The 54,519-nt window shown below is 63.9% G+C and carries 61 protein-coding genes and 1 tRNA gene (1 of these 62 only partly in view); 12 read left to right on the top strand and 50 right to left on the bottom strand.

Translation table 11 applies throughout. From position 1 onward, the window contains the following. Positions 1–258: 258 nt before the first annotated feature. A complete protein-coding gene (locus tag KIT53_RS14760; protein WP_297753839.1) occupies positions 259–567 on the top strand; it encodes a hypothetical protein in 309 nt (102 codons plus the stop codon). Between the two features lie 45 nt (positions 568–612). Here the strand turns inward: KIT53_RS14760 and KIT53_RS14765 are convergent, their stop codons facing one another. The 7 genes from KIT53_RS14765 to KIT53_RS14795 all read right to left on the bottom strand — a co-directional run bounded on the left by KIT53_RS14765 (position 613) and on the right by KIT53_RS14795 (position 5,556). After that, positions 613–744: a hypothetical protein gene (locus KIT53_RS14765; protein WP_297753841.1), complete on the bottom strand. Its 132-nt coding sequence runs from the start codon at positions 742–744 to the stop codon at positions 613–615. Positions 745–885: 141 nt separating this feature from the next. After that, positions 886–1,188, bottom strand: coding sequence for a hypothetical protein (locus tag KIT53_RS14770; protein ID WP_297753844.1), 303 nt, complete (start codon positions 1,186–1,188; stop codon positions 886–888). Between the two features lie 148 nt (positions 1,189–1,336). Beyond that, a complete protein-coding gene (locus KIT53_RS14775; protein WP_297753847.1) occupies positions 1,337–2,578 on the bottom strand; it encodes a Fic family protein in 1,242 nt (413 codons plus the stop codon). 304 nt (positions 2,579–2,882) lie between these two features. Then, positions 2,883–3,935 carry a DMT family transporter gene (locus tag KIT53_RS14780; protein WP_297753849.1) on the bottom strand — a complete coding sequence of 351 codons (1,053 nt, stop codon included), beginning with the start codon at positions 3,933–3,935 and terminating at the stop codon, positions 2,883–2,885. 3 nt (positions 3,936–3,938) lie between these two features. Further along, positions 3,939–4,289, bottom strand: coding sequence for a DUF6488 family protein (locus KIT53_RS14785; RefSeq protein WP_297753852.1), 351 nt, complete (start codon positions 4,287–4,289; stop codon positions 3,939–3,941). Between the two features lie 39 nt (positions 4,290–4,328). Beyond that, positions 4,329–5,114, bottom strand: coding sequence for a HupE/UreJ family protein (locus KIT53_RS14790; protein WP_297753855.1), 786 nt, complete (start codon positions 5,112–5,114; stop codon positions 4,329–4,331). A gap of 127 nt (positions 5,115–5,241) precedes the next feature. Then, on the bottom strand, positions 5,242–5,556 hold the full coding sequence (locus KIT53_RS14795) for a hypothetical protein (protein ID WP_297753857.1): 315 nt from the start codon (positions 5,554–5,556) through the stop codon (positions 5,242–5,244). A gap of 332 nt (positions 5,557–5,888) precedes the next feature. Here KIT53_RS14795 and KIT53_RS14800 point away from each other — a divergent pair, with 332 nt between their 5' ends. The 7 genes from KIT53_RS14800 to KIT53_RS14830 all read left to right on the top strand — a co-directional run bounded on the left by KIT53_RS14800 (position 5,889) and on the right by KIT53_RS14830 (position 12,070). Then, a complete protein-coding gene (locus tag KIT53_RS14800; RefSeq protein ID WP_297753859.1) occupies positions 5,889–6,089 on the top strand; it encodes a hypothetical protein in 201 nt (66 codons plus the stop codon). A 511-nt stretch (positions 6,090–6,600) separates the two neighbouring features. Next, on the top strand, positions 6,601–8,334 hold the full coding sequence (gene pilB / locus KIT53_RS14805; RefSeq protein ID WP_297753862.1) for a type IV-A pilus assembly ATPase PilB: 1,734 nt from the start codon (positions 6,601–6,603) through the stop codon (positions 8,332–8,334). Between the two features lie 31 nt (positions 8,335–8,365). After that, positions 8,366–9,583, top strand: coding sequence for a type II secretion system F family protein (locus KIT53_RS14810; protein ID WP_297753865.1), 1,218 nt, complete (start codon positions 8,366–8,368; stop codon positions 9,581–9,583). After that, the gene (locus KIT53_RS14815) at positions 9,583–10,443 is read left to right on the top strand and encodes an A24 family peptidase (protein WP_297753868.1); all 861 of its coding nucleotides are present in this window, start codon (positions 9,583–9,585) and stop codon (positions 10,441–10,443) included. Before KIT53_RS14810 ends, KIT53_RS14815 begins: the two co-directional genes overlap by 1 nt. 2 nt (positions 10,444–10,445) lie before the next feature. Continuing rightward, a complete protein-coding gene (gene coaE, locus KIT53_RS14820) occupies positions 10,446–11,057 on the top strand; it encodes a dephospho-CoA kinase (RefSeq protein ID WP_297753871.1) in 612 nt (203 codons plus the stop codon). A 43-nt stretch (positions 11,058–11,100) separates the two neighbouring features. Then, positions 11,101–11,856 carry a cell division protein ZapD gene (zapD, locus tag KIT53_RS14825; protein WP_297753874.1) on the top strand — a complete coding sequence of 252 codons (756 nt, stop codon included), beginning with the start codon at positions 11,101–11,103 and terminating at the stop codon, positions 11,854–11,856. Positions 11,857–11,863: 7 nt separating this feature from the next. Continuing rightward, complete coding sequence (locus KIT53_RS14830) at positions 11,864–12,070, top strand: DNA gyrase inhibitor YacG (RefSeq protein ID WP_297753876.1); 207 nt, start codon at positions 11,864–11,866, stop codon at positions 12,068–12,070. A gap of 7 nt (positions 12,071–12,077) precedes the next feature. Here KIT53_RS14830 and KIT53_RS14835 read toward each other — a convergent pair whose 3' ends face one another. The 5 genes from KIT53_RS14835 to KIT53_RS14855 form a co-directional block, all read right to left on the bottom strand. Further along, complete coding sequence (locus tag KIT53_RS14835; RefSeq protein ID WP_297753879.1) at positions 12,078–12,536, bottom strand: NUDIX domain-containing protein; 459 nt, start codon at positions 12,534–12,536, stop codon at positions 12,078–12,080. Then, on the bottom strand, positions 12,533–13,411 hold the full coding sequence (locus KIT53_RS14840) for an ATP-binding protein (protein ID WP_297753882.1): 879 nt from the start codon (positions 13,409–13,411) through the stop codon (positions 12,533–12,535). The genes KIT53_RS14835 and KIT53_RS14840 overlap by 4 nt, the downstream gene beginning before the upstream one ends. 1 nt (position 13,412) lies before the next feature. Beyond that, a complete protein-coding gene (gene argJ / locus KIT53_RS14845) occupies positions 13,413–14,660 on the bottom strand; it encodes a bifunctional glutamate N-acetyltransferase/amino-acid acetyltransferase ArgJ (RefSeq protein WP_297753885.1) in 1,248 nt (415 codons plus the stop codon). Between the two features lie 84 nt (positions 14,661–14,744). Continuing rightward, positions 14,745–17,495: a preprotein translocase subunit SecA gene (secA, locus tag KIT53_RS14850; RefSeq protein WP_297753888.1), complete on the bottom strand. Its 2,751-nt coding sequence runs from the start codon at positions 17,493–17,495 to the stop codon at positions 14,745–14,747. A 165-nt stretch (positions 17,496–17,660) separates the two neighbouring features. Next, positions 17,661–18,614: a M23 family metallopeptidase gene (locus KIT53_RS14855; protein WP_297753891.1), complete on the bottom strand. Its 954-nt coding sequence runs from the start codon at positions 18,612–18,614 to the stop codon at positions 17,661–17,663. Positions 18,615–18,690: 76 nt separating this feature from the next. On the opposite strand from KIT53_RS14855, the gene KIT53_RS14860 reads away from it, so the two are divergent. After that, positions 18,691–18,981: a DciA family protein gene (locus KIT53_RS14860; RefSeq protein WP_297753894.1), complete on the top strand. Its 291-nt coding sequence runs from the start codon at positions 18,691–18,693 to the stop codon at positions 18,979–18,981. Positions 18,982–19,020: 39 nt separating this feature from the next. On the opposite strand, the gene KIT53_RS14865 is transcribed toward KIT53_RS14860, so the two are convergent. From KIT53_RS14865 to petA, 6 genes are all read right to left on the bottom strand, one after another. After that, positions 19,021–19,096, bottom strand: a tRNA-Thr gene (locus tag KIT53_RS14865). Positions 19,097–19,111: 15 nt separating this feature from the next. After that, a complete protein-coding gene (locus KIT53_RS14870) occupies positions 19,112–19,642 on the bottom strand; it encodes a ClpXP protease specificity-enhancing factor (RefSeq protein ID WP_297753897.1) in 531 nt (176 codons plus the stop codon). Between the two features lie 22 nt (positions 19,643–19,664). Beyond that, complete coding sequence (locus KIT53_RS14875; RefSeq protein WP_297753900.1) at positions 19,665–20,276, bottom strand: glutathione S-transferase N-terminal domain-containing protein; 612 nt, start codon at positions 20,274–20,276, stop codon at positions 19,665–19,667. Between the two features lie 112 nt (positions 20,277–20,388). Then, the gene (locus tag KIT53_RS14880) at positions 20,389–21,144 is read right to left on the bottom strand and encodes a cytochrome c1 (protein WP_297753903.1); all 756 of its coding nucleotides are present in this window, start codon (positions 21,142–21,144) and stop codon (positions 20,389–20,391) included. A 32-nt stretch (positions 21,145–21,176) separates the two neighbouring features. Next, a complete protein-coding gene (locus KIT53_RS14885; RefSeq protein ID WP_297753906.1) occupies positions 21,177–22,577 on the bottom strand; it encodes a cytochrome bc complex cytochrome b subunit in 1,401 nt (466 codons plus the stop codon). A gap of 40 nt (positions 22,578–22,617) precedes the next feature. After that, entirely contained in the window at positions 22,618–23,226 is a 609-nt protein-coding gene (gene petA, locus KIT53_RS14890) for a ubiquinol-cytochrome c reductase iron-sulfur subunit (protein WP_297753908.1), read from the bottom strand. Between the two features lie 257 nt (positions 23,227–23,483). Here petA and mscL point away from each other — a divergent pair, with 257 nt between their 5' ends. Continuing rightward, complete coding sequence (gene mscL / locus KIT53_RS14895) at positions 23,484–23,906, top strand: large conductance mechanosensitive channel protein MscL (RefSeq protein ID WP_297753909.1); 423 nt, start codon at positions 23,484–23,486, stop codon at positions 23,904–23,906. Between the two features lie 21 nt (positions 23,907–23,927). On the opposite strand, the gene pdxA is transcribed toward mscL, so the two are convergent. Further along, positions 23,928–24,950 (bottom strand): 4-hydroxythreonine-4-phosphate dehydrogenase PdxA, encoded by a 1,023-nt coding sequence (gene pdxA / locus KIT53_RS14900; protein ID WP_297753911.1) that lies wholly within the window; start codon positions 24,948–24,950, stop codon positions 23,928–23,930. Between the two features lie 8 nt (positions 24,951–24,958). Next, the gene (locus KIT53_RS14905; protein ID WP_297753913.1) at positions 24,959–25,723 is read right to left on the bottom strand and encodes a Nif3-like dinuclear metal center hexameric protein; all 765 of its coding nucleotides are present in this window, start codon (positions 25,721–25,723) and stop codon (positions 24,959–24,961) included. 138 nt (positions 25,724–25,861) lie between these two features. On the opposite strand from KIT53_RS14905, the gene KIT53_RS14910 reads away from it, so the two are divergent. Beyond that, positions 25,862–27,016 carry a Do family serine endopeptidase gene (locus KIT53_RS14910; RefSeq protein ID WP_297753915.1) on the top strand — a complete coding sequence of 385 codons (1,155 nt, stop codon included), beginning with the start codon at positions 25,862–25,864 and terminating at the stop codon, positions 27,014–27,016. Between the two features lie 30 nt (positions 27,017–27,046). Here KIT53_RS14910 and tatC read toward each other — a convergent pair whose 3' ends face one another. The 7 genes from tatC to hisI form a co-directional block, all read right to left on the bottom strand. Continuing rightward, positions 27,047–27,844, bottom strand: coding sequence for a twin-arginine translocase subunit TatC (gene tatC, locus KIT53_RS14915; RefSeq protein ID WP_297753918.1), 798 nt, complete (start codon positions 27,842–27,844; stop codon positions 27,047–27,049). Beyond that, positions 27,844–28,335: a Sec-independent protein translocase protein TatB gene (gene tatB, locus KIT53_RS14920; RefSeq protein ID WP_297753921.1), complete on the bottom strand. Its 492-nt coding sequence runs from the start codon at positions 28,333–28,335 to the stop codon at positions 27,844–27,846. The genes tatC and tatB overlap by 1 nt, the downstream gene beginning before the upstream one ends. 62 nt (positions 28,336–28,397) lie before the next feature. Then, the gene (gene tatA, locus KIT53_RS14925) at positions 28,398–28,643 is read right to left on the bottom strand and encodes a Sec-independent protein translocase subunit TatA (protein WP_297753924.1); all 246 of its coding nucleotides are present in this window, start codon (positions 28,641–28,643) and stop codon (positions 28,398–28,400) included. Between the two features lie 112 nt (positions 28,644–28,755). Next, entirely contained in the window at positions 28,756–29,118 is a 363-nt protein-coding gene (locus KIT53_RS14930; RefSeq protein WP_297753926.1) for a histidine triad nucleotide-binding protein, read from the bottom strand. An 8-nt stretch (positions 29,119–29,126) separates the two neighbouring features. Next, positions 29,127–29,489 (bottom strand): hypothetical protein, encoded by a 363-nt coding sequence (locus KIT53_RS14935; protein ID WP_297754043.1) that lies wholly within the window; start codon positions 29,487–29,489, stop codon positions 29,127–29,129. 39 nt (positions 29,490–29,528) lie between these two features. Then, a complete protein-coding gene (locus KIT53_RS14940) occupies positions 29,529–29,921 on the bottom strand; it encodes a phosphoribosyl-ATP diphosphatase (RefSeq protein ID WP_297753929.1) in 393 nt (130 codons plus the stop codon). Then, the gene (gene hisI, locus KIT53_RS14945; RefSeq protein WP_297754046.1) at positions 29,918–30,316 is read right to left on the bottom strand and encodes a phosphoribosyl-AMP cyclohydrolase; all 399 of its coding nucleotides are present in this window, start codon (positions 30,314–30,316) and stop codon (positions 29,918–29,920) included. The genes KIT53_RS14940 and hisI overlap by 4 nt, the downstream gene beginning before the upstream one ends. Before the next feature lie 101 nt (positions 30,317–30,417). Between hisI and KIT53_RS14950 the strand changes: the two genes are divergently transcribed. Further along, the gene (locus tag KIT53_RS14950) at positions 30,418–30,915 is read left to right on the top strand and encodes a hypothetical protein (protein ID WP_297753932.1); all 498 of its coding nucleotides are present in this window, start codon (positions 30,418–30,420) and stop codon (positions 30,913–30,915) included. 8 nt (positions 30,916–30,923) lie between these two features. Here KIT53_RS14950 and hisF read toward each other — a convergent pair whose 3' ends face one another. From hisF to aroB, 23 genes are all read right to left on the bottom strand, one after another. Next, positions 30,924–31,703, bottom strand: coding sequence for an imidazole glycerol phosphate synthase subunit HisF (hisF, locus tag KIT53_RS14955; protein WP_297753935.1), 780 nt, complete (start codon positions 31,701–31,703; stop codon positions 30,924–30,926). A gap of 8 nt (positions 31,704–31,711) precedes the next feature. After that, entirely contained in the window at positions 31,712–32,476 is a 765-nt protein-coding gene (gene hisA, locus KIT53_RS14960) for a 1-(5-phosphoribosyl)-5-[(5-phosphoribosylamino)methylideneamino]imidazole-4-carboxamide isomerase (protein ID WP_297753938.1), read from the bottom strand. Between the two features lie 28 nt (positions 32,477–32,504). Further along, on the bottom strand, positions 32,505–33,164 hold the full coding sequence (hisH, locus tag KIT53_RS14965; protein WP_297753941.1) for an imidazole glycerol phosphate synthase subunit HisH: 660 nt from the start codon (positions 33,162–33,164) through the stop codon (positions 32,505–32,507). 13 nt (positions 33,165–33,177) lie between these two features. Next, on the bottom strand, positions 33,178–33,798 hold the full coding sequence (gene hisB / locus KIT53_RS14970; RefSeq protein ID WP_297753943.1) for an imidazoleglycerol-phosphate dehydratase HisB: 621 nt from the start codon (positions 33,796–33,798) through the stop codon (positions 33,178–33,180). Beyond that, entirely contained in the window at positions 33,795–34,883 is a 1,089-nt protein-coding gene (hisC, locus tag KIT53_RS14975; protein ID WP_297753945.1) for a histidinol-phosphate transaminase, read from the bottom strand. Before hisC ends, hisB begins: the two co-directional genes overlap by 4 nt. Beyond that, positions 34,880–36,271, bottom strand: a complete 1,392-nt coding sequence (gene hisD, locus KIT53_RS14980; RefSeq protein ID WP_297753948.1) for a histidinol dehydrogenase — start codon at positions 36,269–36,271, stop codon at positions 34,880–34,882. Before hisD ends, hisC begins: the two co-directional genes overlap by 4 nt. Further along, positions 36,268–36,918: an ATP phosphoribosyltransferase gene (hisG, locus tag KIT53_RS14985; RefSeq protein ID WP_297754049.1), complete on the bottom strand. Its 651-nt coding sequence runs from the start codon at positions 36,916–36,918 to the stop codon at positions 36,268–36,270. Before hisG ends, hisD begins: the two co-directional genes overlap by 4 nt. 5 nt (positions 36,919–36,923) lie before the next feature. Further along, on the bottom strand, positions 36,924–38,204 hold the full coding sequence (gene murA / locus KIT53_RS14990; RefSeq protein ID WP_297753951.1) for a UDP-N-acetylglucosamine 1-carboxyvinyltransferase: 1,281 nt from the start codon (positions 38,202–38,204) through the stop codon (positions 36,924–36,926). A gap of 15 nt (positions 38,205–38,219) precedes the next feature. Next, positions 38,220–38,459, bottom strand: coding sequence for a BolA family protein (locus tag KIT53_RS14995; RefSeq protein ID WP_297753953.1), 240 nt, complete (start codon positions 38,457–38,459; stop codon positions 38,220–38,222). A gap of 76 nt (positions 38,460–38,535) precedes the next feature. After that, on the bottom strand, positions 38,536–39,291 hold the full coding sequence (locus KIT53_RS15000) for an ABC transporter permease (protein WP_297753956.1): 756 nt from the start codon (positions 39,289–39,291) through the stop codon (positions 38,536–38,538). Then, positions 39,288–40,229 (bottom strand): ABC transporter ATP-binding protein, encoded by a 942-nt coding sequence (locus KIT53_RS15005; protein WP_297753958.1) that lies wholly within the window; start codon positions 40,227–40,229, stop codon positions 39,288–39,290. The genes KIT53_RS15000 and KIT53_RS15005 overlap by 4 nt, the downstream gene beginning before the upstream one ends. Positions 40,230–40,344: 115 nt before the next feature. Then, positions 40,345–40,635 (bottom strand): STAS domain-containing protein, encoded by a 291-nt coding sequence (locus tag KIT53_RS15010; protein WP_297753961.1) that lies wholly within the window; start codon positions 40,633–40,635, stop codon positions 40,345–40,347. A gap of 16 nt (positions 40,636–40,651) precedes the next feature. Beyond that, positions 40,652–41,287: a phospholipid-binding protein MlaC gene (locus tag KIT53_RS15015; protein WP_297754052.1), complete on the bottom strand. Its 636-nt coding sequence runs from the start codon at positions 41,285–41,287 to the stop codon at positions 40,652–40,654. Positions 41,288–41,375: 88 nt separating this feature from the next. Next, positions 41,376–42,146, bottom strand: coding sequence for a VacJ family lipoprotein (locus KIT53_RS15020; RefSeq protein WP_297753963.1), 771 nt, complete (start codon positions 42,144–42,146; stop codon positions 41,376–41,378). Between the two features lie 110 nt (positions 42,147–42,256). Beyond that, a complete protein-coding gene (gene mlaD / locus KIT53_RS15025; protein WP_297753966.1) occupies positions 42,257–42,739 on the bottom strand; it encodes an outer membrane lipid asymmetry maintenance protein MlaD in 483 nt (160 codons plus the stop codon). 30 nt (positions 42,740–42,769) lie between these two features. Next, complete coding sequence (gene mlaE, locus KIT53_RS15030) at positions 42,770–43,552, bottom strand: lipid asymmetry maintenance ABC transporter permease subunit MlaE (protein ID WP_297753969.1); 783 nt, start codon at positions 43,550–43,552, stop codon at positions 42,770–42,772. Next, on the bottom strand, positions 43,549–44,379 hold the full coding sequence (locus tag KIT53_RS15035) for an ABC transporter ATP-binding protein (protein WP_297753972.1): 831 nt from the start codon (positions 44,377–44,379) through the stop codon (positions 43,549–43,551). Before KIT53_RS15035 ends, mlaE begins: the two co-directional genes overlap by 4 nt. An 81-nt stretch (positions 44,380–44,460) precedes the next feature. Then, positions 44,461–45,927, bottom strand: a complete 1,467-nt coding sequence (locus KIT53_RS15040; protein ID WP_297753975.1) for a glutamate synthase subunit beta — start codon at positions 45,925–45,927, stop codon at positions 44,461–44,463. Between the two features lie 36 nt (positions 45,928–45,963). Beyond that, positions 45,964–50,745 carry a glutamate synthase-related protein gene (locus tag KIT53_RS15045; protein ID WP_297753976.1) on the bottom strand — a complete coding sequence of 1,594 codons (4,782 nt, stop codon included), beginning with the start codon at positions 50,743–50,745 and terminating at the stop codon, positions 45,964–45,966. Positions 50,746–50,922: 177 nt separating this feature from the next. Further along, the gene (locus tag KIT53_RS15050; protein ID WP_297753979.1) at positions 50,923–51,627 is read right to left on the bottom strand and encodes a transposase; all 705 of its coding nucleotides are present in this window, start codon (positions 51,625–51,627) and stop codon (positions 50,923–50,925) included. Positions 51,628–51,692: 65 nt separating this feature from the next. Next, the gene (locus tag KIT53_RS15055; RefSeq protein ID WP_297753981.1) at positions 51,693–52,889 is read right to left on the bottom strand and encodes an MFS transporter; all 1,197 of its coding nucleotides are present in this window, start codon (positions 52,887–52,889) and stop codon (positions 51,693–51,695) included. Then, the gene (locus KIT53_RS15060) at positions 52,886–54,082 is read right to left on the bottom strand and encodes a deoxyguanosinetriphosphate triphosphohydrolase (RefSeq protein WP_297753984.1); all 1,197 of its coding nucleotides are present in this window, start codon (positions 54,080–54,082) and stop codon (positions 52,886–52,888) included. The genes KIT53_RS15055 and KIT53_RS15060 overlap by 4 nt, the downstream gene beginning before the upstream one ends. Then, positions 54,079–54,519 carry the final stretch of a 3-dehydroquinate synthase gene (gene aroB / locus KIT53_RS15065; protein ID WP_297753988.1) on the bottom strand. 687 nt of this gene lie beyond the right edge of the window, so the window shows 441 of its 1,128 coding nt (coding positions 688–1,128); the start codon falls outside the window, past its right edge; the stop codon is at positions 54,079–54,081. The genes KIT53_RS15060 and aroB overlap by 4 nt, the downstream gene beginning before the upstream one ends.

Raw genomic sequence — 54,519 nt, forward strand, 5'->3', positions numbered from 1 at the left:
GTGATGTTTTGAGTAGTCAGCTCTTTTATCCGTCACTTAGTTCAGAAAACGGTACCGCCACATGCGGCGGGCCTTCCCGCAGGAAGACGCACGACATCCTCCCGCCTCGCAGTCGGACGCAGACCGCGTCGGTTCCCGGGATTCCACAACGGAACTCTGCCGCATCTTCTTCGACTTGGACGCGTCTGAGGTGACGGGGATAAAACGCCTGTCTATTTGTTGAGCGGCACTTCACCGCTCAACCTACCAGGAGATTCAGTGAAAGCAATCATCAACGGTCGTATCTACAACACCGAGACCGCCGACCTCGTCTGCGAAATCAGCCACGGCTGGAAGTCCAACTTCGATTGGCATGAGACTGGGCTTTACCGAACCCCCAAAGGCGCGTTCTTTCTTGCCGGTCAGGGCGGACCTCGTTCGATGTGGGCCAAGCACGACGGGAACTGCAGCAGCAGCGGCAAGGGCCTGCAGGTCATCACTGCTCAGGAAGCACGGAGCTTTATGGAAAAGGCCGGCTGCGATGAGGACACATACGAGGAGTTTGGGCTGCCATTGGTAGAAGGCTGAGCTCGTTGCGAGTGCGAGGCACCCCATCAAGTTGGGTTGCTTCCGCTACCTCCCATGGCGCTGCGCCCGCCTGGCAAGGAACCTGCTGAGTTCCACGAGCGTGGCACCGCCCATGTCAGGCGCGGCGTTCATGCGCGCGACCAGTGCCTCGTCGCTCACCTCGTCACGTGCGAGCATGTACGCCAGTTCATCGGGACAAAACCCTGGCTTTTCAGCGAGCGCTCTCAGCTCTGCGTGCAAGGAAAGTCCGTCGTCGCCCACGGTCGCGGGCTGACCGTGAGCACTCGGCTTTTTGAGGTCCGTACCCATTCGCAGGCTCTACAGGTCTTTGTCCCGTGGCTCCGGGAAGGGACCAGGAGCTGCCGCGACCTTCAAGAGCTGCTCCCTCGACGGGCTGACAGTCCAAGGAGCGGCCACCTCCATCTTCGTGCCGGCGAATGAGATGCGGTCGCCGCCATCCGGCTCCTCCACCACCCCTTTCGCCAAACGCTCGCGCATCATCGCCTCAACAGCTCGCAGCGGTGCGGCCGGCAGCAAGCCGGTGGAGCCGACCGAAAGCCCGCCCGCCTTTGGCTTGCTGGCCGGTGGGGCCTTCTCGTTTGGGAGTTTGGTACTGGCCATCTGCACATACTAGCCAGGCTCGCCCGTTCTCGATAGTCACGCGCTGCTGCGGCTCCTGCGCCTTCAATGCCTGATGCCCCGGTCCTCCCCGGACGAGGTGGGCGTAGGAGCGTTACGGCTCAAGCAGCGGGTCCAAATGCCAGGCCCATCAACGACGCCGCCCCGCATCTATCCATCGCTGCGTCATGCCTCGTGCGAGGTTGTAGCGGGCGCAGTTGTACTGCTCCAGCTGGTCGAGCTCGGTGTTCGCGATGAGGCGCAGCGCCGCGCTGTCAGCGGCATCGACGTGCACATCGGCAAACGCGGCCTCCAGCGTTCGGCCATGGAAGACCACGAACTGCATCAGCTCGTTCAGGGCCTGCCGGTACTTGGTCCGAATCGGGTCGGGCGCTGACAGAGACGCGCGCAGCACGCTGTACTTCTGAATCGAGCGGCGGTAGATGAACTCGAACAAGTCCACCGCCGCAGCCACGTTGCGCTGCTCGTAGACACCGAGCATGGCGGTCGCGTAGTCCGAGCGCTCCACGTCCAAGAATGACAGTGGTGCGCAGTTGTAGAGCATGAGCGGCATGTTGGCGCTTAGACGACTCGTGCGCTTGTTGCCGTCCGCGAAGGGCTGCAGGTAGGCCAGATTGACCCACAGGAAGAAGGCCGCCTCAACGGGATTGCGGATGTTCCGCACCTTGTCGACGATGGCGTTCAGCGTCTCCTCAAGGAGCGTGGGAATGCTGCTGGGGGTGTAGACCGAGCCGTCGATGTTCACCACGCGCCGACGGATGCTGCCGATGTCGCGCGAGTCGCGCAGAAGGTCCCGCATCAGCTTGGCCTGCAGGTCGACGATGACGGGCACGGTGATGCCCTCTGTCGGTACCGCATCGACCATGAACTCGATGGCGCTCTTGTGATTGAGCAGCATCAGGGTGTCCTCGTCGAGTGGGCCGCCCTGTTGGCCGAGCTCGAAGAGTTCCTTGGTGTCCAGCAGGCTCTTGTTGTTGCCCTCGAGGCGCGACGACGACCACGACAGGTCGATGAGCAGCTGCTCGAGCACTTCGCGCGCGTAGGTTCCTGCAGGTTGCTGGTCTTGGCTGCGGCCGGCGTCGTACAAGTCTGTGGCCAATTGCGGCGGCAGCAAGCTGGACTGGTTCGGGATGTAGCTGTTCACGAACCCGCTGTCGTAGCCCACGGGGGCGCGGGTGCCCAAGGGTGCGCGCAGCGCCTCGACTAGGGGCTGTGCAGCCGCCGACCATTGCAGCACCCCAGACCCGGCCTGCGTTTGGGCGCCAGCGGGCAAAGCGCGCAGCACTGCCTCGGCCGCTGCGGTCGCCAGGTAGCGGGTCGAGCGGCCGTCCCCGCGCTTCTCCAGAAAGCCAGCGGCCAGAAGGTCCCGCAAGTCCCGGTTGATGGTGGGCCGGGAGACCTGGAGAGCGTGCTCCAGCGCACTTGGCGCAACCGGCTCCCCCGCTGCCAGGACTCGGCGGAGCAGCTCCTCATGGCGGGGCGACAGTGAGGGAGTTGTCATGTGGCAGCGAACCTTGTCAATCTTGTCATTTGACAAGAAAAGACCTTAATCTTATCTTCTGGCTTGTGTCATGACAAGAAAAAGACGAGATTACCCCCCTGTGATAAGAAAACTCCACCAGGGACCGTCGCTCAACCAATCGATGCGTTGGGAGGCGATGAAGCCTTTCCCGGGTTCAGTGCCGATGTAGGTGATGCAGGTCTGGTACGTGCGGGTGCCGATGAACCACCGCTGAATGCCTGTGCGCATGGCTGTGCGGACCTGCGGGAAACACATCATGGTGGTGGTCGTGATGACCATCATCGTGTGTGTGGGCGTGTTCATGGTCCAGCTCTTCGTGAACATGCTCGTGCTCGTGGGATTCAGCCAGATGGAGCACGACGCCGGCCAACATCAGCGCACCGCCAAGCCATAAGAGCGAACCGCCTCCGCGCTCACCCAGCGCGAAGGCCCCCGCCGCGCCGATGAAGGGCGCAAACGCGAACACCGAGCCGGTGCGGGCAGCGCCAAAGCGGCGTTGGGCCAGCAAGTAAAAGCGCAAGCTGAGGCCGTAGCCGGTGGCACCAACAGCCAGAAGCGCCATGGCAGCGCTCCAGGCGGGCACGGACTCCGACAGCAGCCACGCCAAGGTGAAGGTGGCCAGTGCCCCAAGCGTGGCCTTGACCAGCACGACCTGCCCGGGGTCTCGGTCAGCCACGCCGCGCGAGAGCGTGTTGTCCACGCCCCATGCAGCCGTGGCCAGCAGCACGGCGAGCAGGCCCAGCAGCTGCGCATCACCTTGCAGCCCCTGGTCCAGTGCCAGCAGAACGCCACCCGCCAGCAGCGACAGCATGGCGAACACCACCCGGCGGTCGACCGTTTCGCCGTAGAGGCGCCAGGCCAGCAGCGCGGTGAACACTGCCTCGAGCGTGAGCATCAAGGAGGCCGACGCGCCGCTTGTGTTCTGCAGCCCCCACGCGAGCGCCACGGGCCCCGCCACTGCGCCAAAGAAGGCCATGGCCAGCAGTCGGCCAGCATCGCTGCGCTGCAGGCGGGCCTCGCGCTCGGGCGGGCGCCGCATGAAGAGCGCCGCCAGCGCCGCACCCGCATACAGCAAGCCGGCGGTGGTGAACGCGCCAAGCCCCTTCCCCCACCACTGGACGAAGGGTGTGCTGAGCCCGAAAAGGGCGGCCGCCAGCAGTGCCAGCAGACCGCCCATGAGCACCGGGTTGCTCAACCGGCGCGCCATGGCTTACTGACCGGTGAAGTTGGCCGCGATGAAGTTGCCAGGGTGCGAGAAGAAGATGTAGAGCGTCTGCTTCGACTTGTCGGTGGCGGCCGGGTTGCTGAAGGCGACCTTCCACTCCTTGCCCTTTTTGCCGTCGACCAGCTCGAGCTTCTCGAGTTTGGCTGCCTGCCAGGAGCTCTCGAGCTTGCCGCTCTTGACCAGGGCGGCGCGCCGCTGGTTGGCGCAGTCGGTCACGACGGCTTCGGTGGCGGGCTTCTTGCCGTGGAAGTGGCAGCTGCCGCCTACATCGGCCAGGGCCACAGGGCTGAAAGCAGGCAAAGCCAGGAGGGCGACAGAGAGAAGAATGGATTTCATGAGGGGACTCCGTTGGTACGTTTGAGTGAATGAGGGGGTTCAGATGCCGCTTCGGCTCTTGTCTTCGGTGTTCTCCACGTCCATGTCTTCATGGGCGTGGCGGTGCTCGGCGGCCGGGAAACGGAAGCTGTCGGGGTGGGCGTCGTGCTGGTACCCGTGAAGTTGGGTGAACAGCAGGTACACGCCCCCGTAGAACAGCGCCAGGTTGGCCGCGTAGCTGAACCGCTTGAACGAAGGCCGGTGGCGCCACAGGGCGAGGGCACCCACCATGACCGTCAACGCCGCTATCTGACCCACCTCCACGCCCACGTTGAAGCTGAGGATGCGCCAGAGCATGGCCACCGGGTCATCGCCCAGCGGCAGTTGCTGCAGGCGCGTCGACAGGCCAAAGCCGTGCAACAACCCGAAGATGAAGACGGCCCCCAACAGGTTGGGCGATGCCATCGAGAAGTGCTTCTGAAAGCCGCCGTTGTTGTCGAAGGCCTTGTACATCACGCTCAGCGCGATGATGGCGTCGACCAGGTAGTAGTTCCAGGTGATTTTGAAGTACGTGGCAAAGATGAGGGTGATGCAGTGCCCGATGGTGAACACCGTGACGAACTTCGCCACGTCGCGGAACGTGGTGAGGAAGAACACCACGCCGAACAGGAACAGCAGGTGGTCGTAACCGGTAAGCATGTGCCGCGCACCGAGTTCGACGTAGTGAAGGTAGCCAGCTTCGAGCATGCGCTGCTGGTCCTCGGGTGAGATGCCATGGGCTGCGGCCAGTATGGGCAGGAGCCCCAGCAACAGCACCAGCAGGCGCTTTGGATGAGTGATGTGCATGTTGATTTCGGATAGGGGTTGACCGCTTCGCACGCGGGCAAAGCGGTGGCCTGCGCTGCGCGCAGGCGAACAAGCGGGATGTACTGAGGTAGGCGGCTCGTGCCGCTATCCGGGTCCGTACCCGGTGTCAGGCGCGGGCGCTGGGCGGGCGCAGCAATCCGTCAAGGAAGACGGTGGGAGGCCAGACATCGCGGGCCATTGGCGCCGCATCCGACGGGGCGTCGAATGCCATGGTCGACGTCAACGCATCCAGCGCCGAAGGCTGGAACCCGTCATCGGCATGGAAATGTGGACCGCTGTCTGCGTCGGATGACAGGTGCAGCGAAGCGTCGTCGTGGTGATGGTGGTCACGGTCCTGTTGGTGGACCGTCATGTGCGCAATCTGCTCACCCCTGGCCTCAATAGCGAAGGGCGTCAGCCACGCCATGCTCTGCCAGAGCATGAGCGCAATCAGCAGTAAGGGCCGAAAAGAGAGGCACACGGACTCAAGTATAGGCTTCGCAGGACCGTGGAATTCAGAAACCAGGCACGTTGAATGCTCGTCAGAACCGCGTAGAGGGGGTACTCGGTCGCTGCGAATTACCTCTACACGCTGTTGGCAGCCAAGCTCACCAGACCTAGACTTGCGTGGCCGGAGGGGTCTCGACAGTCAGAGAGCATATGGACGGTGTCGCTGGCGACCGGTGTCTGACGCTAGCTAACTCGGGAAACGGCCCCCTCGACCGTCGCAAGGACCTGAGTGGCGTCCCGCAAGGTTTGCACGAACCCAGACGCGTGCACCGCGTCGACCAAGGTCCGAACTTCCATCTCACTCATGCTCCGGACGAGCGCTGCGACACCGAAGCCTTCAAGCGCTCCTGGGAGGTCTCCAAGCGGGGCTTCTGCCGCCGCGCCGAGCAGGTCCTGCGCCGACGCTTCAGGGGCAACGCCTGGCCGGTCCGACGCACCAACGTCGGCGCACTTTTGCAGCTGTGAGGGAGCGCGAGGCATGTTGCTAGACTAACCGAACAGGGGCGTCTGGAGCCCTCTTCAACCACGCTGAAACGGTGGTGCAAACCGCCCCGGAAACGGCTCTGTCAAGCCCCCATCCTTGACGGCCAGTCGCGGCCACCAACGGCCGCGAAATCTGCGGCAAATCTGCGGCAGCGGAACCGTTTTGAAGGGGGTGGAAACGGATGGAAAAACTTGGAAAGAGCGTGCTAAGCTGTTGATTCTTCTAGGACGCCCTCACCCCTCGAGAGGCTCCTGAAGCCAGAGGGCCGGATTCGGGACGTAGAGGCCGGAGGTTCGAATCCTCTCACCCCGACCAATTTCCTTGCTGCAACGCCCGGTCCGGGATGGACGGTTCGATACAGCACCTCGACGGCAACCGGCTCTTTCCGGCGCGACCTTGATACAACGCCGAATGCGGCAGAAGCCGCAATTTCGGCACAAGTCGCCTCAATTGAGACGGCCAAGTCCTTGATTTACGATAGATTACGGGCTTATGGCGTCTGTCGAATCCGTCGTCCAGGATACCCCGTCCATGGCCTTGCCAGGCCTTGGACGCGCGCTTGTGTCCGCGGGCAAGCTGGGCCAGAAGGCTGCAGAAGATCTTTACCGCAAAGCGCAGAGCGGACGCACCAGCTTTATCGCCGAGCTCACGGGGTCGGGCGCCGTGTCGGCGTCGGATCTGGCGCATACCATGTCGGTGGCCTTCGCAGCCCCTTTGCTGGATCTGGACGCGATTGATGTGCAGCGCCTGCCGGCAGGCCTGCTCGACGCCAAGATCTGCGCCGACTACCGCATCGTCGTTCTGAGCAAACGCAACAACCGCCTGATGGTGGCCACGGCCGACCCGGCGGATCAGCAGGCGGCCGAAAAAATCAAGTTCGCGACCCAGATGGGTGTGGACTGGGTCATCGCCGAGTACGACAAGCTCAGCAAGCTGGTGGAGGCACAGACCACCAGCGTCAACGAGACCATCGACAACATCATCGGCGGCGAGTTCGAGTTCGATGAGGTGGCCACGGACGCTGCGGTGAGCGACGTGACAGACAAGGCGTCTGAAGTCGATGACGCACCGGTGGTCAAGTTCCTGCACAAGATGCTGATCGACGCATTCAACATGCGCGCGTCCGATTTGCACTTCGAGCCGTACGAGCACAACTACCGCGTCCGTTTCCGCATCGATGGGGAACTGCGCGAGATCTCTGCCCCCCCGATCGCCATCAAGGACAAGCTGGCTTCGCGCATCAAGGTGATCTCCCGCATGGACATCTCCGAGAAGCGGGTTCCGCAGGATGGGCGTATGAAGCTCAAGATCGGCCCCGACCGGGTGATCGACTTCCGCGTCAGTACCCTGCCCACCTTGTTCGGCGAGAAGATCGTGATCCGTATTCTCGATCCGAGCAGTGCGAAGCTGGGCATTGATGCACTGGGCTACGAACCCGAGGAGAAGGAAAGGCTGCTGCACGCCGTCAGCCGCCCGTACGGCATGGTGCTGGTCACCGGCCCCACCGGCTCGGGCAAGACCGTCTCGCTCTACACCTGCCTGAATATCCTGAACAAGCCGGGTGTCAACATTTCCACGGCGGAAGATCCGTCGGAAATCAACCTGCCCGGCGTCAACCAGGTGAACGTGAACGAGAAAGCGGGCCTGACCTTTGCAGCGGCGCTCAAGGCTTTCCTGCGTCAGGATCCTGACGTCATCATGGTGGGCGAAATCCGCGACCTTGAGACGGCTGACATTTCGATCAAGGCCGCGCAGACCGGTCACCTGGTGCTGTCTACATTGCACACCAACGACGCGCCGACCACACTCACCCGGATGATGAACATGGGGATCCCCACGTTCAACATCGCCTCCAGCGTGATCCTGATCACCGCGCAACGACTGGCCCGACGCCTGTGCAGCAATTGCAAGGCGCCGCTGGACGTGCCACGCAAGGCTTTGCTGGATGCGGGCTACCAGGCCGAGGAGCTCGATGGCACCTGGACCCCTTACAAACCCGTCGGTTGCTCGGCTTGCAACAACGGCTACAAGGGCCGTGTCGGCATCTATCAGGTCATGCCCATCAGCGAAGAAATCCAGCGCATCATCCTGCGCGGCGGCAGCGCACTGGACATCGCTCAGCAAGCCAGCAAGGAAGGCGTCCGCACCTTGCGCGAGTCGGGATTGCTCAAGGTCAAGCAGGGCATGACTTCGCTGGAAGAAGTGCTCAGCGTGACCAACGAGTGACGCCTGTCGCACACAAGCCCTAGAGGACCACATGGCAACCGCAGTATCCAAGAGCGTCAAGGACATCGTCTTCGAATGGGAAGGCAAGGACCGCAACGGCAAGACGGTGCGGGGCGAGACGCGGGCTGCCGGCGAAAACCAGGTGCTCGCTGCGCTGCGGCGCCAGGGCATCGTGCCGGGCAAGATCAAGAAGCGCCGCATGAGTTCGGGCAAGCGGATCAAGCCCAAGGACATTGCAATCTTCACGCGCCAGCTCGCCACCATGATGAAGGCGGGCGTTCCGCTGCTGCAGGCATTTGACATCGTCGGCCGCGGCAACCCCAATCCCAGCGTGACCAAGCTGCTCAACGACATCCGTACCGATGTCGAGACAGGCACCTCACTCAGCGCAGCGTTCCGCAAGCACCCTCTGTACTTCGACAGCCTGTACTGCAACCTGGTGGAAGCCGGCGAAGCGGCCGGTATCCTGGAGGATCTGTTGGATCGGCTGGCCACCTACATGGAGAAGACGGAGGCGCTGAAGTCCAAGATCAAGTCGGCGCTGATGTACCCGATCGCGGTGATCATCGTCGCCTTCGTGGTGGTCGCCGTGATCATGATCTTCGTGATTCCTTCGTTCAAGCAGGTGTTCACCTCGTTCGGTGCCGACCTGCCGGGCCCCACACTGTTCGTGATCGCCATGAGCGAGTTCTTCACCGAGTACTGGTGGCTCATCTTTGGCGGTCTGGGCGGCGGCATCTATTTCTTCCTGCAAGCCTGGAAACGCAACGAGAAGGTGCAGCGCTTCATGGATCGCCTGCTGCTCAAGCTCCCCATCTTCGGACCGCTGATCGAAAAGTCCGTGGTCGCCCGCTGGACCCGCACGCTGTCCACCATGTTTGCTGCCGGCGTTCCCCTGGTCGAAGCGCTGGATTCGGTCGGCGGTGCATCGGGTAACTCGCTGTACGCGATCGCCACGGAGAAAATCCAGCAGGAGGTCTCCACCGGCACGAGCCTGACCAATGCGATGACCAATGCGAACATCTTCCCATCCATGGTGCTCCAGATGTGCGCCATCGGCGAAGAGTCCGGCTCCATCGACCATATGCTGGGCAAGGCTGCGGACTTCTATGAGGCCGAAGTGGATGACATGGTGGCCGGCATCTCCAGCCTGATGGAGCCGATCATCATCGTGGTGCTGGGCACGGTCATCGGCGGCATCGTGGTCTCCATGTACCTGCCCATCTTCAAGCTGGGCCAGGTGGTTTGATGCCCGTGCTGGGCGCGCCGGCGGCGGCGCTGCTGGGTCTTCTGGGCCTGCTGGTGGGCAGCTTCCTGAATGTGGTCATCCACCGCCTTCCGCGCATGATGGAGGCCCGCTGGGCTGCCGATTGCGCGGAACTGCATTCTCCTTCTGGTGATGCGCATCCCCACGCAGCGCCAACCGAGCCCTACAACCTGATGGTGCCCCGCTCCCGCTGTCCACATTGCGGGCACCAGATCCGCTGGTACGAGAACATCCCGGTGCTCAGCTACCTGGCATTGCGCGGCCGTTGCAGCCAGTGCGCCACGCCCATCAGTGCGCGCTACCCTGCGATCGAACTGGTCACGGCGGCCTTGTTTGCGTGGTGCGGCTGGGCATGGGGCTTGGGATGGAGCGCACTGGCATGGTCCGGTTTTTCGGCCGCGCTGCTGGCCCTGGCTTTCATCGACTGGGACACCACCCTGCTGCCAGACGACATCACACTGCCACTCGTATGGGCAGGCCTGTGTGGCGCAGCGCTGGGTCTCACGGGCGTTTCACTGCGAGACGCGCTCTGGGGTGCCGTAGCGGGTTACCTTGCGCTGTGGCTGGTGTACTGGGGCTTCAAGCTGCTCACTGGCAAAGAAGGCATGGGCTACGGTGACTTCAAGCTGTTTGCAGCCTTGGGGGCCTGGTTCGGCTGGCAGGCCTTGATCCCCGTCATTCTCATGGCTTCGGTTCTCGGCGCGGCAGTGGGCATCGGGATCAAGTTGGCTGGCCGCCTGCGCGAGGGCGGCTATGTCCCTTTCGGCCCTTTCCTGGCCCTGGCCGGTCTCACTACCCTGGTATTCGGTCCCTCGGCCATGCTGGCCGCTGTCGGCCTGTGAGCATGCCATCCAACGCCCCTGCGTCTCTGCGACTCGGCGTAACGGGTGGCATCGGCAGCGGCAAAAGCACCTTGGCCCGCCTGTTGCAGGCAAGCGGTGCCGACCTGATCGACGCCGATGCCATTTCACGAGACAGCACGGCTGCTGGCGGTGCCGCCATCGCGGCCATCAAAGAGGCTTTTGGCGCCGGCTTCATCACCAGCGACGGGGCGCTGGACCGGCAACGCATGCGCGAGCACGTGTTCGCCCACCCACCCGCGCGCAAGCAACTCGAGGCCATCGTTCACCCCTTGGTCAGCACCGAGATCCGGCGCCTGGTCGCGGCCAGCGCATCCCGATGCGTCGTGTTCGACGTTCCATTGCTTGTGGAGTCGCCGCATTGGCGACATCAACTGGACCGTGTGTTGGTGGTCGATTGCACGCCCGAGACACAGATACGGCGCGTGCAACAACGCAGTGGCTGGAGCGTGGAGACCATCGAAGCCGTGATGCGCAACCAGAGCCCGCGCCTGCGGCGCCTGAAGGCCGCCGACCTCGTGGTCTACAACGAGCTGGACGATCTCACGGCTCTGCAGACCATCGCCAGGTCTCTGGCGAACCGGTTCGGGCTATGATGAAGACTTCCCCCGCCGCCCAGCCCAGCGATCCATCGCCGCCGTGATCCTCTACGACTACCCCTTCAACGAACGCATCCGCACCTACCTGCGGCTCGAACAGCTGTTCAGGCGTCTGGTGGAACTGGTGCCCCGCAGCCACCCGCTGGATCACCACTACGCGCTGCAGACCATCTTCGAGATCATGGACGTCGCAGCCCGTGCGGACATGAAATCGGATGTGCTCAAGGACATCGACCGCCAGAAGCAGCAGCTCACGGCCTACCGAGGCAACCCCATGATTGCCGAGGAGGTTCTGGATGGTGTCATACGCCAGTTGGATGACTGTTTTTCCCAGCTCAGCCAGCTCGCGGGCAAGACGGGCCAGTCCCTGACCGAGAACGACTGGCTGATGAGCATCCGCAGTCGCATCGGCATACCCGGTGGTACCTGCGAATTTGACCTCCCTGCCTACTACCACTGGCAACACCAGAGCGTTGAGACCCGGCAAGCCGATCTGCACCGGTGGACGCTGCCGCTATCGCCGCTGGCCGAAGCCATCGTGCTGCTGCTCAAGATGCTGCGCGACTCGGGGTCTGCCCAGAAAGTGGTGGCGCCGGGTGGCCAGTTTCAGCTCAATCTTCCGCAAGGGCGGACGTTCCAACTGCTGCAGTTGCGCATAGACCCCGCCCTGGGGCTCATCCCCGAGATCAGCGGCAACCGGTTGATGCTGTCGGTGCGCCTGATGCGCCATGGGGAAGACGACCGGCTTCATCCCGCGCAGGAAGACGCCGCCTTCGAACTCACCCTGTGTGCGTGAGGCCGTGATGGCGCCTCGCCGTGTGCCGGATGAAGACGTGAAAACCGTGCGTTGCCCCACCTGCGGTGGCGCCAGCGTGTACGCGCCAGACAACCGCTTCAGGCCCTTCTGCGGCGAGCGTTGCCGGCAGATCGACCTGGGCGCCTGGGCTAGCGAGAGCTTCAAGCTGCCCGAAAAGGAAGGCCAGAGCGACCCAGGGTTCGAGCAGAGCTGACTCCCTGTCAGTCCTCCCGTTCCGCGGCCAGCCACTCCAGCACGGGTACCGTTCCGGGCAGCACCGGGGCACGCTGAACCGGCAGGTGCTCCCAACCAAACTGCTGGCCTTCGCGCATCTGCAGTTCACCCTGCCAGTCGTAGACCTTGCAGAAATGCAGGCGGACGAGCGCATGGGGGTAGTCGACGAGCGAATCCTTCCAGGCGTGCGCCGTACCGATGGTCACGCCGATTTCCTCCTGGAGTTCGCGGCGCAAGGCCTGCTCCACCGTCTCGCCAGCCTCCAGCTTGCCACCTGGGAACTCCCAGTAACCCGCGTACACCTTGCCCGGCGGGCGCGAAGTCAGCAGAAACGCGCCTTGCGCATCGATCAGGATCCCGACCGCGACATCGACAACGGGGCGTTGGGCAGGATCGCCTGCGCGGTCGCGCTCGCCATCAACCACCAGCGCAGCGCCGCCGCTCATGCGCCGGTCGCGTGGGATCCGGCGTAGTCCCGGGCAAACTGATAGGCCACGCGGCCACTGCGCGATCCCCGTTCCAGCGCCCAGACCAGGGCCTGCGGCCGGGCAGCGTCAATCTCCGCTGGCCCTACGCCCAGAGACGACAGCCATTGCGCCACGATGGTGAGGTATTCGTCCTGGCTGAATGGGTAAAAACTGACCCAAAGCCCAAAGCGCTCGGAGAGCGAGATCTTCTCCTCTACCACTTCACCCGGATGCACCTCGCCTTCGGGCGTATGGGTGTAGGTCAGGTTTTCCTTCATGTACTCCGGCAGCAGGTGGCGCCGGTTGCTGGTGGCGTAGATCAACACGTTCGGGCTCGCGGCCGACACAGAGCCGTCCAGAATGGACTTGAGCGCCTTGTAACCTGGCTCTCCATCCTCAAAGCTGAGATCGTCACAAAAGACGATGAAGCGCTCCGGGCGCTGAGCCACCACCTCGACGATGTCGGGAAGATCCACCAGATCGGCCTTGTCCACTTCGATCAGGCGCAACCCCGCCGGCGCGTATTCATTGAGGCAGGCCCGCACCAGGGAGGACTTGCCTGTGCCACGCGCACCGGTCAGCAACACATTGTTGGCCGGCAGACCTTTCACAAACTGCTCCGTATTGCGCCGGATCTTGTCCTTCTGGCCATCAACTTCCTTGAGGTCGCCGAGGCGCATGGCGCCCACATGCCGCACGGGCTCCAGCACACCATGGCCACTGCTGCGCTTGCGATAACGCCAAGCAACCGCCTGCGACCAGTCGGGCTCGCTCAATGCCTGGGGCAGCACCGCCTCGATGCGGGCGATGAGTTGCTCGGCTCGCTGCAGCAGGCGCTCGAAGTGTTCGTTCATGTCAAGACCGGTAGTCGGCGTTGATGGTCACGTAGTCGTGGCTGAAGTCGCAGGTCCAGACCGTTTCGCTCGCCTGGCCCCGCCCCAGTCCGATGCGCACCAGGATCTCGGCCTGCTTCATCACGCGCTGTCCGTCTTCTTCACGGTAGTCGGGGTGCCGCCCTCCGGACGTCACCACGTGGACCTCGCCCAGATGCAGGTCGATCCCGCTCACATCCAGATCGTCGATCCCCGCGTAACCCACCGCCGCGAGAATGCGACCGAGGTTGGGATCGCTGGCAAAGAAGGCCGTTTTTACCAGAGGCGAATGCGCCACCGCATACGCCGCCTTGAGGCATTCGCCGGCATCGCGGCCTCCCTCGACCTGAACAGTGATGAACTTGGTCGCACCCTCTCCATCGCGCACGATGGCGTGGGCAAGCTGACGGGCCAGCGGCACCAGCGCCGCCAGCAATGCCTGCCCGGCCGCGCTGTCCAGATCGGTGATGGGCGCATGGCCGGCACGGCCCGTGGCCACCACCACAAACGAGTCATTGGTGCTGGTATCGCCATCCACCGTCACCCGGTTGAACGAAGCATCGGCCAGGCGACGCGCGAGCGCGGCCATCAGCGCGGGATCGACATGGGCATCGGTGGCAAGGAAGCCCAGCATGGTCGCCATGTTCGGGCGAATCATGCCTGCCCCCTTGGCAATGCCCGTAGCGCGTACGGCGTGCCCTTCGATGTCGAAACGCACGCTGCAAGCTTTGGGCAAGGTGTCCGTGGTCATGATGCCCTGCGCTGCGGACAGCCAGTGGTCCCCATGATCGTTCTGCGGCAACGCCGCATCCGACAAGGCCTTGGGCAGACCGGCCAGCAGCCGATCCAGCGGCAAGGGCTCCATGATCACCCCGGTCGAGAAGGGAAGCACCTGTTCGTGGTGCAGTCCCAGCGAGCGCGCCAGCGCGTGGCAGGTCTGGCGCGCAGCGGCCAAGCCGGGCTCCCCGGTACCGGCATTCGCATTGCCGGTGTTGATCACCATGGCCCGAATGGCTTGCCCTGAAGCCAGGTGGTCGCGGCACACCTGCACCGGTGCAGCGGCGTAGCGGTTGCGCGTGAATACAGCACCGACCGCGCAGCCATCGTCCAGCAGAAAGACCGTCAGATCCTTGCGATCGGCCTTGCGGATGCCGGCCTGCGCCACGCCGATGCGCACGCCTGCGATAGGCAGCAGATCCGAAGCCTTGGGGGTTTCAAGTAGAACCGGCATGGGAACTCCGTGGAATATTCGGGGGAGCCGGGTTGGGCTGCACGCCGCCTTCAACGTACCCGGCAGGGGACCTCGGGGCGCTGCTCAGTCCAGCTTGCCGTGGCAGTGCTTGTACTTCTTGCCACTGCCACAGGGGCAGGGGTCGTTGCGACCAACGCGAGGCACCGCGTCTGCGCCAGCGCCCGGAGCCGAAGCGGAGACGCTTTGGGCTTCGCCGGTCTCGGTGGGCGCGGTGTAGGTCACGTTGCCGATCTGCTCCGCGCGCTCCTCCATCTGCTCGGCTGCCTCGGCCACCTGTTCGGCAGATTGCACGCGCACATTCATCAGGATGCGGGTGACGTCGTTCTTCACGCTGTCGAGCAACTGTCCGAACAGCGCGAACGCCTCACGTTTGTATTCCTGCTTGGGCTGCTTCTGCGCATAGCCGCGGAGGTGGATACCCTGGCGAAGATAGTCCAGCGCCGAAAGGTGCTCGCGCCACTGGCTGTCAATGTTCTGCAGCAGCACGACGCGCTCGAACTGGGTGAAGTTTTCCTCACCCACCAGTTGCACCTTGGCGTCGAACGCGGCTTTGGCGGCCGCCAGCACGCGCTCCACGATCTCCTGGACATCGATGGCTTCGGCCTGGGACACCCACGCGGTCACAGGAGCGTCCACCATCCACTCCTCGCGCAGCACACGTTCCAGCGTCGGGAGGTCCCATTGTTCCTCCACACTCTCCTCGGGCACGTACTGGTGCACCAGATCGGTGAAACAGCCATCGCGCAGCGAGTCGATCTGGGCACGCAAGGAGGTCGCATCCAGAATGTCATTGCGCTGCTGGTAGATCACCTTGCGCTGGTCGTTCGACACGTCGTCGTACTCCAGCAACTGTTTGCGGATGTCGAAGTTGCGCGCCTCCACCTTGCGCTGCGCACTCTCGATACTGCGCGTCACGATGCCGGCCTCGATGGCCTCGCCCTCGGGCATCTTCAGGCGGTCCATGATGGCACGCACCCGGTCACCGGCAAAGATCCGCATCAGCGAATCGTCCAGGCTCAGGTAGAAACGCGAAGAACCGGGGTCGCCCTGCCGGCCGGAGCGGCCACGCAACTGGTTGTCGATGCGGCGGGACTCGTGCCGCTCAGTGGCGATGATCCGCAATCCACCCAAGGCCTTGACCTTTTCGTGGTCCTGCTCCCATTGCTCGCGCAACTGAGCCACGCTCGCGGCCTTGGCAGCGTCGTCAAGCGCTGGATCGGCATGCACGGCCTCCACCATCTTCTCCAGGTTGCCACCCAGCACGATGTCGGTCCCGCGACCCGCCATGTTGGTGGCGATGGTGATGGCGCCCGGACGCCCTGCCTGGACAATGATGTCTGCCTCGCGTGCGTGCTGCTTGGCGTTGAGCACCTGGTGCGGCAGCTTCTCGGCCTGCAACAGGTTGGCGATGATCTCGGAGTTTTCGATCGACGACGTACCCACCAGCACGGGTTGCCCGCGCTCGTGGCATTCCCGGATGTCCTCGATGGCAGCGACGTATTTTTCCCGGGTGGTCTTGTAGACGCGGTCGAGTTGGTCAACACGCTTGCTGGGGCGGTTCGGCGGAATCACCACCGTCTCCAGGCCATAGATCTCCTGGAACTCGTAGGCCTCGGTATCGGCGGTACCGGTCATGCCGGAGAGCTTGCTGTAGAGACGGAAATAGTTCTGGAAGGTGATGGACGCCAGGGTCTGGTTCTCCGGCTGGATGGCAACGCCTTCCTTGGCCTCCACCGCCTGGTGCAGGCCATCGCTCCAGCGACGGCCCGCCATGAGGCGGCCGGTGAATTCGTCCACGATGACGATCTCGCCCCCCTGGTTCACATAGTGCTGGTCGCGGTGATAGAGGTGATGCGCCTTGAGCGAGGTCACCAAGTGGTGCAGCAACGCGATGTTGGCCGGGTCGTAGAGTGAAGCCCCCTCAGGCAGCAGACCGGCCTGACTGAGAAGGCGTTCAGCGTTCTCATGCCCCTGCTCGGTAAGGTGGATCGAGTGCGCCTTTTCGTCGACGGTGAAATCGCCCGGTTTGATCACGCCCTCGCCAGTCCGCGGGTCGGCTTCGCCTTCTTGGCGCACCAAATGCGGCACGAGTTGTTTGATCGCGATATAGACCTGGGTCTGGTCTTCGGCCTGTCCGCTGATGATGAGCGGTGTGCGCGCCTCATCGATCAGGATCGAGTCCACCTCATCGACGATGGCGTAGTTCAGGCCGCGCTGCACGCGGTCCGCCGCCTCGTACACCATGTTGTCGCGCAGGTAGTCGAACCCGTACTCGTTGTTGGTGCCATAGGTGATGTCGGAGCGGTACGCCGCCTGCTTCTCCTCGCGCGAGGACATGGGCAGGTTGACCCCCACCGTCAGGCCCAGGAAGTTGTAAAGACGCCCCATCCACTGCGCGTCACGACTGGCCAGGTAATCGTTGACCGTCACCACATGCACGCCATGGCCGGTGAGCGCATTCAGGTACACGGGCAGCGTGGCGGTCAGGGTCTTGCCTTCGCCGGTGCGCATTTCGGCGACCTTGCCCTGGTGCAGCGCGAGTCCCCCCACCAGTTGCACGTCGAAGTGGCGCATCTTCATGACACGCTTGCTGGCCTCGCGCACCACGGCAAAGGCCTCCGGCAGAATGGCCTCCAGCGTCTCGCCCTGTGCCAGCCGCTGCTTGAAAGCATCCGTCTGCCCCCGCAACTCGTCGTCGGCCAGCTTCTCGAACTTGGGCTCCAGCGCATTGATCCGCTCGACCGTCTTGCGGTACGTCTTGAGCAGACGGTCGTTGCGGCTACCAAAGATTTTGGTGAGGAAGTTTGTGGCCATACATGCGGGCCCGCACCGGATACCCTGTTGGAGTTCCAGGCAGGCGATTGAACTGAGGAGGGCTCTTTCGAGCCCGGTAGGACAACGGGAAACTACCCGTGATATGCCGTCAAGTACGGAGCTATCAAGAGCAAAGCCGGCATTTTACCCGGGGGCACAGCCCGCTCAGGGCTTGCGGCTGGCGGGCCCGGGGCCCTTCTGCAGGGCGGCCACGTTTTCTCCGGCCGCCAGGAAGCGCTGCGGATCCTGGGGCACCCCCGAGACCAGCACCTCGAAGTGCAAATGCGGTCCCGTGGAACGGCCGGTGGTCCCGACCTCGGCGATTTTCTGCCCGCGCTTGACGATGTCGCCCTTTTTCACGAACACCTTGGACGAATGGGCATAACGGGTGATCAGGTCGTTGCCATGGTCGATTTCGACCATGTTGCCGTATGCCGGGTGGTAGTCCTGCACCACCACCACGCCGCCTGCCGCCGCCAGTATGGGCGTACCGGTGTCCGCGGGGAAATCGAGCCCCGTGTGCAATGCGGAGCGCCCCGTGAAGGGATCGATGCGGAATCCGAAACGCGAACCGATGGAAACGCCGGAAACCGGTTGTTCAGTCGGCACCATGGTGCGCTGGATCTTCTGGTCAAACAGGCGCGACTCGACCACCGTCAACCAGTCCACGCGAGAGCCGGTGGTCTGATCGATGCGATCCAGCGCGGACGACAACTCGTCCATGCTCAGGTCTCGGCTAGCGACCAGCGTGCCACCCGACCCAGGTGGTGCCTTGAATTCCGTGGCGCTGAGTCCTGCCAGCCCCGCCACGCGCTCTCCCAGTGAATCGATCTGCATCATGCGCGCCTGCATTTCGCCCAGTTTGCGCGCCATCGCATCCAGGTTGGCCCGCATGTAGGCATCCTGGGTGTTGATCTGGTCCTGGTGAACCAGACGCGCCACCGGCGCAAAACCTGGCCAGCCTTGGCGCACGCCTTCCAGGAACACCCAATGGTAGGTGGCGATGGAACTCAGCATCAACAACACGGACGCCATCACGCCAACCCCTACGAGCCTGAGTCCACTGAGATGCAAAGCCCGGCTCTTGGCCAACCAGGCATCCGTGATAATGATGTGCACGTCTTCCACCTTTCCAGGAGCCTAGCGCGTGCCAGGCCTCCGCCAACTGATGTCCACCTCCCCCCATCGTTCGACCATGCTCAGCCTGGAGCAGGCCGTGGGAGAGGCGCCCACACTTTCCGCATTACGGGAGCGCATCCGGGAATCCCGGTGGTGCCTGGATCAGGTGCAACACCTGATTCCCGCCAATCTTCGCCCCCATGTGGTTCCCGGACCCCTGCAGGATCGGGAATGGTGCCTGCTGGTCGCCAGCGCCGCTGCCTCAACCAAGCTGCGGCAATTGCTGCCGGCGCTGCAGAAGGCCTTGGTCGAAAGGGGAGCGCAGGTTAACGCAATCCGCATCAAAGTCCAAACACCGGGGCGATGAGCGAACTCTGCCGGCACCCCGACGGCCATGGCATGGCCATGGTGCCGCTTGTCTGACTCGAACAGACGACCTATCGCTTACAAGGCGATTGCTCTACCAACTGAGCTAAAGCGGCGTCGAGCGCGCGATTTTACTTGACGCGCTTGAGCTGGGGTCGCCCGCCTGGACGGTCCGGCCCCTTGGAGGGCGGCTCGTCATCTTCCAGGCCGGCAGGTGCCTCGCTGGTGACGGCCCTCAAGCCATTGCTCCGCACAGCAGTCTCGTCATCCGCCGAGGCACCCTCCACCTCGGCACCGGCCGCCACCGGGCTGGCTTGCAAAGTTGCAGCCGCCGCAACCGGAGCGGGAAAAGCCATGCCCTGCCCGTTCTCGCGCGCATAGATCGCAATCACATGGCTCACCGGAATCACGATTTCCCGCGCGACACCGCCAAAGCGGGCCTTGAACTCAATGAAGTCGTTCCCCAGCCGCAGCGCGCTGGTGGCCTCCATGCTCACGTTGAGCACGATCTCACCATTCTTGACGAACTCCATGGGCACGCGCACGGAAGCATCGACCTGCACCGCGATATAAGGTGAAAACCCATTGTCGGCACACCACTCGTGCAGCGCCCGGATCAGGTACGGCCGGGTGGAGGGAATGTCCGTTTCGAACACGCTCATGAAGGGGATCGGGCTCGGCTTTTTACTTGCGCATCACCTTCTCGGACGGCGTCAGCGCTTCGATGTAGGCCGGACGAGAGAAGATGCGCTCTGCGTACTTGAGCAACGGTGCGGCGTTCTTGCTCAGCTCGATTCCATAGAAGTCCAGGCGCCACAGCAAGGGCGCGATCGCCACGTCCAGCATGGAGAAGTTGTCGCCCAGCATGAACTTGTTTTTGAGAAACACCGGCGCCAGCTGGGTGAGCCGGTCGCGGATGTGCGAGCGGGCCTTCTCCAACGCCTTCTCGTTACCCTTGCTGGTGCGGGATTCGAGCATGGAAACGTGTGTGAAAAGCTCCTTCTCGAAATTGAGCAGGAACAGGCGAACACGTGCCCGGTCCACGGGATCACCGGGCATCAATTGGGGGTGCGGAAAGCGCTCATCAATGTACTCATTGATGATGTTGGATTCGTACAAGATGAGGTCGCGCTCGACCAGGATAGGCACCTGGCCGTAGGGATTCATCACGCTGATGTCATCGGGCTTGTTGTAGAGGTCCACATCCCGGATCTCGAAATCCATGCCTTTTTCAAACAGCACGAAACGGCAGCGGTGCGAATAGGGGCAGGTGGTACCCGAATACAAGACCATCATGAGGGAGTCTCCTTAAAGCAAAAACAGTGGCTTGCTTCCATGCCCTTCGGGCATCGCAAACCACTGTGGAACGGGCGAACCGGTGCTGGGCACGCCGGTCCGGCCAGCACAATTACTTGACGTCTTTCCAGTACGCCGCATTCAGGCGCCAGGCGACCACCGTGAAAGCCGCCAGGAACAGCAGCACCCAGACCCCGATGCGCACACGGCTGTTCTGAGCGGGCTCTGCCATCCATTGCAGGTAGGCCACCAGATCGCCCACGTTGTTGTCGTACTCGGCCTGGGTCAGGGTACCCGGCTTGACGACGTCCCAACCCTTGACCTGGTGCACCTCATGACCATGGCTCATGACCGTCTCGTAGACGGGGCGGCGCTCGCCCTGCAGTTCCCACAAAGGGTTGGGCATGCCGATGTTGGGGAAGGCCAGGTTGTTCCAGCCCGTGGGCTTGGTGTCATCGCGGTAGTAGGTGCGCAGCAGGGTGTACACGTAGTCTGCACCCGTGCCCGCGCCGCTGGAACGCGAGCGGGCGATCAAGGTGAGATCGGGCGGATTGGCACCGAACCACTGCTTGGCCTGCTTGGGATCGATCGCGGCCTTCATGGTGTCGCCGATCTTGTCGGTCGTGAAGGTCAGGTTCTCGGCGATCTGCTTGTCGTTCAGGCCGATGTCGCGCAGGCGGTTGAACCGCATGAAAGCGGCCGAGTGACAGCTCAGGCAGTAGTTGACGAAGATCTTCGCGCCGTTCTGCAGCGCGGCCATGTCGTTGGTGCGCTTGGGCGCCTTGTCCAGCGGAATGCCGCCACCGGCGGCCAGGGCGGCTCCCGACAGGCCCAGGGCCAGCATGAAGCCCACGAGGATTTTTTTCATTTGCTTGACTCTCCGATTGGCTCTGTGGGATTTCAGTGGGGCTGGAACGTGACACGTTCGGGCACCGGCTTGAATTCGCCGATGCGGCTCCACCAGGGCATCAGGAGGAAGAAGCCGAAGTAGAACAGCGTACCCACCTGGGAAACACGCTCGCCAATCGGCGAAGGCGGCAGAACCCCGAGGTAGCCCAGGATCAGGAAGTTGATGACGAACACCGTGTACAGCCAGAGGTTCCAGCGCGGCCGGTAACGGATCGACTTCACCGGGCTGTTGTCGAGCCAGGGCAGGAAGAACAGGATGATGACGGCACCACCCATGGCGACCACACCCCAGAACTTGGCGTCGATGGACAGCATCATGGCCACCAGCACCACGGCGGCCACCACGATGGCCCCCTTGAGGGCCCCGGACACCTTGGCTTTAAGGGCGCCCAGGATGGCGGCGATCACGACGATCGCAACCAGCGCATACATCATCTCGGTGGTGATGGCGCGCAGCATCGAATAGAACGGCGTGAAGTACCAGACCGGGGCGATGTGCAACGGGGTCACCAGCGGGTCGGCCGGAATGAAGTTGTTGTACTCCAAGAAATAGCCGCCGAATTCGGGCGCGAAGAAGATGATCGCCGAGAAAGCCATCAGGAACACCGAGACGCCCAGGATGTCGTGCACCGTGTAGTAAGGATGGAAGGGAATGCCATCCAGCGGCTTGCCGGACGCGTCCTTCTTGGCCTTGATTTCCACGCCATCGGGGTTGTTGGAACCCACTTCATGGAGCGCAATGATGTGCGCCACCACGAGACCCAGCAGGACCAGAGGCACGGCGATCACGTGGAAGCTGAAGAAGCGGTTGAGCGTGGCGTCGCCCACCACGTAGTCGCCACGGATCAGCAAGGCCAGATCCGGACCGACGAACGGAATGGCGGAAAACAGGTTCACGATCACCTGCGCACCCCAGTAGGACATCTGGCCCCAGGGCAGCAGGTAGCCCATGAAGGCCTCGGCCATCAGGCAGAGGAAGATCGCGCAGCCGAACACCCAGACCAGTTCTCGCGGCTTGCGGTAGCTGCCGTAGATCAGGCCACGGAACATGTGCAGGTAGACCACAACGAAGAAGGCCGAGGCACCGGTGGAGTGCATGTAGCGAATGAGCCAGCCCCATGGCACGTCACGCATGATGTACTCAACGGAGGCGAACGCCATGCCGGCATCCGGCTTGTAGTGCATCACCAGGAAGATACCGGTGACGATCTGGATCACCAGCACCAGCAGCGCCAGCGAACCGAAGAAGTACCAGAAGTTGAAGTTCTTCGGCGCGTAGTACTCGGAAAGATGCTCCTTGTAGAGCTTGGACAGCGGGAACCGGTTGTCGATCCAGTTCAGGGCTTTCTGACCGATCGGTGCGTCAGGGGAAATTTCTTTGAATTCAGCCATGGGGTGCCTTCTTGATCCGTGGTCTGCCAGTGCCGGGGGCTCAGGCCGGTTTCTCTTCGCCCACCAGCAGGGTGGTGTCGGACAGGTAGTAGTGCGGCGGCACCTCGAGATTGTCCGGCGCAGGCTTGTTCTTGAACACGCGACCAGCCACATCGAACGTGGAGCCGTGGCAAGCGCACAGGAACCCACCTCTCCAGTTGTCGGGCAGCGAAGGCTGCGGCCCGGGGGTAAGCTTGTCGCCGGGCGAACACCCGAGGTGGGTGCAAATACCGACGGTCACCAGGTACTCGGGCTTGATCGAGCGGTGGCGATTCTTGGCGTAGGGCGGCGTGGGATAGGTCGTGCGATCGGAATTCGGGTCGGCCAGTTCAGCCTCATCGGCTTCGAGCGAAGCCAGTTGCTCCGGCGTACGGCGCAGGATCCACACGGGCTTGCCCCGCCACTCGACAACGATCTTTTCGCCGGGCTGGATGCGGGAGATGTCCACCTCGACCGCCGCGCCTGCGGCCCGGGCCCGCTCGGAGGGCTGGAAAGTGCTCACGAAGGGAACGGCGACGGCGGCTGCGCCAGCGCCACCCATGGCGCAGGATGTGATCAGCCAGGTTCGGCGGCTGCGATCGACAGACGCGCCTGCGGTTGCTTCACTCATGGGGATCTTTCAATGAGGTACTGGTCGGGACACTAGGGACAACCCGGCATTGTACTGGAGCGATGAGGGTCTTTTCACCCTTGCCAGGGTATTCGACTGGAGTATCCGGGCGCCTGGCTTGCCGGGCGCAGTGCGGCGGCACGATGCAGACGGGCAGCTGGGCGCTGTGTGAGAATCGGCTGCGCCTCGCGAACACAAGAACACCGGCGGCCGCTCGGCCCGCCGACCACTTATTCAACCGACCTCTGGAGGGCCTCATGGGCATGTTGCAGGAATTCAAGGAATTTGCCGTCAAGGGCAATGTGATCGATCTCGCGGTGGGTGTCATCATCGGTGGCGCGTTCGGCAAGATCGTCACGTCAATGGTGGACGACATCATCATGCCCGTCGTGGGCTCCATCTTCGGCAGCCTGGACTTCACCAATCTGTATCTGCCACTGGCCAAGGTGCCGGAAGGCACCGCCCCCACGCTGGCGGCGCTGAAGGCGGCTGGTGTTCCCACCCTGGCCTACGGCAGCTTCATCACGGTGGCCCTGAATTTCACCATCATGGCTTTCATCATTTTCGTGATGGTCAAACAGATCAACCGCCTCAAGCGTGAGGCACCTCCGCCAGCGCCTGCCGCCACCCCAGAAGACATCGTTCTGCTGCGTGAGATCCGCGACAGTCTGAAGAAGTAACCGCGCGGCCCTGTGCCCTGATCAGCCCTGGGCCGCGTCGATCGCGGCCAGCAGGCTGGCTGCGCTGGCCTGGCCGGTTCCAGCCAGGTCGAAAGCCGTGCCGTGATCCGGGCTGGTGCGGATGAAAGGCAGGCCCAGCGTGGTATTGACGCCGTGCTCAAGCCCCAGCAGCTTGACGGGGATGAGGCCTTGGTCGTGGTACATCGCGACCACCACATCGAAGCTGCCCTGCCGGGCCCGCATGAACACCGTATCTGGCGGGTACGGACCACTGGCTTCAATGCCTTCCTGGCGCGCCCGCTCGATGGCAGGCGCGATGACCTCGATCTCCTCAAGGCCAAACAGCCCGCCTTCCCCCGCGTGCGGGTTCAGGCCAGCGACTGCAATGCGTGCGCGGGGCATGCCCCGGCGCTGGAAGTGGGCGTGGGTGATCCGAAGCGTGCCCAGCACGTTGTCCTGAGTCACCGCGTCCAACGCCCGGCGCAAAGCCACGTGGATGCTGACCAGAACGGTACTCAGTCCCGGCGCGCTGAGCATCATGCGCACCGGCATGGCGGCCACGGGCACGCCTCTGTGTTCTGCGGCCAGGGCTTGCAGCAGTTCGGTATGCCCTGGATAGGGCACGCCTGCGGCGGCCAGGGCCTCCTTGTGGATGGGCGCCGTCACCACCGCTCGCGCCTCACCGTGCAGCGCGGCCCGGGCGGCGTAGGCAATGCAGTCCGCCGCAGCCCGCCCAGCCTTCGCGCTCACACGGCCCCAAGCCACAGGCTCCGGCAGGCGGCAAGCCTGCACCACAGCCATGCAGCCGGCCGGCACCCCAGACAGATCGGCCAGCCGCTCGACACCCGCCAACGGGAAGTCAGGAGCGCCTGGCGTCGCAGCGGTGCGGCACACCGCCCGATGCAGGGTGTCCAAGTCTCCAGCCACCACCACCTGGGCCCGCAATGAGGGCCTTTCCCGCAGGGCTTTTGCGATGATTTCCGGGCCAATCCCTGCGGGATCACCCATGCTCAGGACAAGGGGAGGTGCCACGGGGTGCGACATGGGCAGCCTCAGGCGGGGTTGTCGATATCGATGAACACGTGACTCAGGCCCAGTTGGCTGGCCACATGGGCGGCGACGGCTGGCGCGCCGTAGCGCTCCGACGCGTGGTGCCCGCAAGCGATATAGGCCACGCCGCATTCCCTGGCGTAGTGCGCCTGGGGTTCGGATATCTCACCGGTGATGAACACATCCGCCCCTGCCGCGATGGCCGACTCGAAGTACCCCTGGGCGCCTCCGGTGCACAAGGCCACCTCGCCGATCTCGCGCTGCGGGTCTGCGACCAGCGTCACCGGTCGCCCCAGTTGCCGCGCCACATGATCCGCCAGCGCCGCAGCGGTGGTGGGCGCCGTTCGGCCCAGGAAACCGAGGGACTGATCGCCAAACCTGCCGCGCGCGCCGGCATGCGGCACCACCCCCAGTCGCAAGGCGAGTTGTGCGTTGTTGCCCAGATCGGCGTGGGCATCCAGCGGCAGGTGGTAGGCCAGCAGGTTGATGTCATGTGCGAGAAGGCGTGCCAGGCGCTGCCTCATCCAGCCAGTCACCCGTCCGTCCTGCCCTCGCCAGAACAGGCCGTGGTGCACCAGGATGGCGTCGGCTTCCTCGGCGATCGCTGCGTCGATCAGTGCCAGGCTCGCGGTAACGCCACTCACCAACCTGCCCACTTCGTTGCGCCCCTCCACCTGCAGGCCGTTGGGCCCGTAATCCTTGAACTGCGCCGGCTGCAACAGGTCGTCGAAGGCGGTGACGAGGGTGGCACGAGAGACGTGGGACATGGGCCTGAGCGTGAGGTGGTCATCGAGAACGCGAGGACGCCATTCTGACACCCGACCAGTTGGCGCACGGATGCATGAAGCCCGCGGACTCCAGCCCAATTGCAGGACAATACCCCAACCCCCTGTCTACCTTCCAACATGAAACGTCTCTGGCTCCTGTTCGCCCAAACCGTCACCGTGGTGGTGGCCGCCCTGTTCGTGGTCGCCACGCTGCAGCCACAGTGGCTGGACCGCAAGAGCCTCACACCTTCCGTGGTCCCGGTGCTGCAAGCGCCCTCGTCCGCCTCGCCTGGCGATACCCCCGCCATGGGCAGCTTCCGCACCGCCGCCAAGGTGGCCTCGGGTGCTGTGGTGAGCATCAACACCAGCAAGGCGCCGGCCGCCAATCCGCAGAGCAGCGACCCGTGGTTCCGCTTCTTCTTTGGTGACCAGGTGCCCTCGCAGCAGCAAAGTGGCTTGGGCTCGGGCGTGATCGTGAGCCCCGCCGGCTACGTGCTGACCAACAACCACGTCATCGAAGAAGCGGACGAGATCGAGGTCGTGCTCAATGACGGGCGCAAGAGCGTCGCCCAGGTGATCGGCACCGACCCCGAGACGGATCTGGCCATCCTCAAGATCGACTTGACCGAGTTGCCGGTGATTACCCTGGGCAACTCCGATGCGCTCGAGATCGGCGACCAGGTGCTGGCCATCGGCAACCCTTTCGGCGTCGGCCAAACGGTCACCAGCGGCATCGTGAGCGCATTGGGACGCACCCAGCTGGGTATCAACACCTTTGAGAACTTCATTCAGACCGACGCGGCCATCAACCCGGGCAATTCCGGCGGGGCGCTGGTGGACGTCAACGGGCACCTGATGGGCATCAATACCGCGATCTACTCCCGCTCGGGAGGCTCCATGGGCATAGGCTTTGCCATTCCCACATCAACCGCGCGCAGTGTCATGGATGCCATCGTCAAGGAAGGCCAGGTCACGCGCGGCTGGATTGGCGTGGAGCCTCAGGATCTGGGGCCTGAACTGGCCGAGAGTTTCGGCCTCAGGCCGGGAGCCGGCGTGATCATCACCGGCGTGCTGCAGAACGGTCCTGCGGCCCAGGCCGGCATCCGCCCCGGGGACGTGATCACCGCCGTGAACGGGCGCAATGTGACGAATGTGGCGCAGTTGCTCTCGGCCGTTGCCGCACTGCAACCGGGCACCCCTGCCACGCTGGACGTGGTGCGCAAGGAGGGCAAGACCCAGTTGCAGGTCACGCCCGGGCGCCGCAATCTGCCTCGCCAGGCCGCAGCGCGCTGACCGCCAGAGTGTCAGCCGCGCCCCCTCCCTTCAGGAGGCGGCTTCTTCCTTTTCGGCATCCCCTTGGGGCTTGGCGGTGGACTTGACGAACCACTGCGCCCCCCAGATACCCAGTTCATAGAGCAGGCACATGGGCACGGCGAGGGCGAGTTGGGAAATCACGTCGGGCGGCGTGACCACGGCAGCGACGATGAACGCGACCACAATGAAGTAGCCGCGGAACTCCTTGAGCTTCTGCACCGACACCATGTTCATCTTGACCAGCAGCACCACAACGATGGGCACCTGGAACGCCAGACCGAAAGCAAGGTACAGCGACAGGATAGCCTCTACGTAGGACGCGATGTCGGGCGTGGCCGCCACACTGGCAGGCGTGAATTTCTGGATGAAGCCGAACATCTTGTCCAGCACGAAGAACTGGACGAAGGCAATCCCCAGATAGGCCAGCATGCTGCCCAGGATGATGAGCGGAATGGCAAAGCGTTTCTCATGGCTGTAGAGGCCCGGAGCCACGAAAGCCCAGATCTGGTACATCCACCAGGGCAACGACAGCAGCAACGCCGCCATGGCCAACACCTTGATGGGAACAAAGAAGGGTGAGAAAACGCCGACAGCGATCAGTTTGGCGTCCGGTGGCATGTGGGCCCGTATGGGCACCGCAATCATGTCGATCAGCCCGCTGGGGCCGGGCCAGACCGCCAGCACAGCCATGCAGGCCACGAGGCCCACCATGCCGTAGATCAACCGGTCGCGCAGCTCCATGAGGTGCTGCACAAACGGCTGCTCTGTGCCGGCCAGTTCGTCGGCGGGGTCTTTGGGATCGGACATCAGCGAGGAGCAGAAGATGAGCGTGGACGGAAGCGGGCCACTCGGGCAGCACCGGACTGTGTCCGGGTGCGGATACCGGCGCGCGCCTTGAACCACTGCGGCATCGCCTTTTGCTTGACGCGCCAGTTCTTCTTGGGGTGTTTGTAAACGGGTGGGAGAGGGTCAAAGGACCCCACCCCGTGATCGGTAGCAGATGAAGAACCCTCAAGCCCGGCTGTGGCCTCAGACCAAGACTTCTCAAAGTCGTTGGCGCCATCCTGGATGGAGGTCTCCACGTCGCGCGCCGCCTCGGTCACCGAGTCCTTCATCTTTTTGAGCTCTTCGAGCTCCATGGAGCGGTTCACTTCCGCCTTGACGTCCGCTACGTAGCGCTGGGCTTTGCCCAACAACGTGCCCACGGTGCGCGCAACGCGCGGCAGCTTCTCGGGACCGATGACGACCAGCGCCACGGCGCCGATCAGCGCGAGTTTGGAAATACCCAGGTCAATCATGGGGAGGCCATTCAGTGGACAAGGTCAGCGGACCGCGGCCCTGCGCCCGCCTGCCGGAGCCATCAGCTCTTTTGCTTGGCTTCGACGTCGATCGTGTTCTTGTCGCTGCGGGTGTCCTGCGTGACCTGGCCAGCGGGCGTGGCCGTGCCATTGCTCTCGGCGTTCTGACCACCCTCCTTCATACCGTCCTTGAAACCTTTGACGGCACCACCCAGATCGGAGCCGATGTTCTTGAGCTTCTTGGTGCCAAACACCATCACGACGATCAGCAGCACGATCAGCCAGTGCCAGATGGAAAACGTACCCATGAAGATCTCCAGAGAAAAATGAGAGGAAAGCGGGGCGCAATGAAAAGGATTCTAAGCCCGGGCAGGAGTTCAGGCCCTCCACCCGCGCAACGGGACTCATCTGACCGGCGGATCAACCTCGGGCCCAGGGGCGCGGGCCGCCCATCACATGCCAGTGCAGATGGTGCACTTCCTGGCCACCTTCAAGCCCCGTGTTGCACACCATGCGGAATCCCCCTTCGGGATACGGGTTGCAGCCTTCCTGGACCGCCAGGCGAGGCGCCAGCGTCATCAGCCGCCCCATCAGCCGCTCATGCTCCGGCCCGACCTGGGCCATGGACGGGATATGTTCCCGGGGAACCATGAGGAAATGCACAGGTGCCCAGGGGTGAATGTCGTGGAAGACATAGAGGTCGTCGTCCTCATACACCTTGCGGGAAGGAATCTGGCCAGCAATGATCTTGCAGAAGATGCAGTCGGGGTCGTGTCGGCTCATGGTGCGGGTCAGTCGGGCATGGCTTGGCTGGCGTTCATGCGCACCATGCCCTTGACGATGCGGTAGAGGAACCAGAGAGAAATAAGACCCCAGGCGATCCAGCCCGGGAAGAAAAACAGCAGCCACAACGGCGAGGTGACCAGGTACAGCAGCGCCGCCCAGACCACCGTGCGGATGCGCCAGGAGAAATGGCTGGCCTGCCAGGATCCCTCGGCTTCGCCCTTCTTCACGAGGTCGATGATCAGGGCCACGATCAGCAGGGCAGTGCTGGCTTGCGCTCCAGGCAGCACCGCGCCAACGGCCACGATCAAATGGAGGATATAGCTGACCCAGCCCACGGTCTTCAAGGCCTGGGCTTTTTCGCTGTCCATGGATTCGACGTCGATGATGTCGCTCACAGCATGCTCCTTTCAGCGCTCTGGGGACCCTTCGGACGCCTCGCGCGCCCGTACCTTGCGCATGGCCTTTTCTTCCAGGCCGCTCAGGCCTTCGCGTCGCACGAGCTCGGCCACCACGTCGGCCGGACCCAGGTTGTAGTGTGCGAGGGCAATCATGCAATGGAACCAGAGGTCGGCCGTCTCATTGACCAGCTTCTGCCGATCCCCGCCGTGGTCAGCGTCCTTGGCTGCCATGACCGCCTCCGTGGCCTCTTCACCGATCTTCTTGAGAAAGGCCTCGGGGCCCTTGTGCAGCAACCGAGCAACGTAACTTTTGTCCGGGTCGCCGCCATTGGCCGGCTTGCGGCTCTCGATCACGGCGGCCAGTCGGGCCAGGTCATCGGTAGTGGACATGTGGCAGGTCACTTGTAGATGGATTCGGGGTCTTTGAGAACCGGATCGACAGCCGTCCAGCCCCCCTGCTCCAGGCGCTGGTAGAAGCAACTGTGGCGTCCCGTGTGGCAGGCGATGCCAGGCTCATGCCCAAGTTGCGTCACCTTGAGCAGCACCACATCGTTGTCGCAATCGAGCCGGATTTCGTGAACGATTTGCACATGGCCCGACTCCTCACCCTTGAACCATAGCCGGTTCCGCGAGCGGCTGTAGTAGATGGCACGCCCCTGCTCGGCGGTCTTTTGCAGAGCATCACGGTTCATCCAGGCGAACATCAGCACGTCGCCCGTTGCGGCTTCCTGGGCAATCACCGGCACCAGGCCCTGCCCATCCCACTTCACTTCATCGAGCCAGTTCATGCCGGGAATCTACCATGGGCATGCGGCTGAGCGCCCGCGGTCGCTCGCGAAAGCCGGTACGATGAAACGCCAAGCCCGCCCCTCGGCGCCATACCCACAAGGAGACCTCCATGAAAGTCCGCACCGTCCTCCTGATTCTCTTCATCCTTCTGGTCGCTGGCTTCGTGGCCCTGAACTTCGAGCAGATCCTGCAACCCACCGCGCTCAACTTCGGCGTGACGCAGGTGCAGGCTCCCATGGGCCTGATGCTGCTGGGTGCCCTGGCGCTGGCGCTGGTCGTTTTCCTCTCGGCGCTGGTGTACTACCAGACGATGCACCTGATGGAGGTGCGTCGCGTCACGCGCGAAGCCGCCGACCAGCGGGAACTGGCCGACAAGGCGGAGGCTTCGCGCTTCACCGAATTGCGGCAGTACCTGCAGACCGAGCTCCAGGCGGCAGCCCAGCGCGAACGCGAACTGGCCGAGCAATTGCAGCGCAAGGTGGAGCAGTCGCAAAGCCGCCTGACAGAGGTCATTGAACAGACTGGCAACGGTCTGAGCGCAGCCCTGGGGGAACTGGAAGACCGCCTCGAACGCCAGGGATTGCCGCGCGGCGAGCCACGCCTCTGAGCGCGGCCTCAGCGACGAACGGGAATGCCGCGCTCGGCCATGCGAGCCTTGGCCTGACCTACGGTGTATTCACCGTAGTGGAAGATGCTGGCCGCGAGCACGGCATCGGCCCCTCCCTGCTGCACACCATCGGCCAGGTGATCCAGGTTGCCCACACCGCCCGACGCAATGACCGGCACCTCCACCGCATCGGCCACGGCACGGGTCAGCGCCAGGTCGAAACCGGACTTGGTGCCATCGCGATCCATGCTGGTGAGCAGAATCTCCCCGGCCCCGTATTCGGCCATGCGGCGCGCCCAGGCAACGGCATCCAGACCGGTGTTCTTGCGACCACCGTGGCTGTAGACGTCCCAGCCCTCACCCCTGGCCTGCAGGTCTTCGCCCTGCCGTCGCTTGGCGTCGATAGCCACAACGATGCACTGCGCACCGTACTTGTCGGAGGCATCCCGGATGACCTGCGGGTTGGCGATGGCGGCCGAGTTGAAGCTGGTCTTGTCCGCGCCGGCATTGAGCAGGCGGCGCACGTCCTCCACCGTTCGCACCCCACCACCTACGGTCAGCGGGATGAAGACCTGAGAAGCCACAGCCTCGATGATGTGCAAGATCAGGTCGCGCCCATCGGAGGTGGCCGTGATGTCCAGGAAGGTCAGTTCGTCGGCGCCTTGCTCGTTGTAGCGCGCGGCAATTTCCACCGGATCGCCGGCATCGCGCAATTCGACAAAGTTCACGCCTTTGACGACGCGGCCGCCCGTCACGTCCAGGCAGGGGATGATGCGTTTGGCCAGCATGGAGCGGATCAGGCTTCGTCGGTGAAGGCCGTGCCGCCGTTGAGCTCGTCCGCGAGTTGCTGGGCCTGTTCGAAGTTCAGGTCCCCGCTGTAGATGGAGCGACCGCAGATCACGCCCTCCACGCCTTCGTCCTCCACGGCGCACAGCGCGCGGATGTCCTCGAGATTGGACAGTCCGCCCGACGCGATCACGGGGATGGACAGGGCCTGCGCAAGCTTGACGGTCGCGTCGATGTTGATGCCAGAGAGCATGCCGTCACGCCCGATGTCGGTGTAGATGATGGATTCGACGCCGTAGTCCTCGAACTTCTTGCCCAGGTCCACCACCTCGTGGCCGGTGAGTTTGCTCCAACCGTCGGTGGCGACCTTGCCGTCCTTGGCGTCCAGACCAACGATGATGTGACCACCGAAGGCCGTGCAGGCGTCCTGCAGGAAGCCCGGGTTCTTTACTGCGGCGGTGCCGATGATCACGTAGCGCAAGCCTGCATCCAGGTAGCGTTCGATGGTATCGAGGTCACGGATGCCGCCGCCGAGTTGCACATCCACCTCGGCTCCGATCTCCTTGAGGATGGCGCGGATGGCCTGTTCATTCTTGGGCTTGCCGGCGAACGCACCATTCAGATCGACCAGATGCACGCGGCGGGCACCCTTGTCGACCCAACTGCGGGCCATGGCCGCAGGGTCTTCCCCGAAAACCGTGGATTGGTCCATGTCGCCCTGCTTGAGGCGCACGCACTGGCCGTCTTTCAGATCAATGGCAGGAATCAGCAGCATGATGTCGTCGGTGGAGGCAGAAGAGAACTCAGGGGTTCCAGGACAGGAAGTTGCGGTACAGCGCCAGGCCCTGGTCGGCGCTCTTCTCCGGGTGAAACTGGGTAGCGAAAATGTTATCGCGGGCGATGGCTGCGGCAAAGCGGCCGCCATAGTCGGCCTCGCCCGAGACGTGATCCGCACGCACCGGCCGAGCATAGAAGCTGTGCACGAAATAAAAATAGGCGCCTTCCCCAATGCCGGCCCACAGAGGGTGCACCGGGCGCCCCAGCTCGTGGAACACCTGGTTCCAGCCCATCTGCGGCACTTTGAACCGGCTGCCGTCCGGCTGGTGCCGACCTTCGAGCCGGAACCGCACAACCTCCCCCGGTACCAGGCCCAAGCCCTGGGTAGGCCCCTCTTCACTGCGCTCCAGCAACATCTGCATGCCGACGCAGACGCCGAACAGCGGCTTGTTCGCGGCAGCGTGCAGCACCGCGTCCTGCAGCCCGGAAGCGGCGAGTTCGCGCATGCAGTCGCCCATGTGGCCCTGGCCCGGCAACACCACTCGATCGGCGTCGAACACCACCCGCGCATCCGACGTGACAAGGACATCCACGTTCTCGGCGCGCGCCACATGCAGCACTGCCTGCGACACCGAGCGCAGGTTTCCACTGCCGTAGTCCACCACGGCGACTGTCTTGCGTTTCATCGGACGAGAGAACTCAGAGCGAGCCTTTGGTCGAGGGGATCACATCACCCATGCGGGGATCGCGCTCCAGGGCCATGCGCAGCGCACGCGCGAAGGCCTTGAATACGGTTTCGGCCTGATGGTGGGCATTCTCACCATGCAGGTTGTCGATGTGCAGGGTGACGCCAGCGTGGTTGACGAAACCCTGGAAGAACTCGAACGCAAGCTGGGTATCGAAGCCGCCCACCATGCCGCTCTTGAACGGCACCCGCATGTGCAGACCCGGGCGGCCGGAAAAATCGACCACCACACGGGACAGCGCTTCGTCCAGAGGCACGTACGCATGGCCGTAGCGTCGGATGCCCTTCTTGTCGCCCACCGCCTGCGCAAATGCCTGGCCAAGCGTGATGCCCACATCCTCGACGGTATGGTGGCCGTCGATGTGCAGATCCCCCTTGGCCTGAATGTCGAGATCGATCAACCCGTGACGGGCGATCTGGTCGAGCATGTGATCGAAGAAGCCGATGCCTGTCGACAGGCTGGCCTGCCCGGAACCATCGAGGTTGACGCGCACGGCAATCTGCGTTTCCGAGGTATTGCGCTGCACATGGGCCACGCGCGCGGTCGCAGCGGAGGCAGGAGACGTCTGGGTCATAGGGCGTTCTGGAGGGCGCGGATCATCAGGTCGTTTTCAGACGGTGTGCCTACCGTCAGCCGCAGGCATTGGGCCAGCAGTGGGTGCATTTTAGAAACATTCTTCACCAGAATGCCCTGAGCCTTGAGACTGTCAAAGCAGCGCTGGGCATCCGGGACGCGCACCAGCAGCATGTTGGCCTCGCTGGGAAAGGGCTCCACGCCCGGCAGCCTGGCCAGTGCGTCGGCCAACCGCGCGCGCTGCTCACGGATGACGGCCGCCTGCTGAGCGAACACGTTGGCATGCTCCAGGGCGAACAGGGCGCACTCGGCGTTCAGCACGCTCACGTTGTAGGGCGGGCGCAGCTTGTCGATCTCGTTCACCAGCGCCTGGGGACCCATCAAGTAGCCGATACGCACTCCCGCCAGACCGAACTTGGAGAGCGTGCGCATCAGCAGCACATGGGCATTGGCGGCCGGCTGGGCGCGGATCTCGTCGAGCCAACTGCGGCTTGAAAACGGTTGGTAGGCCTCGTCCATCACCACCAGGCCCCCAAAACCGGCGGCCTCCGCGATCAACCGCCGGATGACACCCGCGTCCCAGAGATTGGCCGTAGGGTTGTTGGGGTAGGCGATGTAGGTGATGGCGGGCCGGTGCTCGCGCAACGCGGCGAGCATGGCCGCCTCGTCGAGTTCGAAACGCGGCGTGAGCGGCACGCCCACGAATTGGAGGCCCTGCAACTGCGCACTCATCGCGTACATGACGAAACCCGGCACGGGCGCGAGGATGGTGGCACCCGGCAGGTCGCAGCCCATCGCCAGCAGCGAGATGAGTTCGTCCGAGCCATTGCCCAACATCAGCGCCTGGCCGGCAGGCAGATCCACGTAGCGCGCCAGCGCCTGCCGCAGGTCCTCGATGCGGGCGCCGGGGTAGCGGTGGATCGCCACGCGGCCCAGGCGGGCGCCCAGTTCAGCCTGCAGCCCCGGCGGCAGCTCAAACGGGTTTTCCATCGCATCCAGCTTGACCATGCCGGTCGAGTCCTGGATGGCGTAGGCGTGCATGGACTGCACGTCCTGGCGGATCATCTCGGTCGGGCGACGGCTCATGTAGACCCTCGCATCGGCGGCACCACATCGAGGCGCAATTCGGCTGCACGGGCGTGGGCCTGCAAACCTTCACCGTACGCCATTTCGGCCGCAATCAGGCCCAGCCCCTGGGCTCCGGCCTGACTGACCTCGATCAGGCTGCTGCGCTTCTGGAAGTCGTAAACCCCCAGCGGCGAGGAAAAGCGCGCCGTGCCACTGGTGGGCAGTACGTGGTTGGGGCCGGCGCAGTAATCGCCCAGGCTCTCGCTGGTGAAGGCGCCGAGGAAAATTGCGCCGGCGTGGCGCAACAGCGGTTCCCAGCGGTGCGGATCCTGGCTGGACACTTCCAGGTGTTCCGGCGCGATCCGGTTGCTGATCTCGCACGCTTCTTCCATGCTGCGGGTATGAATGAGCGCACCGCGGTCGTTGAGGCTCTTGGCGATGATGGCGGCGCGCGGCATGCTGGGCAGCAGGCGATCCATTTCGCGCTGCACCGCATCGATATAGCTCGCATCCGGGCACAGCAGAATGCTCTGCGCCAATTCGTCGTGCTCCGCCTGGCTGAAGAGGTCCATGGCCACCCACGCGGCCGGAGCGCTGCCATCGGCCAGCACCAGGATCTCACTCGGGCCGGCGATCATGTCGATGCCTACCGTGCCAAAGACGTGCTTCTTCGCGCTGGCCACATAGGCATTGCCGGGGCCGGTGATCTTGTCCACGCGAGGTACGGTGGCCGTTCCGTACGCCAATGCGGCCACGGCTTGCGCGCCGCCGATGGTGAAGGCCCTGGTGACTCCCGCCACATGGGCAGCCGCCAGCACCAAGTCATTGCGCTCACCTCGCGCGGCAGTGCTGACACCCGTCCCACCGGTGGCCACACTGCCACGCACCGGCGTGGGCACCACCATGACGATGTCCTGCACACCAGCGACATGCGCCGGCACGGCATTCATGATCAGGCTGGACGGGTAGGCGGCCTTGCCGCCGGGCACGTAGATGCCCACGCGATCCAGTGGCGTGACCTTCTGGCCCAGCAGGGTGCCGTCCTCGTCGCGGTAGCTCCAGCTCTCACCGCAGGCCTTCTTCTGCGCCTCGTGGTAGCTGCGCACGCGCTGGGTCGCGGCTTGCAGGGCCTTGCGCTGTGCGTCAGGCAGGCCATCGAATGCGGCCTTGAAGTCGGCCTGGGTCAATTCGAGCCCGGCCGCGCTGCCCACCACCAGCCCGTCGAAACGCGCCGTGTAGTCCAGCACAGCCGCATCGCCGCGCAGGCGCACGTCGGCCAGGATGTCGGCCACGCGTTGCTCGATGGCTCCGTCGGTCTCGGTCGACCAGTGCAAGCGCTGCTGGAAAAGGGTGTCGAAATCGGTTTGCGAGGTCGACAGCCGCAGAGGCTGGGCCTTGAGGCTCATGGCGTCACCCCCGGTTGGATGGCCCCCGCAAAGGCCTCGATCAAGGGGCGAATGACCGCCTGCTTGAGCTTGAGTGAGGCCTGGTTGACCACCAGGCGGGCGCTGATGTCCATGATGCGCTCGACCTCGACCAGGTGGTTCGCCTTGAGGGTGTTGCCGGTGGACACCAGGTCCACGATGGCATCGGCCAGGCCGGTCAGCGGCGCGAGTTCCATGCTGCCGTAGAGCTTGATCAGGTCCACGTGAACGCCCTTGCTGGCGAAGAATTCGCGCGCAATGGAGGTGTACTTGGTCGCCACCTTGAGCCGCGAGCCCTGGCGCACAGCCCAGGCGTAATCAAAGTCCGCCCTCACCGCCACACTGACTCGGCAGCGCGAGATGTTCAGGTCCAGCGGCTGGTACAGCCCGTGTCCACCATGTTCGATCAGGGTGTCCTTGCCCGTCACGCCCAGGTCAGCACCGCCGTACTCCACGTAGGTCGGCACGTCGCTGGCACGCACCAGAACCACGCGCACGCCGGGATGGCTGGTCTCCAGGATGAGTTTGCGTGATTTCTCGGGATCTTCCAGCACCTCGATGCCCGCCGCTCGCAGCAGGGGCAGGGTCTCGTCGAAGATGCGCCCCTTGGAGAGCGCGAGGGTCAGGATGTCGTTCATTTGATTCGCTGGATGTCGGCGCCAATCTTGCGCAGCTTCTCTTCCATCTGGTCGTAGCCACGGTCAAGGTGGTAGATGCGGTCGACGATGGTCTCGCCCTCAGCCACCAGGCCGGCGATGACCAGGCTGGCAGAGGCGCGCAGGTCGGTGGCCATGACCGTGGCGCCTGAGAGGCGCGACACGCCTTCGATGACCGCGACCTTGCCATCGGTCTGGATGCGCGCGCCCAGACGCACGAGTTCGTTGACGTGCATGAACCGGTTCTCGAAGATGGTCTCGGTCACCTTGCTCGCCCCCTCCGAAATGCAATTGAGCGCCATGAACTGCGCCTGCATGTCGGTCGGGAAGCCCGGGTACTCGGTGGTGCGAAAGCTCTGGGCTTTCAGGCGGCCGGAGGCTCTTGCACGGATGAAATCGCCGCCGCCGTCACGGCCGGCCTCGATCTCGACGCCGGCTTCGTGCAGCTTGTCGATGACCGCATCCAGGTGGTCGGCACGGCCGTGCCGCAGCACCACGTCCCCACCGGTGGCGGCCACGGCACACAGGAAGGTGCCGGTTTCGATGCGGTCCGCCACCACCTGATGGGTGCAACCATGCAAACGCTCGACGCCCTGCACATGGATGCGGCTCGTACCGTGCCCCTCGATGCGTGCACCCATCGCGATCAGCATTTCGGCCAGATCACCGATCTCCGGTTCCTGCGCGGCGTTTTCCAGCAGCGTCTCGCCCTCGGCCAGGGCCGCCGCCATGAGGAAATTCTCGGTGCCGGTGACGGTCACCATGTCGGTGGCGATGCGCGCGCCATGCAGGCGCGAGCGGCCCGCGGGCAGCCTGGCGACCATGTAGCCATGTTCGACGACGATCTCGGCGCCCATGGCCTGCATGCCCTTGATGTGCTGGTCCACCGGACGTTGGCCGATGGCACAGCCACCTGGCAAGGACACACGCGCATGGCCGAAGCGCGCAAGCAGCGGCCCGAGCACGAGCACCGACGCCCGCATGGTCTTGACCAGGTCGTACGGTGCCTCGGCCTTGATGGGTCCGGCCGCCTGCAGCAAGATGCCGCCCCGCTCGCCAAGCGTCTCGGTTCTGACACCCATGTTGTCCAGCAACTGGCGCATGGTGGCCACGTCGCGCAGGCGCGGCACGTTGACCAGGTTCACCGGGTCCTCGGTGAGCAGCGCGGCGCAAAGCTCGGGCAGCGCCGCGTTCTTGGCGCCGGATATCTGAACCTCTCCTCGGAGGGGCCGGCCACCGGTGATGCGCAGTTTGTCCATGGAAAAGAGGGTTCCTCAGGGTTGGGCCGCCCACTCGGCGGGCGTATAGGTCTTCATTGACAGGGCATGCACCTGGTCGTTATGGATGCGTTCGCCCAGCGTGGCGTACACCGCCTGGTGCCGGCGGATGGCCCGCAGTCCCTCGAAGGCGGGCGACACGATCACGGCCGCCCAGTGGCGGCCGTCGCCGGTCACTTCGATGTGCTCACACGGCAGGCCGGCGGCGATGATCTGTTGCAGTTCTTCAGAAGTCATTTTCTATCGTGGGCAGTTCGCGGAAAAGGCGGATACGCGCAAGGATGGCGATGGAGACCAGGCTGGGTCAGGCGCCTCAATGCCGGATCTTGTACCCGGTCTTGAGCAGGTGCAAGGCAACCGCGCTCACCACCAGCAGCGCACCGCCCACCAGCCCCAGGCTGATCCAGGGCGACACATCGCTCACGCCGAAGAAGCCATAGCGGAAGCCGTCGATCATGTAGAAGAACGGATTGAGGTGGCTCACACGCTGCCAGAAAGCCGGCAGGGAATGGATGGAGTAGAACACCCCCGAGAGAAAGGTCATGGGCACGATGATGAAGTTCTGGAACGCCGCCATCTGGTCGAATTTTTCCGCCCAGAGTCCCGCGATCAGACCCAGCGACCCCAACAGCGCCGCACCGAGAAACCCGAACACCAGGATCCACAGCGGCGCCACCAGCGACGGCTGAGCGAACCACCAGGTGACCAGCATCACGCCCAACCCCACCGCCAATCCGCGCACGATGGACGAACCCACATAGGCCACGAACCAGGCCCGGTGGGAGAGCGGCGTGAGCAGCAGGAACACGAGGTTGCCCATGATCTTGCTCTGGATCAGCGACGAGGAGCTGTTGGCGAAAGCGTTCTGCAGGACGCTCATCATCACCAGCCCAGGCAACAGGAAGGCGGTGTAGCTCAACGAGCCATACACCTGCACCCGGTTCTCCAGCACATGGCCAAAAATCATGAGGTACAGGATGGCGGTGATCACCGGCGCCGCAACCGTCTGGAAGCCGACCTTCCAGAAACGCAGCACTTCCTTGTAGAACAGGGTCTGCCAGCCGCTCATGCAGGCACCCCGCTTTCCAGCACGGCCGCGCGCGCGCCGGAACCGGTCAGGTCCAGGAACACGTCTTCCAGGTCGGCCTTGCGGATCTCGATGTCCTCAGGCGCCACGCCCGCCTCGCGCAAGCGCGAGAGAATGCGCTCCACGGCCAGGGCATCGTTGGCCGGCAGTTGCACCACACGGCCGGTGATGCGTGCCTGGGTGGCCAGATCCGAGGGCAAGGCCGCATCGGTCTTGAAACGCAGCACGTTGGACGCCGCACGCGCCAGCAGAGCCGAGGTGGATTCCAGCGCCACCACACGCCCCTGCTTGAGCATGGCGATACGCCCGCACAAGGCCTCGGCCTCTTCCAGGTAGTGGGTGGTCAGCAGCACGGTACTGCCCATGCGTCTGTTGAGTCCCGAGACAAACTGCCACAAGGTCTGGCGCAGTTCCACGTCCACGCCTGCGGTGGGCTCATCCAGCACGATAACCGGTGGCTTGTGCACCAGGGCCTGAGCAATCAGCACCCGCCGCTTCATGCCCCCCGAGAGTTGACGCATGTTGGCCCCCGCCTTGTCGCTCAGGCCAAGGCCCTCCAGCAGTTCGTCGATCCAGGCCTCGTTGCGCCGGATGCCAAAGTAGCCGGACTGGATGCGAAGCGTCTCGCGCACGCTGAAGAAGGGGTCGAACACAAGCTCCTGCGGCACCACGCCCAGTTGCCTGCGGGCCTCCTGGTAGTCGACCTGCACATCCTTGCCATGCACCAGAACCCGCCCCGAGCTGGCACGCGCCAGCCCCGCCAGAATGCTGATCAGCGTCGTCTTGCCCGCGCCATTGGGGCCCAGCAGGCCAAAAAACTCGCCGGGCTCGATGTCGAACGACACCGACTGCAGCGCGTGGAAGTCGCCGCGCGGAGTGGAATAGGTTTTGGAAACGTCTTGGAAGGAAACGGCGGACATGCGCGGGGATACCCCATGGTCCGAGCCGCGGCGCAGGACATCTGCGCTGCCACTGGACAACGGGGTATTTTAAGCGGGGGGGCCTTCTCCCCGCCGGCCAGCGGATGCCGCCGGTTCAGACGCTGGCCAGCAACTCGCGCACGCCGTAGAGCGTGGCCAGACTCTCCAGCCGAGGCGGCAAGCCTGTCACCTCCAGGTGACGACCCCCGGCCTGCACGTGGCGGCGCAGTTCCAGCAACACGGCCAACGCGGAGGAGTCGAAGTCACGCAAAGGGGATGCATCCACGAGCACCTGCCCCGCCGGTTGGGCCTGAAGACTGGCCTGCAACTGCAGCAAGGTCGTGCCTGCCTCGTTCAGCGTCAGGCGCTCGGGCAGCACAGTGGAAGGCACGGCTGTCGACGGCATGGCAGCGGATACCAGGTCAGCTGGCCTTGGCCGTGCTGCCAGCATTGCTCTTGTTGCGCTGCGCCAGCGAGGCGATCAAGCCATCGACGCCCTTCGCGCTGATTTCCTGCGCAAACTGCGTGCGGTAGGTTTCCACCAGCCAGACGCCAAGCACGTTGAGGTCGTAGATCTTCCATCCGGAAGACGTCTTTTCCAGTCGGTAGTCAAGCTGGATCGGATCGCCCATGCCCCGCACCTCGGAACGCACCACGACCTCGGTGTCCTCGGGCTTGGAACGCATGGGACGGAAGCTCAAGGTCTGGTCCTTGACCTCGCCCAGGGCGCCAGAGTAGGTACGAACCAGCAAGGTCTTGAACTCGTCCTGCAGCCGCTTCTGCTGTTCAGGTGTGGCCTGGCGCCAGTAGCGCCCCACCGCGGAGGACGTCATGCGCGAGAAGTTCACGTTGGGCATGATCTTGGCGTCTACGAGCGCCATGATGCGGTTGACGTCTCCCGCCTGGATCGCAGGATCGGCCTTGATGGCCGACAGGACCTCGGTGGAGACGCGCTTGACCATGGCATCGGGCGCCTCGTCGTTCGCCAGCACGGGCACCGAGAAGGTGGCGGCGGCAGTGGACATCATCAGGGCGGCAAGCCAGGAGCGGCGTTTCATCATGTGTTTTTCCTTTCGGCCCGGGGGCCTTGCTGCGGACGGTTCAGCGTAAACCAGATGACCAGCCGCCAAGTGAAGGGGTTCCTGCTCAATCGTTTTTATTCGTATCTTTGCTTTCACCCTGCTCGCCATCGCCCAACCAGATGCCCTTGTCAATCATGTCGTCGATCTGGCTCTGGCGGCGGTTGAGGTAGAGGTCACGGGTGAAGCTGTACTTGTCCAGCGCGGCTTCTTCCAGCACGCTGGTGGCCCGCAGCAGTCCGGCACGCGCGTGGACGACGCGCAAGGCGTACAGGGAGTTTCGGGCCGATACGGGTCGAACTTCGTTCATGAGATCGCCCGCGGTATCAACCACCAGCCCCACCGAGTCCCGCGCCGAAGACGGCCCCAGAATGGGCAGCACCAGGTAAGGCCCGGCCGGCACACCCCAGCGCCCCATTGTCTGCCCGAAATCGATGCGGGTACGGGGAATGCCCGCCTCGCTAGCGATGTCCAGCACCCCCCCCAGGCCAAAGAAGGTATTCAGGCCGAAACGCGTGAGGTTCTCGGTGGCTTCTCGCGGACGGAGTTGCAAGGCGGCATTGACGGACGACCACAGGTCGCCCAGATTGCCGAAGAAATTGCCCACACCGGTGCGCACCAGTTGGGGCGTCACCTGCTGGTAGGCGGTGGCCACCGGCTTGAGCACCGCCTCATCGACAGCGTCATTGAACTTGGACACGCCACGGTTCCAAGGTTCGAAAGGATCGCGTGGATTGGCCTCCGGCCCCGTCGCGCAGCCCGCCAGCAGCGACAGCGACAACGCCAGGCTGGTAATTTGGAGGGCCCTGATCGATCGGCCCGCATGGGTGGTTGGCATGGTTTTCCCTTTGGGTGACATACCCATTGCTCTTTTCGCCTGCATTGTCGGCCCGAAGACACGGACACGCGCACGGGTCTGCAAAGTGCCCGCGCCGGTGTCGGGTCTACTTACTCCTTGGCGGGCTCCTTGCTGCTGCCGTCGGCCGCCCGATTGAACAGAAACTGGCTGATCAGGTTTTCCAGCACCACCGCAGATTGGGTCTGGGTAATCACGTCGCCATTCGCGATATTGCGCTCATCTCCACCCGGCTCGATGCCGATGTACTGCTCGCCCAACAGGCCGCTGGTCAGGATTTTGAGCGAACTGTCCTTGGGGAAAGCGTAGCGGGATTGCAAGGCCAATGTCACGTTGGCCTGAAAGGTTTTGTCATCAAACGTAATGGACTCCACACGCCCGACCACCACACCGGCGCTGCGCACCGCCGCCTTGGGCTTGAGGCCGCCGGCGTTGTCGAAGCGCCCCACCACGCGGTAGGTCTGCTCGAAACTCAGGTTGAGCAGATTGGCGGACTGAAGCGCCAGGAACAGGATGGCGGCCGCACCGATCAGGACAAACAGGCCAACCCAGACATCGTTCTTGGAAGTTTGCATTGCGTATCTCCGCAGATATAGGTGAGTGCCTCAGATGCTGAACATCATCGCGGTCAGGACGAAATCCAGCGCCAGCACGCTCAGCGAGGCCACCACCACGGTACGCGTGGTAGCGCGCGAGACGCCTTCGGGCGTGGGCTGAGCCTCATAACCCTGGTGCAGCGCGACAAAGGTGACGGCAAAGCCGAACACCACGCTTTTGATGATGCCGTTGCCCACATCCGCCCAGACATCCACGCCGCCCTGCATCTGGCTCCAGAAGGCCCCGCCATCCAGACCGATGAGCCCCACGCCGACCATCCAGCCGCCCAGCACACCCACTGCACTGAACACGGCAGCCAGCAGAGGCATGGCGATCACCCCGGCCCAGAACCGCGGCGCGAGCACACGACGCACCGGGTCGACGGCCATCATCTCCATGGCGCTGAGTTGCTCGCCAGCTTTCATGAGGCCGATTTCTGCGGTCAACGAGGTACCGGCCCGACCGGCGAACAGAAGGGCCGTGACGACCGGACCCAGTTCGCGCACCAGCGAAAGCGCCACGAGTTGGCCAAGCGCGTCCGTGGCACCAAAGTCCTGCAGGGTGTAGTAACCCTGCAAGCCCAGCACGAAGCCCACGAACAGACCTGAGACGCCGATGATGGCCAGCGAGTGGTTGCCCAGGAAGTGCACCTGATCCCGAACCAGTGCGGGCCGGCGCAGCGCAGCCCCCAACAGCCACAGCAGTTTGAACAGGAGTCGGGTGGCATGGCCGATGCGCGCCAACTGGCAGCGCACGGCATAGCCCACACGGGCTGGATGCAAAGCCTTCATGGACGCCGCCTCTCCAATGGTGAAGCACCGAAGTCTTCTTCCAGTCCGGGCCCTGGGTGGTGAAAACGCACCGGCCCGTCAGGCAAGGCATTGACGAACTGGCGGACAAGCGGATCCTCGCTGTGCCGGACCTCTTCGGGTGTGCCCTGGGCCGCGATCCGGCCATTGGCCAGCACGATCACCTGGTCGGCGATGTGAAAGGTTTCGTCCAGGTCGTGCGAGACGACGATGCTGGTCAGCCCCATGGCATCGTTGAGCTGGCGGATGAGGCGTGCAGCCGTGCCGAGAGATATGGGGTCCAGACCCGCGAAAGGCTCGTCGTACATCACGAGTTCGGGATCCAGCGCGATCGCCCGAGCCAGGGCCACGCGCCGCGCCATGCCGCCGGAGAGCTCGCTGGGCATGAGGTTGCGGGCACCACGCAGGCCCACGGCGTTGAGCTTCATGAGCACGATGTCGCGCACCAGCGCCGCGGGCAGCTTCGTATGCTCGCGCAAGGGAAAGGCCACGTTGTCAAAGACGCTCATGTCGGTGAACAGCGCACCGAACTGGAACAGCATGCCCATGCGGCGGCGCGCACTGTACAGCGCGTCCGGCCCCATCACGGTGACGTCCTTCCCATCAAAGAGCGTCTGCCCGCTCTGTCCGCGGATCTGCCCGCCGATGAGCCGCAGCACCGTGGTCTTGCCGCCGCCGGAAGCGCCCATGAGCGCCGTGACCTTGCCGCGCGGCACGGTCAGCGAGATGTTGTCGAGGATGACGCGCTCGCCGTACCCGAAGGTCAGGTGGCGCAGCTCGACCAGAGGGGTCGTGGTGTCGGTGGGCATCAAACAAAAGCCGGGCAACTTCAAGCCCGGCTTCTGCATGATAAAGGATTCGGCTGGGCGGCGCGCCCGAGGCGCCCGCCTCTACCTCGGTAGGTCGGAATAGCCCATGAGGAACTCATCGACCGCACGGGCGGCCTGCCGGCCTTCTCGAATCGCCCACACCACCAGGCTCTGCCCACGGCGCATGTCGCCCGCCGCGAACACTTTGGGCACGTTGGTGGCGTAACCGCCGGTGAAGTCTGTGCTGGCCTTGGCGTTGCCACGCGCGTCCTTCTCCACGCCAAAGCCTTCCAGCACCGTGGCAACCGGGTTCACGAAACCCATGGCCAGCAGCACCAGGTCGGCCTGGTAGGTCTTCTCCGTGCCCGGAATCTCGACCAGCTTGCCGTCCTTGAACTCGACGTGCACGGTCTTCAGACCCGTCACCTTGCCTTTTTCACCGGTGAATTCCTTGGTCGAAATGGCGAACTCGCGCACGCAGCCTTCTTCGTGGCTGGAACTGGTGCGCAGCTTGAGCGGCCAGTACGGCCACACCAGGGGCTTGTTCTCCTGCTCGGGGGGCTGGGGCATGACCTCGAACTGGGTCACGCTGACCGCGCCATGGCGGTTGCTGGTGCCCACGCAATCGCTGCCGGTGTCGCCGCCACCGATCACGATGACGTGTTTGCCATCGGCACGGATCTGGCCCTTGAGCTTGTCGCCCGCGTTGATCTTGTTCTGCTGAGGCAGGAACTCCATCGCAAAATGAATGCCATCGAGATCCCGCCCGGGCACGGGCAGATCGCGGCTCTGCTCCGCCCCGCCGGTCAGCAGCACGGCGTCGAAGTCCTTCTGCAGGTCTTCAGGCGTCACCGTCTCCTTGGCCCAGTTGGTCACCTTGCTGCCCTTGGGCATCGTCCCCACCAGCACGCCGGTGCGGATCACCACTCCTTCGGCTTCCATCTGCGCTGCGCGGCGATCGATGTGGCTCTTCTCCATCTTGAAGTCCGGGATGCCGTAGCGCAGCAGGCCGCCCACGCGGTCGTTCTTCTCGAACAAGGTCACATCGTGTCCAGCACGCGCAAGCTGTTGAGCAGCCGCCATGCCCGCCGGGCCGGAGCCCACCACCGCCACCTTTTTGCCGGTTTTGTGGCGCGGCGGCTGAGGCTTCACCCAGCCTTCGGCCCAGGCCCGATCGATGATGGCATGCTCGATGGACTTGATGCCCACCGCATCGTCGTTCACGTTCAACGTGCAGGCCGCCTCGCAGGGCGCAGGACAGATTCGGCCGGTGAACTCCGGAAAGTTGTTGGTGCTGTGCAGCACCGTGATGGCGTTCTGCCAGTCGCCCTGGTAGACCAGATCGTTGAAGTCCGGAATGATGTTGTTGACCGGGCAGCCGTTGTTGCAGAACGGCGTGCCGCAGTCCATGCAGCGCGCGGCCTGTTGGCGGGACTGGCCTTCATCCAGGCCGACGACGAATTCCTTGTAGTGCTTCAGGCGTTCCGGCACGGGCTTGTAGCCCTCCTCCAGACGCTCGTACTCCATGAAGCCAGTGACTTTTCCCATGATGCGTTTCCTCGGTTCGTGTTCAGTGCAACTGGCTTACTTGGCCGGCGCCAGGGACTTCTTGGCCGCGCCCTGGGCCTTGGTGGTGGCCGCAGCGGCGGTCTTGCGGGCGTTGATCTCGCCCAACGCGCGACGGTACTCCGTGGGGAAGACTTTGACGAACTTCCCACGCGCCTGCGCCCAGTTGTCCAGCAGCTCGCGCGCGCGCTTGCTTCCCGTCCAGCGGTTGTGCTCTTCCAGCAGCTTCCTGAGCTGCGCCTCGTCGGTCTGGTCGCGGTGCCAGACAGCGCGGTCCATGGTGGCTTCCTGCTCCGCGGCAGGCAACACCTTGTCCAGGCTGACCATCGCCGTGTTGCAGCGCTTGGCGAACTCACCGTCCTCGTCGTAGACGTAGGCCACGCCACCGCTCATGCCGGCCGCGAAGTTCCGGCCAGTCTTGCCCAGCACCACCACGGTACCGCCCGTCATGTACTCGCAACCGTGGTCGCCCGTACCTTCCACGACTGCGGTGGCGCCCGAGAGGCGCACCGCGAAACGCTCACCAGCCACGCCGCTGAAGAAGGCTTCGCCGGTGGTGGCGCCGTACATCACGGTATTGCCCACGATGATGTTGCGCGTGGCTTCACCCCGGAAATCGATGCTGGGCCGCACCACCACACGGCCGCCGGAGAGGCCCTTGCCGGTGTAGTCGTTGGCATCGCCAATCAGGTAGAGCGTGATGCCCCGGGCCAGGAACGCACCAAACGACTGGCCACCCGTACCCTCGAGCTGGATGCGAATGGTGTCGTCCGGCAGCCCCTCGGGATGCAGCTTGGTCAATGCACCCGAGAGCATGGCGCCAACCGAGCGGTTGACATTGCGCGCAACCTCGATGAATTGCACGCGCTCGCCCTTGTCCAGCGCGGCGCGCGACTTCTCGATCAGCACGTTGTCCAGCGCCTTGTGCAGGCCGTGGTCCTGCAGCTCGGTATGCAGGCGCGGCACGTCCGGTGGCACAGCCGGCAGGGCCAGCAGGCGGCCAAAGTCCAGCCCCTTGGCCTTCCAGTGCGCCACACCCTGCTTCATGTCGAGCAGGTCGGCGCGACCGATCAGGTCGTCGAACTTGCGGATGCCCAACTGCGCCATGATCTGGCGCGCCTCTTCGGCGACGAAGAAGAAGTAGTTGACGACATGCTCGGGCTTGCCCGCGAACTTCTTGCGCAGCACCGGGTCCTGCGTGGCCACGCCCACCGGGCAGGTGTTGAGATGGCACTTGCGCATCATGATGCAGCCTTCAACCACCAGTGGTGCGGTGGCGAAGCCGAACTCGTCGGCCCCCAGCAGCGCACCGATGACCACGTCGCGGCCAGTCTTCATCTGACCGTCGGCCTGCACGCGGATGCGACTGCGCAGGCGGTTGAGCACCAGCGTCTGCTGCGTCTCGGCCAGGCCGATTTCCCAGGGACTGCCCGCGTGCTTGATCGACGACCAGGGCGAAGCGCCCGTTCCTCCGTCATGGCCGGCGATCACGACATGGTCGGCCTTGCACTTGGCCACGCCGGCGGCGATAGTGCCCACCCCGATCTCCGACACCAGCTTGACGCTGATGCTGGAATGCGGAGCCACGTTCTTCAGGTCGTGGATGAGCTGGGCCAGGTCCTCGATGGAGTAAATGTCGTGGTGCGGCGGCGGCGAGATCAGGCCGACGCCAGGCACGCTGTGGCGCAGCTTGCCGATGTAGTCGCTCACCTTGCCACCGGGCAACTGGCCACCTTCACCGGGCTTGGCCCCCTGCGCCATCTTGATCTGGATCTGATCGGCGCTCTGCAGGTACTCGGCGGTGACACCAAAGCGGCCAGAAGCCACCTGCTTGATGCGCGAACGCATCGAGTCACCGTCCTTGAGCTCGTAGTCGACCTCGAAGATGTCCTTGCCCAGCAGGTCGGACATGGTCTGTCCCTGCTTGATCGGGATGCCCTTGAGTTCGTTGCGGTAGCGCAGCGCGTCCTCGCCGCCCTCACCGGTATTGCTCTTGCCCCCGATGCGGTTCATGGCCACGGCCAGAGTCGCATGGGCCTCCGTGGAAATCGAGCCCAGCGACATGGCACCAGTGGCAAAGCGCTTGACGATCTCGGCAGCGGGCTCCACCTCGTCGATCGGGATCGCACCCGCCGGGTCGAACTTGAACTCGAACAGCCCGCGCAGCGTCATGTGCCGGCGGCTCTGGTCGTTGATGATCTGCGCGTATTCCTTGTAGGTGTTCCAGCTGTTGGCGCGCGCGCTGTGCTGCAGCTTGGCAATGGCGTCGGGCGTCCACATGTGCTCTTCGCCACGGGTGCGCCAGGCGTACTCGCCGCCGGCATCCAGCATGGTCGCCAGCACCGGGTCGTCACCAAACGCCGCCTTGTGCATGCGAATCGCTTCCTCGGCGATCTCGAACACACCAATGCCACCCACGCGGCTGGCGGTGCCGGTGAAGTACTTGTCGACCGTCTCACTGTTGAGGCCAATGGCCTCGAACAGCTGCGCTCCGCAGTACGACATGTAGGTCGACACGCCCATCTTGGACATGATCTTTGACAGGCCTTTGCCAATCGCCTTGACGTACTGGTAGATCGCCTTGTCGGCGCTCAGGTCACCCGGCAGGTCCTTGTGGATGGCGGTCAGCGTCTCCATCGCCAGGTAGGGGTGAACCGCCTCCGCGCCGTAGCCCGCGAGCACGGCGAAGTGATGCACCTCACGGGCGGTCCCGGTTTCCACCACCAGGCCGGCAGAGGTGCGAAGCCCCTCGCGCACCAGATGCTGATGGATAGCAGACAGGGCCAGCAATGCCGGGATGGCGATACGGGTCGCGCTGATCGCGCGGTCACTGACGATCAGGATGTTCCGACCACCCTTGATCGCATCCACCGCCGATGCGCACAGCGACGCCAACTGGGCTTCCACGCCGGCACGGCCCCAGCTCGCGGGATAGGTGATGTCCAGCGTGTGGCTGCGGAACTTGCCTTGCGTGACGGTCTCGATGTCGCGCAGCTTGGCCATGTCGGTGAAGTCCAGCACCGGCTGGCTCACCTCCAGTCGCATTGGCGGGTTCACCTGATTGATGTCCAGCAGGTTGGGCTTGGGTCCGATGAAAGACACCAGAGACATCACGATCGCCTCGCGGATCGGGTCGATCGGTGGGTTGGTCACCTGCGCGAACAACTGCTTGAAGTAGTTGTAGAGCGGCTTGTTCTTGTCGGAGAGCACGGCCAGCGGGCTGTCATTGCCCATGGAACCGATGCCCTCTTCTCCATTGGCCGCCATCGGGCTCATCAGGAATTTGATGTCTTCCTGGGTGAAGCCAAAAGCCTGCTGGCGGTCCAGCAGTTCCGGACTGACAGCCTCCAGGCCCAATGCCTGCGGCTCCGTGGCGCTGATGCGTTGCTCCTGCGCCGACTCGCCAGCCACCGGCTGCTCCACGTCGTCCAGACGGATGCGCAGGTTGTCGATCCATTGCTTGTAAGGCTTGCTGTTGGCGAGGTTGGCCTTGAGCTCCTCGTCATCGATCATGCGCCCCTGCTCCAGGTCAATCAGGAACATCTTGCCGGGCTGCAGGCGCCACTTGCGCACGATCTTGTTCTCCGGCACGGGCAGCACACCCGACTCCGAGGCCATGATCACGAAATCGTCGTCGGTGATGCAGTAGCGCGAGGGCCGCAGGCCATTGCGGTCCAGCGTGGCTCCGATCTGGCGGCCATCGGTGAACACGATGGAGGCCGGGCCATCCCAGGGCTCCATCATGGCCGCGTGGTATTCGTAGAAGGCCTTGCGGCGCTCATCCATCGTGGTGTGCTGCTCCCAAGGCTCGGGAATCATCATCATCACGGCCTGCGCGAGCGGGTAGCCCGCCATGGTAAGCAGTTCGAGGCAGTTGTCGAAGGTGGCGGTATCGGACTGTCCGGCGAAACTGATGGGATAGAGCTTCTTCAGGTCCTCGCCCAGCACAGGAGAAGACATGACGCCTTCTCGCGCCTTCATCCAGTTGTAGTTGCCCTTGACCGTGTTGATCTCGCCGTTGTGGGCCACATAACGGTAGGGGTGAGCCAGAGGCCATTCCGGGAAGGTGTTGGTGGAAAAGCGCTGGTGCACCAACCCCAGGGCAGAGACACAGCGCTCATCCTCCAGGTCACGGAAGTAGGTGCCCACCTGGTCAGCCAGCAGCAGCCCCTTGTAGACCACCGTGCGGCTGCTCATGCTGACCACGTAGTACTCCTTGCTGTGGGTCAGCTTCAGACGCTGGATCGCGGCACTCGCCGTCTTGCGAATCACGTACAGCTTGCGCTCCAGCGCGTCCTGCACGATCACGTCATTGCCACGGCCGATAAAGACCTGGCGGATCAGCGGCTCCTTCTCACGCACCGTGGGCGACATAGGCATGTCCTTGTTCACCGGCACGTCGCGCCAACCCAACAACACCTGGCCTTCGGCCGCCACGGCGCGCTCCATCTCCTGCTCGCAAGCCAGCCGGCTGGCGTGTTCCTTCGGCATGAAGATCATGCCCACGCCGTACTCACCGGCAGGCGGCAGCGCCACACCCTGGGCGGCCATCTCGGCACGGTACAGCGCGTCGGGAAGTTGAATCAGCAGGCCTGCGCCATCGCCCATGAGCTTGTCAGCCCCCACCGCCCCCCGGTGATCGAGGTTCTCCAGAATCTTCAGGCCCTGCTTGACGATGGCATGGCTCTTTTCGCCCTTGATGTGCGCCACGAACCCCACGCCACAGGCGTCGTGCTCATGGGCCGGGTCATACAGACCCTGTTGCTGGAGTTGCTGCTGCTCGGCTGCCGTGCTGCTCATGGCGCTTCCTTCTCGATTCGTGGGCGTATACAAAAACGGACTGGAAGCTTATGGCATTGCAACAACAATGCCAAGCAATTTAAATGGGGTCAGATTCCAATTAATTCAGATACACAATCTTCGGAAATTAAATGGGGACATATTTAAAGGCTGTGGGATCCTGCCATGAACGCGGCCTCAATCTGCGGGCTCCTGAGGCGCCGAGACAGGGCGCCCCCTGCGGGCCTGAGAAATGCGACGAGGGGTGCGCTTCTGTAGCTCGTCTTTAAAGCCTTCGTCGCCCAGCGCCCAACCCTGCAGCGTGGCGTCCGTAATGGCACGCTCTGAAGGCACGTCCACGCCTGCGCGCACCATTTCGGTGTAGGCGGCTTCGCGTGCAAATGGTGTATTGCCCAGACTCCAGTACAGCGGGTGAGGTGTGATGCGGCGATCCTGCGTCTGGCCTATGAAGTGCCTGTGGCTGGACCAGGGATGCTCCCGCGGCTCCATCACCATGCCCGCCCTCACCGGATTGAGATCCAGGTAGACCATGCAGGCCACGAGGTACCGTTCATCCTGAATCAGCGTGGACCTGTAGCGCCCTTCCCATAGCGTGCCGGTGCGCTGGTGCAGGTCGTTGAAATAGCGCACGTAGCGCCGTCCTACCGCTTGCATCATCAATGGCACACCGTCCTCGGTGTCGGGTGTCAACAACAGGTGAAAGTGGTTGTCCATCAGCACGTAGGCATTGATCGCCACCCGATGCTTGCGCGCATACTCGCCCAGCAATTGCATGAGCCGCTCGCGATCGGCGTCGCCGCGAAAGATGGTTTGGCGGTTGTTGCCCCGTTGAATCACGTGGTGGGTGTATCCGGGCACAGTGAGGCGAGGCAGACGGGCCATGGTAAACCTTCTGAAAATTAGAATCCGACCCCATTTTGCGACCCCATTTTGGAGTCCGAACCGAATTAAACACCAGCGCGCTGTTTCCAGACCGTCTGCAGGCGAACGGCCAGCAACATGCCGACCAGGGAGGACAGGGCTGTCACGGTCCAGGTGAGATGCCAGCCACCGACTTGCGTGGCCACCCAGGCGACTACGGGAGGGCCGAGAAACTGGCCAAGCGCAGAGAACTGCTGCATCCACCCCACGGTCGTCGATACGGTGTCCCGGTCGGGGGCGAGGCTGACCGAGAGGCCGAACAGCGTACCCGGAATCAGGCCACCCACACCCGAGAACACCAGCACCGCGAGGTACTGGCAGACAGGGTAGCCTTGCGCCGCGAACGCCACCACCGAACCCACTCCCATGGCGAGGTAGGCCATGGCAAGGACCAGCCCCGGCTGGGCCCCGCGCGCCAGCCAACGGCCCGCACCGATGTTGCCCGCCATGTTGATGCCTGCCGCCAAAGCGCTGAGCAGGCCCACCGTGCTGTTGCTATAGCCCGCCTGGTGGTAGATGGTCGGCAGAAAGCCCACCACCGCCAGCCACTGCCCCGAATAGACGAAAAACCCCAGCGCCATGAGCCACGGCCCGGGGGCGCGCAGCGTGCGCGCCAGCCGTGGGCCCAAGGACGATGCAGGGCCCGCAGCGGTTTGGCGAGGAACACCTCGTGCGAGCGCCAACGCCGCAAGGAGTGACAGCGCAGCCAGCAAACCCCACAGCCCTCGCCAGCCCAGCAGCGCCAGCAGCGGCACGCCCGCCAGCAAAGCCAAGAAGGTCCCCAGTGGCATGTAGGCACCCCACCAGCCCAGCGAGCGCGCCAGCGTGGGCGCATGGTGCACTTGCAAGCGCAGCAGACCAGGCGCCGGCAGCACGGCCAACAGAAAGCCCATGCCTTCGATCACCCGGGTGGCCAGCAACACACGCACATCCTGCGCCAGCGCGCCCCACGCGCTGCCGAACGCCAGGAGCACCAAGCCAGCGAGCATGACACGGCGAGGTCCGAGCCGGTCGGCCATCGACCCCACCAGCAACCCCAGTGTCATGCCCGCCAACTGAACCAGTGAGAGCAGGAAGCCCGCCTGCACCAGGTTCATGCCCAGGCTGTCGCGCAGCACCGGAATGGCCACCGGCAATTTGCCCACATGCAGCGCGCAGCTCACCCCCGCGAGCACCACCAGGGCCGCCTGCCGGCTTGCAGATTTTTCCCCCGCACCGGTCACGGAAACAGCACGGCGCCAAACAGACGCTCGTGTTCCCGGATGGCGAATCGATCGGTCATGCCCGCAATGTAGTCGGCAACCGCACGCGCCTGGTGCTGGCGACGGCCGTGTGCCTCGGGCAGTTCCTGTGGCTCCGCCAGGTAGCGCTCAAAAAGATCGTTCACGACCTTGCGCGCCCGGCTGGTGGTCTCCATGACCTGCGGATGCCGGTACAGGTTGCGCAGCAGGAAGGTCTTGAGTTGCTGGGTACGGTGGCGCATGTCGTCCGAAAAGGCCACGAGCACCGTGTGCGCACGCACCGCAGCAGTGCTGTCGACGCCGGAGCCGGCAATGCGCGCACGGGTGGTATCGATCACGTCGTACACCTGGTCGCTGAGCATCAGGCGGATGGCCTCGAACAGCAGACGCCGCCCCCCCAGGCGGGGGTGCGCGTCCAGGGCGCGGCGCCGGTAGTGATCGAACAGTTCCACGTCCTCCAACTGCTCCATGGTCAACAGCCCCGACCGTACCCCATCGTCGATGTCATGCGCGTTGTAGGCGATCTCGTCGGCCAGGTTGCACAGTTGAGCCTCCAGCGAGGGCGCACCCCCATGGAGGAAGCGCCACGCAACACCGCCCGGCTCCTGGGCTTCCAGACGCTGGGCATTGGCACGCGAACAATGCTTGAGCACCCCTTCACGTGTCTCGAAACTCAGGTTGAGCCCGTCAAACGCCGGATAGCGTTCTTCCAGTTCGTCCACCACGCGCAGACTCTGCAGGTTGTGCTCGAAACCCCAACCGCTGTCCTCTGAAGCGGCGTCCGGTGTCGGCGAGAGCCGGCGCAGGCAGGCGTGCAGCGCGTCCTGGCCGGCATGGCCGAAAGGCGTGTGGCCGAGGTCGTGCGCCAGGGCAATGGCCTCGACCAGGTCCTCATTGAGGCGCAAGGAGCGCGCAATGCTGCGGCCGAGCTGAGCCACCTCCAGCGAATGCGTCAAACGAGTCCGGAACAGATCCCCCTCGTGGTTGAGGAACACCTGGGTCTTGTAGACCAGGCGGCGAAATGCGGTGGAGTGGATCACCCTGTCCCGGTCGCGTTGGTAAGCGGTACGGGTCGGTGCCTCGGGTTCCGGATGGCGCCGGCCGCGGCTGTGTGCGGGGTCGCTGGCATACGGCGCCAGGCCGGCGACGGGTTGCGCGGCACCGGCGTTGCTCATGGGAACGTTTGCGTGCTGGCCTTGATGACGCGGGCAACGAGTTCGTCAGGAGCCGAACGCACCACGGCGTGCCCGGGCGGATCGATCACCACGAATTTGATGGACCCCGCCTCGGCCTTCTTGTCCACCCGCATCAGCGAAAGATAGCGACCCACGTTGTCCCTCGCGTCCAGGATGGGGGCCACCACAGGAAGACCCGCGCGATGCACCAGAGAGCTCAGGCGGTCGACAAAGGCTTTGTCGACGCCACCGAGCGCCTCTGAAAGCCGCGCGGCCATGACCATGCCGCAGCCCACCGCCTCGCCATGCAACCACTGGCCGTAGCCCATGCCGGCCTCGATCGCGTGGCCAAATGTGTGGCCAAAGTTGAGGATCGCCCGCAGCCCCCCTTCACGCTCGTCCTGTCCGACCACCTTCGCCTTGATCTCGCAACTGCG

Source organism: Hydrogenophaga sp. (assembly GCF_026125785.1).
GTDB lineage: Bacteria > Pseudomonadota > Gammaproteobacteria > Burkholderiales > Burkholderiaceae_C > Hydrogenophaga.

What these genes read in the sequence shown, in the direction of transcription:
- KIT53_RS14765 (WP_297753841.1), bottom strand. Translation starts at nt 744, where the DNA reads ATGCTCGCACGTGACGAGGTGAGCGACGAGGCACTGGTCGCGCGCATG.
- KIT53_RS14770 (WP_297753844.1), bottom strand. Translation starts at nt 1,188, where the DNA reads ATGGCCAGTACCAAACTCCCAAACGAGAAGGCCCCACCGGCCAGCAAG.
- KIT53_RS14780 (WP_297753849.1), bottom strand. Translation starts at nt 3,935, where the DNA reads ATGGCGCGCCGGTTGAGCAACCCGGTGCTCATGGGCGGTCTGCTGGCA.
- KIT53_RS14785 (WP_297753852.1), bottom strand. Translation starts at nt 4,289, where the DNA reads ATGAAATCCATTCTTCTCTCTGTCGCCCTCCTGGCTTTGCCTGCTTTC.
- KIT53_RS14790 (WP_297753855.1), bottom strand. Translation starts at nt 5,114, where the DNA reads ATGCACATCACTCATCCAAAGCGCCTGCTGGTGCTGTTGCTGGGGCTC.
- KIT53_RS14795 (WP_297753857.1), bottom strand. Translation starts at nt 5,556, where the DNA reads ATGCTCTGGCAGAGCATGGCGTGGCTGACGCCCTTCGCTATTGAGGCC.
- pilB (WP_297753862.1), top strand. Translation starts at nt 6,601, where the DNA reads ATGGCGTCTGTCGAATCCGTCGTCCAGGATACCCCGTCCATGGCCTTG.
- KIT53_RS14810 (WP_297753865.1), top strand. Translation starts at nt 8,366, where the DNA reads ATGGCAACCGCAGTATCCAAGAGCGTCAAGGACATCGTCTTCGAATGG.
- KIT53_RS14815 (WP_297753868.1), top strand. Translation starts at nt 9,583, where the DNA reads ATGCCCGTGCTGGGCGCGCCGGCGGCGGCGCTGCTGGGTCTTCTGGGC.
- coaE (WP_297753871.1), top strand. Translation starts at nt 10,446, where the DNA reads ATGCCATCCAACGCCCCTGCGTCTCTGCGACTCGGCGTAACGGGTGGC.
- KIT53_RS14830 (WP_297753876.1), top strand. Translation starts at nt 11,864, where the DNA reads ATGGCGCCTCGCCGTGTGCCGGATGAAGACGTGAAAACCGTGCGTTGC.
- KIT53_RS14835 (WP_297753879.1), bottom strand. Translation starts at nt 12,536, where the DNA reads ATGAGCGGCGGCGCTGCGCTGGTGGTTGATGGCGAGCGCGACCGCGCA.
- KIT53_RS14840 (WP_297753882.1), bottom strand. Translation starts at nt 13,411, where the DNA reads ATGAACGAACACTTCGAGCGCCTGCTGCAGCGAGCCGAGCAACTCATC.
- argJ (WP_297753885.1), bottom strand. Translation starts at nt 14,660, where the DNA reads ATGCCGGTTCTACTTGAAACCCCCAAGGCTTCGGATCTGCTGCCTATC.
- secA (WP_297753888.1), bottom strand. Translation starts at nt 17,495, where the DNA reads ATGGCCACAAACTTCCTCACCAAAATCTTTGGTAGCCGCAACGACCGT.
- KIT53_RS14860 (WP_297753894.1), top strand. Translation starts at nt 18,691, where the DNA reads ATGCTCAGCCTGGAGCAGGCCGTGGGAGAGGCGCCCACACTTTCCGCA.
- KIT53_RS14870 (WP_297753897.1), bottom strand. Translation starts at nt 19,642, where the DNA reads ATGAGCGTGTTCGAAACGGACATTCCCTCCACCCGGCCGTACCTGATC.
- KIT53_RS14875 (WP_297753900.1), bottom strand. Translation starts at nt 20,276, where the DNA reads ATGATGGTCTTGTATTCGGGTACCACCTGCCCCTATTCGCACCGCTGC.
- KIT53_RS14880 (WP_297753903.1), bottom strand. Translation starts at nt 21,144, where the DNA reads ATGAAAAAAATCCTCGTGGGCTTCATGCTGGCCCTGGGCCTGTCGGGA.
- KIT53_RS14885 (WP_297753906.1), bottom strand. Translation starts at nt 22,577, where the DNA reads ATGGCTGAATTCAAAGAAATTTCCCCTGACGCACCGATCGGTCAGAAA.
- petA (WP_297753908.1), bottom strand. Translation starts at nt 23,226, where the DNA reads ATGAGTGAAGCAACCGCAGGCGCGTCTGTCGATCGCAGCCGCCGAACC.
- mscL (WP_297753909.1), top strand. Translation starts at nt 23,484, where the DNA reads ATGGGCATGTTGCAGGAATTCAAGGAATTTGCCGTCAAGGGCAATGTG.
- pdxA (WP_297753911.1), bottom strand. Translation starts at nt 24,950, where the DNA reads ATGTCGCACCCCGTGGCACCTCCCCTTGTCCTGAGCATGGGTGATCCC.
- KIT53_RS14905 (WP_297753913.1), bottom strand. Translation starts at nt 25,723, where the DNA reads ATGTCCCACGTCTCTCGTGCCACCCTCGTCACCGCCTTCGACGACCTG.
- KIT53_RS14910 (WP_297753915.1), top strand. Translation starts at nt 25,862, where the DNA reads ATGAAACGTCTCTGGCTCCTGTTCGCCCAAACCGTCACCGTGGTGGTG.
- tatC (WP_297753918.1), bottom strand. Translation starts at nt 27,844, where the DNA reads ATGTCCGATCCCAAAGACCCCGCCGACGAACTGGCCGGCACAGAGCAG.
- tatB (WP_297753921.1), bottom strand. Translation starts at nt 28,335, where the DNA reads ATGATTGACCTGGGTATTTCCAAACTCGCGCTGATCGGCGCCGTGGCG.
- tatA (WP_297753924.1), bottom strand. Translation starts at nt 28,643, where the DNA reads ATGGGTACGTTTTCCATCTGGCACTGGCTGATCGTGCTGCTGATCGTC.
- KIT53_RS14930 (WP_297753926.1), bottom strand. Translation starts at nt 29,118, where the DNA reads ATGAGCCGACACGACCCCGACTGCATCTTCTGCAAGATCATTGCTGGC.
- KIT53_RS14935 (WP_297754043.1), bottom strand. Translation starts at nt 29,489, where the DNA reads ATGGACAGCGAAAAAGCCCAGGCCTTGAAGACCGTGGGCTGGGTCAGC.
- KIT53_RS14950 (WP_297753932.1), top strand. Translation starts at nt 30,418, where the DNA reads ATGAAAGTCCGCACCGTCCTCCTGATTCTCTTCATCCTTCTGGTCGCT.
- hisF (WP_297753935.1), bottom strand. Translation starts at nt 31,703, where the DNA reads ATGCTGGCCAAACGCATCATCCCCTGCCTGGACGTGACGGGCGGCCGC.
- hisA (WP_297753938.1), bottom strand. Translation starts at nt 32,476, where the DNA reads ATGCTGCTGATTCCTGCCATTGATCTGAAAGACGGCCAGTGCGTGCGC.
- hisH (WP_297753941.1), bottom strand. Translation starts at nt 33,164, where the DNA reads ATGAAACGCAAGACAGTCGCCGTGGTGGACTACGGCAGTGGAAACCTG.
- hisB (WP_297753943.1), bottom strand. Translation starts at nt 33,798, where the DNA reads ATGACCCAGACGTCTCCTGCCTCCGCTGCGACCGCGCGCGTGGCCCAT.
- hisC (WP_297753945.1), bottom strand. Translation starts at nt 34,883, where the DNA reads ATGAGCCGTCGCCCGACCGAGATGATCCGCCAGGACGTGCAGTCCATG.
- hisD (WP_297753948.1), bottom strand. Translation starts at nt 36,271, where the DNA reads ATGAGCCTCAAGGCCCAGCCTCTGCGGCTGTCGACCTCGCAAACCGAT.
- murA (WP_297753951.1), bottom strand. Translation starts at nt 38,204, where the DNA reads ATGGACAAACTGCGCATCACCGGTGGCCGGCCCCTCCGAGGAGAGGTT.
- KIT53_RS14995 (WP_297753953.1), bottom strand. Translation starts at nt 38,459, where the DNA reads ATGACTTCTGAAGAACTGCAACAGATCATCGCCGCCGGCCTGCCGTGT.
- KIT53_RS15000 (WP_297753956.1), bottom strand. Translation starts at nt 39,291, where the DNA reads ATGAGCGGCTGGCAGACCCTGTTCTACAAGGAAGTGCTGCGTTTCTGG.
- KIT53_RS15005 (WP_297753958.1), bottom strand. Translation starts at nt 40,229, where the DNA reads ATGTCCGCCGTTTCCTTCCAAGACGTTTCCAAAACCTATTCCACTCCG.
- KIT53_RS15010 (WP_297753961.1), bottom strand. Translation starts at nt 40,635, where the DNA reads ATGCCGTCGACAGCCGTGCCTTCCACTGTGCTGCCCGAGCGCCTGACG.
- KIT53_RS15015 (WP_297754052.1), bottom strand. Translation starts at nt 41,287, where the DNA reads ATGAAACGCCGCTCCTGGCTTGCCGCCCTGATGATGTCCACTGCCGCC.
- KIT53_RS15020 (WP_297753963.1), bottom strand. Translation starts at nt 42,146, where the DNA reads ATGCCAACCACCCATGCGGGCCGATCGATCAGGGCCCTCCAAATTACC.
- mlaD (WP_297753966.1), bottom strand. Translation starts at nt 42,739, where the DNA reads ATGCAAACTTCCAAGAACGATGTCTGGGTTGGCCTGTTTGTCCTGATC.
- mlaE (WP_297753969.1), bottom strand. Translation starts at nt 43,552, where the DNA reads ATGAAGGCTTTGCATCCAGCCCGTGTGGGCTATGCCGTGCGCTGCCAG.
- KIT53_RS15035 (WP_297753972.1), bottom strand. Translation starts at nt 44,379, where the DNA reads ATGCCCACCGACACCACGACCCCTCTGGTCGAGCTGCGCCACCTGACC.
- KIT53_RS15040 (WP_297753975.1), bottom strand. Translation starts at nt 45,927, where the DNA reads ATGGGAAAAGTCACTGGCTTCATGGAGTACGAGCGTCTGGAGGAGGGC.
- KIT53_RS15045 (WP_297753976.1), bottom strand. Translation starts at nt 50,745, where the DNA reads ATGAGCAGCACGGCAGCCGAGCAGCAGCAACTCCAGCAACAGGGTCTG.
- KIT53_RS15050 (WP_297753979.1), bottom strand. Translation starts at nt 51,627, where the DNA reads ATGGCCCGTCTGCCTCGCCTCACTGTGCCCGGATACACCCACCACGTG.
- KIT53_RS15060 (WP_297753984.1), bottom strand. Translation starts at nt 54,082, where the DNA reads ATGAGCAACGCCGGTGCCGCGCAACCCGTCGCCGGCCTGGCGCCGTAT.